Annotated in this window: 54 protein-coding genes (1 of these 54 running past the window's edge); 39 read left to right on the plus strand and 15 right to left on the minus strand. The window is 39.8% G+C overall.

Annotated elements, in window-relative coordinates:
- Positions 1-205, plus strand: a 205-nt coding sequence (locus ACM44_RS15585; RefSeq protein ID WP_048499644.1) for a hypothetical protein, incomplete at its 5' end; no start/stop codon positions are given.
- On the opposite strand, the gene ACM44_RS15515 is transcribed toward ACM44_RS15585, so the two are convergent.
- Positions 180-542 carry a transposase gene (locus ACM44_RS15515; protein WP_183325455.1) on the minus strand — a complete coding sequence of 121 codons (363 nt, stop codon included), beginning with the start codon at positions 540-542 and terminating at the stop codon, positions 180-182. The genes ACM44_RS15585 and ACM44_RS15515 overlap by 26 nt on opposite strands.
- 79 nt (positions 543-621) lie before the next feature.
- On the opposite strand from ACM44_RS15515, the gene ACM44_RS08655 reads away from it, so the two are divergent.
- On the plus strand, positions 622-1,188 hold the full coding sequence (locus ACM44_RS08655) for a dihydrofolate reductase family protein (protein WP_048499645.1): 567 nt from the start codon (positions 622-624) through the stop codon (positions 1,186-1,188).
- Between the two features lie 47 nt (positions 1,189-1,235).
- A complete protein-coding gene (locus tag ACM44_RS08660) occupies positions 1,236-1,643 on the plus strand; it encodes a DUF1801 domain-containing protein (RefSeq protein WP_048499646.1) in 408 nt (135 codons plus the stop codon).
- Between the two features lie 97 nt (positions 1,644-1,740).
- Here ACM44_RS08660 and ACM44_RS15335 read toward each other — a convergent pair whose 3' ends face one another.
- Positions 1,741-1,878 carry a hypothetical protein gene (locus ACM44_RS15335; protein ID WP_160303993.1) on the minus strand — a complete coding sequence of 46 codons (138 nt, stop codon included), beginning with the start codon at positions 1,876-1,878 and terminating at the stop codon, positions 1,741-1,743.
- Positions 1,879-2,471: 593 nt separating this feature from the next.
- Here ACM44_RS15335 and ACM44_RS08670 point away from each other — a divergent pair.
- The 3 genes from ACM44_RS08670 (at position 2,472) to ACM44_RS14855 (ending at position 6,163) form a co-directional block, all read left to right on the plus strand.
- On the plus strand, positions 2,472-4,040 hold the full coding sequence (locus ACM44_RS08670) for a type I restriction-modification system subunit M (RefSeq protein WP_048499648.1): 1,569 nt from the start codon (positions 2,472-2,474) through the stop codon (positions 4,038-4,040).
- Position 4,041: 1 nt separating this feature from the next.
- Positions 4,042-4,779 carry a DUF3800 domain-containing protein gene (locus ACM44_RS08675; protein ID WP_048499649.1) on the plus strand — a complete coding sequence of 246 codons (738 nt, stop codon included), beginning with the start codon at positions 4,042-4,044 and terminating at the stop codon, positions 4,777-4,779.
- Between the two features lie 169 nt (positions 4,780-4,948).
- Complete coding sequence (locus ACM44_RS14855) at positions 4,949-6,163, plus strand: restriction endonuclease subunit S (protein ID WP_053215453.1); 1,215 nt, start codon at positions 4,949-4,951, stop codon at positions 6,161-6,163.
- Between the two features lie 31 nt (positions 6,164-6,194).
- Here the strand turns inward: ACM44_RS14855 and ACM44_RS14860 are convergent, their stop codons facing one another.
- Entirely contained in the window at positions 6,195-7,355 is a 1,161-nt protein-coding gene (locus ACM44_RS14860) for a restriction endonuclease subunit S (protein ID WP_053215454.1), read from the minus strand.
- A 102-nt stretch (positions 7,356-7,457) separates the two neighbouring features.
- On the opposite strand from ACM44_RS14860, the gene ACM44_RS08690 reads away from it, so the two are divergent.
- The 6 genes from ACM44_RS08690 to ACM44_RS15340 all read left to right on the plus strand — a co-directional run bounded on the left by ACM44_RS08690 (position 7,458) and on the right by ACM44_RS15340 (position 16,286).
- Positions 7,458-8,387 (plus strand): tyrosine-type recombinase/integrase, encoded by a 930-nt coding sequence (locus tag ACM44_RS08690; RefSeq protein ID WP_048499650.1) that lies wholly within the window; start codon positions 7,458-7,460, stop codon positions 8,385-8,387.
- Positions 8,388-8,584: 197 nt separating this feature from the next.
- Positions 8,585-11,446, plus strand: coding sequence for a type I restriction endonuclease subunit R (locus ACM44_RS08695; protein WP_048499651.1), 2,862 nt, complete (start codon positions 8,585-8,587; stop codon positions 11,444-11,446).
- 267 nt (positions 11,447-11,713) lie between these two features.
- Positions 11,714-13,528, plus strand: a complete 1,815-nt coding sequence (locus ACM44_RS08700; protein ID WP_206540194.1) for an McrB family protein — start codon at positions 11,714-11,716, stop codon at positions 13,526-13,528.
- A complete protein-coding gene (locus ACM44_RS08705; RefSeq protein WP_048499653.1) occupies positions 13,529-14,752 on the plus strand; it encodes an McrC family protein in 1,224 nt (407 codons plus the stop codon).
- Positions 14,753-14,813: 61 nt separating this feature from the next.
- The gene (locus ACM44_RS08710) at positions 14,814-15,758 is read left to right on the plus strand and encodes a phospholipase D-like domain-containing protein (RefSeq protein ID WP_048499654.1); all 945 of its coding nucleotides are present in this window, start codon (positions 14,814-14,816) and stop codon (positions 15,756-15,758) included.
- 252 nt (positions 15,759-16,010) lie between these two features.
- Complete coding sequence (locus ACM44_RS15340; RefSeq protein ID WP_048499655.1) at positions 16,011-16,286, plus strand: hypothetical protein; 276 nt, start codon at positions 16,011-16,013, stop codon at positions 16,284-16,286.
- Between the two features lie 317 nt (positions 16,287-16,603).
- Here the strand turns inward: ACM44_RS15340 and ACM44_RS08720 are convergent, their stop codons facing one another.
- On the minus strand, positions 16,604-17,398 hold the full coding sequence (locus ACM44_RS08720; RefSeq protein WP_048499656.1) for a head GIN domain-containing protein: 795 nt from the start codon (positions 17,396-17,398) through the stop codon (positions 16,604-16,606).
- A 59-nt stretch (positions 17,399-17,457) separates the two neighbouring features.
- Here ACM44_RS08720 and ACM44_RS08725 point away from each other — a divergent pair, with 59 nt between their 5' ends.
- The 8 genes from ACM44_RS08725 (at position 17,458) to ACM44_RS08755 (ending at position 24,564) form a co-directional block, all read left to right on the plus strand.
- A complete protein-coding gene (locus tag ACM44_RS08725; RefSeq protein ID WP_048499740.1) occupies positions 17,458-19,605 on the plus strand; it encodes a M3 family metallopeptidase in 2,148 nt (715 codons plus the stop codon).
- 236 nt (positions 19,606-19,841) lie between these two features.
- The gene (locus ACM44_RS08730; RefSeq protein WP_048499657.1) at positions 19,842-21,047 is read left to right on the plus strand and encodes a pyridoxal phosphate-dependent aminotransferase; all 1,206 of its coding nucleotides are present in this window, start codon (positions 19,842-19,844) and stop codon (positions 21,045-21,047) included.
- Positions 21,048-21,167: 120 nt separating this feature from the next.
- Positions 21,168-22,187 (plus strand): UDP-N-acetylmuramate dehydrogenase, encoded by a 1,020-nt coding sequence (gene murB / locus ACM44_RS08735; protein WP_048499658.1) that lies wholly within the window; start codon positions 21,168-21,170, stop codon positions 22,185-22,187.
- Between the two features lie 203 nt (positions 22,188-22,390).
- Positions 22,391-22,627: a 50S ribosomal protein L28 gene (gene rpmB / locus ACM44_RS08740; RefSeq protein WP_048499659.1), complete on the plus strand. Its 237-nt coding sequence runs from the start codon at positions 22,391-22,393 to the stop codon at positions 22,625-22,627.
- Between the two features lie 6 nt (positions 22,628-22,633).
- On the plus strand, positions 22,634-22,816 hold the full coding sequence (gene rpmG, locus ACM44_RS08745; RefSeq protein ID WP_048499660.1) for a 50S ribosomal protein L33: 183 nt from the start codon (positions 22,634-22,636) through the stop codon (positions 22,814-22,816).
- A gap of 19 nt (positions 22,817-22,835) precedes the next feature.
- Positions 22,836-22,988, plus strand: a complete 153-nt coding sequence (locus tag ACM44_RS14995) for a DUF4295 domain-containing protein (protein WP_083993682.1) — start codon at positions 22,836-22,838, stop codon at positions 22,986-22,988.
- 184 nt (positions 22,989-23,172) lie between these two features.
- Complete coding sequence (gene ftsY / locus ACM44_RS08750; protein ID WP_048499661.1) at positions 23,173-24,129, plus strand: signal recognition particle-docking protein FtsY; 957 nt, start codon at positions 23,173-23,175, stop codon at positions 24,127-24,129.
- 168 nt (positions 24,130-24,297) lie between these two features.
- The gene (locus ACM44_RS08755) at positions 24,298-24,564 is read left to right on the plus strand and encodes a GlsB/YeaQ/YmgE family stress response membrane protein (protein WP_048499662.1); all 267 of its coding nucleotides are present in this window, start codon (positions 24,298-24,300) and stop codon (positions 24,562-24,564) included.
- A gap of 77 nt (positions 24,565-24,641) precedes the next feature.
- Here the strand turns inward: ACM44_RS08755 and sppA are convergent, their stop codons facing one another.
- A complete protein-coding gene (sppA, locus tag ACM44_RS08760; RefSeq protein ID WP_048499663.1) occupies positions 24,642-26,399 on the minus strand; it encodes a signal peptide peptidase SppA in 1,758 nt (585 codons plus the stop codon).
- 24 nt (positions 26,400-26,423) lie between these two features.
- Here sppA and folK point away from each other — a divergent pair, with 24 nt between their 5' ends.
- The 5 genes from folK to fmt all read left to right on the plus strand — a co-directional run bounded on the left by folK (position 26,424) and on the right by fmt (position 32,804).
- Positions 26,424-26,846 carry a 2-amino-4-hydroxy-6-hydroxymethyldihydropteridine diphosphokinase gene (gene folK, locus ACM44_RS08765; RefSeq protein WP_048499664.1) on the plus strand — a complete coding sequence of 141 codons (423 nt, stop codon included), beginning with the start codon at positions 26,424-26,426 and terminating at the stop codon, positions 26,844-26,846.
- 10 nt (positions 26,847-26,856) lie between these two features.
- On the plus strand, positions 26,857-28,344 hold the full coding sequence (locus ACM44_RS08770; RefSeq protein WP_048499665.1) for an OmpA family protein: 1,488 nt from the start codon (positions 26,857-26,859) through the stop codon (positions 28,342-28,344).
- Positions 28,345-28,383: 39 nt separating this feature from the next.
- Positions 28,384-29,844 (plus strand): OmpA family protein, encoded by a 1,461-nt coding sequence (locus ACM44_RS08775; protein ID WP_048499666.1) that lies wholly within the window; start codon positions 28,384-28,386, stop codon positions 29,842-29,844.
- Between the two features lie 83 nt (positions 29,845-29,927).
- A complete protein-coding gene (locus ACM44_RS08780) occupies positions 29,928-31,829 on the plus strand; it encodes a RecQ family ATP-dependent DNA helicase (RefSeq protein WP_048499741.1) in 1,902 nt (633 codons plus the stop codon).
- A gap of 27 nt (positions 31,830-31,856) precedes the next feature.
- A complete protein-coding gene (fmt, locus tag ACM44_RS08785) occupies positions 31,857-32,804 on the plus strand; it encodes a methionyl-tRNA formyltransferase (protein ID WP_048499667.1) in 948 nt (315 codons plus the stop codon).
- A gap of 10 nt (positions 32,805-32,814) precedes the next feature.
- Here the strand turns inward: fmt and ACM44_RS08790 are convergent, their stop codons facing one another.
- Both ACM44_RS08790 and tsf read right to left on the minus strand, forming a co-directional pair.
- Positions 32,815-35,151, minus strand: coding sequence for a T9SS C-terminal target domain-containing protein (locus tag ACM44_RS08790; RefSeq protein WP_048499668.1), 2,337 nt, complete (start codon positions 35,149-35,151; stop codon positions 32,815-32,817).
- 96 nt (positions 35,152-35,247) lie between these two features.
- Complete coding sequence (tsf, locus tag ACM44_RS08795; protein WP_048499669.1) at positions 35,248-36,072, minus strand: translation elongation factor Ts; 825 nt, start codon at positions 36,070-36,072, stop codon at positions 35,248-35,250.
- Positions 36,073-36,209: 137 nt separating this feature from the next.
- Between tsf and ACM44_RS08800 the strand changes: the two genes are divergently transcribed.
- Positions 36,210-36,791 carry a DUF6759 domain-containing protein gene (locus ACM44_RS08800; RefSeq protein WP_083993690.1) on the plus strand — a complete coding sequence of 194 codons (582 nt, stop codon included), beginning with the start codon at positions 36,210-36,212 and terminating at the stop codon, positions 36,789-36,791.
- Between the two features lie 43 nt (positions 36,792-36,834).
- Here the strand turns inward: ACM44_RS08800 and ACM44_RS08805 are convergent, their stop codons facing one another.
- Genes ACM44_RS08805 through ACM44_RS08815 form a run of 3 tightly spaced genes read right to left on the minus strand, consistent with a single transcriptional unit; the run spans position 36,835 to position 39,573 of the window.
- Positions 36,835-37,536 (minus strand): tRNA1(Val) (adenine(37)-N6)-methyltransferase, encoded by a 702-nt coding sequence (locus tag ACM44_RS08805; RefSeq protein ID WP_048499671.1) that lies wholly within the window; start codon positions 37,534-37,536, stop codon positions 36,835-36,837.
- The gene (locus ACM44_RS08810) at positions 37,533-38,990 is read right to left on the minus strand and encodes a sensor histidine kinase (RefSeq protein ID WP_048499672.1); all 1,458 of its coding nucleotides are present in this window, start codon (positions 38,988-38,990) and stop codon (positions 37,533-37,535) included. The genes ACM44_RS08805 and ACM44_RS08810 overlap by 4 nt, the downstream gene beginning before the upstream one ends.
- Positions 38,977-39,573, minus strand: a complete 597-nt coding sequence (locus ACM44_RS08815; RefSeq protein WP_048499673.1) for a riboflavin synthase — start codon at positions 39,571-39,573, stop codon at positions 38,977-38,979. Before ACM44_RS08815 ends, ACM44_RS08810 begins: the two co-directional genes overlap by 14 nt.
- Positions 39,574-39,819: 246 nt before the next feature.
- Here ACM44_RS08815 and pdxA point away from each other — a divergent pair, with 246 nt between their 5' ends.
- The 10 genes from pdxA to ACM44_RS08865 all read left to right on the plus strand — a co-directional run bounded on the left by pdxA (position 39,820) and on the right by ACM44_RS08865 (position 49,212).
- Positions 39,820-40,911, plus strand: a complete 1,092-nt coding sequence (pdxA, locus tag ACM44_RS08820; protein ID WP_048499674.1) for a 4-hydroxythreonine-4-phosphate dehydrogenase PdxA — start codon at positions 39,820-39,822, stop codon at positions 40,909-40,911.
- A gap of 87 nt (positions 40,912-40,998) precedes the next feature.
- Positions 40,999-41,520: a YceD family protein gene (locus tag ACM44_RS08825; RefSeq protein WP_048499675.1), complete on the plus strand. Its 522-nt coding sequence runs from the start codon at positions 40,999-41,001 to the stop codon at positions 41,518-41,520.
- A gap of 87 nt (positions 41,521-41,607) precedes the next feature.
- On the plus strand, positions 41,608-41,811 hold the full coding sequence (gene rpmF / locus ACM44_RS08830; protein WP_048499676.1) for a 50S ribosomal protein L32: 204 nt from the start codon (positions 41,608-41,610) through the stop codon (positions 41,809-41,811).
- A 125-nt stretch (positions 41,812-41,936) separates the two neighbouring features.
- Positions 41,937-42,416: an acetyl-CoA carboxylase biotin carboxyl carrier protein gene (gene accB, locus ACM44_RS08835; protein ID WP_048499677.1), complete on the plus strand. Its 480-nt coding sequence runs from the start codon at positions 41,937-41,939 to the stop codon at positions 42,414-42,416.
- Positions 42,417-42,709: 293 nt separating this feature from the next.
- Entirely contained in the window at positions 42,710-44,062 is a 1,353-nt protein-coding gene (gene accC / locus ACM44_RS08840; protein WP_048499678.1) for an acetyl-CoA carboxylase biotin carboxylase subunit, read from the plus strand.
- Between the two features lie 97 nt (positions 44,063-44,159).
- Complete coding sequence (gene rocD / locus ACM44_RS08845) at positions 44,160-45,413, plus strand: ornithine--oxo-acid transaminase (RefSeq protein ID WP_048499679.1); 1,254 nt, start codon at positions 44,160-44,162, stop codon at positions 45,411-45,413.
- Positions 45,414-46,181: a glycosyltransferase family 2 protein gene (locus tag ACM44_RS08850; RefSeq protein ID WP_048499680.1), complete on the plus strand. Its 768-nt coding sequence runs from the start codon at positions 45,414-45,416 to the stop codon at positions 46,179-46,181. It begins immediately after the preceding gene.
- A 97-nt stretch (positions 46,182-46,278) separates the two neighbouring features.
- Positions 46,279-47,238 (plus strand): glycosyltransferase family protein, encoded by a 960-nt coding sequence (locus ACM44_RS08855; RefSeq protein ID WP_048499681.1) that lies wholly within the window; start codon positions 46,279-46,281, stop codon positions 47,236-47,238.
- Entirely contained in the window at positions 47,235-48,200 is a 966-nt protein-coding gene (locus ACM44_RS08860; RefSeq protein WP_048499682.1) for a hypothetical protein, read from the plus strand. Before ACM44_RS08855 ends, ACM44_RS08860 begins: the two co-directional genes overlap by 4 nt.
- Positions 48,190-49,212, plus strand: a complete 1,023-nt coding sequence (locus tag ACM44_RS08865; protein WP_048499683.1) for a glycosyltransferase — start codon at positions 48,190-48,192, stop codon at positions 49,210-49,212. The genes ACM44_RS08860 and ACM44_RS08865 overlap by 11 nt, the downstream gene beginning before the upstream one ends.
- A 432-nt stretch (positions 49,213-49,644) precedes the next feature.
- Here the strand turns inward: ACM44_RS08865 and ACM44_RS08870 are convergent, their stop codons facing one another.
- On the minus strand, positions 49,645-49,995 hold the full coding sequence (locus ACM44_RS08870) for a phosphomannose isomerase type II C-terminal cupin domain (RefSeq protein ID WP_048499684.1): 351 nt from the start codon (positions 49,993-49,995) through the stop codon (positions 49,645-49,647).
- Positions 49,996-50,212: 217 nt separating this feature from the next.
- Here ACM44_RS08870 and gltX point away from each other — a divergent pair, with 217 nt between their 5' ends.
- Positions 50,213-51,724: a glutamate--tRNA ligase gene (gene gltX / locus ACM44_RS08875; RefSeq protein WP_048499685.1), complete on the plus strand. Its 1,512-nt coding sequence runs from the start codon at positions 50,213-50,215 to the stop codon at positions 51,722-51,724.
- Between the two features lie 47 nt (positions 51,725-51,771).
- The gene (locus tag ACM44_RS08880; protein WP_048499686.1) at positions 51,772-52,728 is read left to right on the plus strand and encodes an acetyl-CoA carboxylase carboxyltransferase subunit alpha; all 957 of its coding nucleotides are present in this window, start codon (positions 51,772-51,774) and stop codon (positions 52,726-52,728) included.
- A 343-nt stretch (positions 52,729-53,071) separates the two neighbouring features.
- On the opposite strand, the gene ACM44_RS08885 is transcribed toward ACM44_RS08880, so the two are convergent.
- The 3 genes from ACM44_RS08885 to ACM44_RS08895 form a co-directional block, all read right to left on the minus strand.
- Positions 53,072-53,782 (minus strand): cell division ATP-binding protein FtsE, encoded by a 711-nt coding sequence (locus tag ACM44_RS08885; protein ID WP_048499742.1) that lies wholly within the window; start codon positions 53,780-53,782, stop codon positions 53,072-53,074.
- Positions 53,783-53,955: 173 nt separating this feature from the next.
- The gene (gene rpmH, locus ACM44_RS15000) at positions 53,956-54,114 is read right to left on the minus strand and encodes a 50S ribosomal protein L34 (RefSeq protein ID WP_039365072.1); all 159 of its coding nucleotides are present in this window, start codon (positions 54,112-54,114) and stop codon (positions 53,956-53,958) included.
- A gap of 240 nt (positions 54,115-54,354) precedes the next feature.
- Positions 54,355-55,665, minus strand: coding sequence for a T9SS type A sorting domain-containing protein (locus tag ACM44_RS08895; RefSeq protein WP_048499688.1), 1,311 nt, complete (start codon positions 55,663-55,665; stop codon positions 54,355-54,357).
- 379 nt (positions 55,666-56,044) lie between these two features.
- Between ACM44_RS08895 and ACM44_RS08900 the strand changes: the two genes are divergently transcribed.
- Positions 56,045-57,052: a DHH family phosphoesterase gene (locus tag ACM44_RS08900; protein WP_048499689.1), complete on the plus strand. Its 1,008-nt coding sequence runs from the start codon at positions 56,045-56,047 to the stop codon at positions 57,050-57,052.
- Positions 57,053-57,059: 7 nt separating this feature from the next.
- On the opposite strand, the gene ACM44_RS08905 is transcribed toward ACM44_RS08900, so the two are convergent.
- Positions 57,060-57,671 carry the 3' portion of an alpha/beta fold hydrolase gene (locus ACM44_RS08905; RefSeq protein ID WP_048499690.1) on the minus strand. 171 nt of this gene lie beyond the right edge of the window, so the window shows 612 of its 783 coding nt (coding positions 172-783); its start codon lies beyond the right edge, outside the window; its stop codon occupies positions 57,060-57,062.

The following is a 57,671-nucleotide window of genomic DNA, read 5'->3' on the forward strand; positions in this document are numbered from 1 at the left end:
AGCTCCGGTAGCTTTTCGGCGGCATTTTGGTCCTCTTATGGGGATGTCGTTTTTAGAATTTAGATACACAAAGCCGTTTTTTCAAAAGAACTGCTTTTTTTGTGGCGCTTGGAAGCCTACAGAAGTGCATTTCTGCGGTTTTTCTTCGCTGATGAATACAGGTGACCTCACGTGTGGAGTTAATCTGCAGAGAAAAGTCGGGTAACGAAAAGAAATTCCTGCGGCGGACGGCGCTTCCCGAAAATTGCGATACGGACCAGGTTTCCTTTCCTACAATACCGGGATTTTTGAGGAAAAGTCCGGGGGACGAAAACGCTTCGTTCCACTTTTAAATCGGATTGCAAAATTTGTAATTTGCCACGTTTCCGGCGGGTGCTCAAAATTCTGTATTGGCGGATCCGCAACAGCCTTTTTGGCAGAATGTGCGTTGGAAACCGCCGGACAAAATCGGTGGTTGTAAGGGGTGTTTGGTGGAGCGTATTCCAAAACAATTCACTACATTTGGTTTGAGGAATGAGGGTTTTGATTTGTAAATGGATGATTCTTAGTGATTAATTAAGGCGTCAGTCAGGTTGTGGAAGACGACCTAAGTAGGGCAGAAGTACAACAAAAAGGTAGAATATGAGAAAAGTTATTGCAGCGATCAATATGACCCTTGACGGAGTCTGCGACCATACCGCCGGAGTTGCCGATGAAGAACTGCATCAGCATTATACGGAACTCATCGCTAATGCGGGCATTATCTTATATGGCAGGATCACCTATGAACTGATGCAATTTTGGAAAACATTGATTGACCAGCCCTCCCGTATAAAATCCATGGACGACTTTGCTGTTGCCATTAACAAGCTTCCAAAACTTGTTTTTTCTTCCACCCTTCAAGACACGAACTGGGACAGTGCCCAACTTTCGGACGTTCCTCTTGAGGAAAAAGTGCTGGAGCTCCAACAGCAGCCGGGAAAGGATGTCGTGGTAGGAAGTCGAAGTCTGATCGTTCAACTGCTAAACAGCGACCTCATTGACGAATTTCAAATTTGTATTCATCCTATGATTGAAGGGAAGGGGCTGAAACTATTTGACCCAATCAATGGCCGAATTATGTTGAAACTCATCAAGATAAAAACCCTCCGTTCCGGTGCGACCATTTTTTATTATGAACCGACAAAAGCAAAACCGACGGACGACTGACCGCCGACATTCCAAAAAGAATTGAAACACTGCTTACATTTTCAAAAATGGCAAAACAAAAAATTGAATTAAACAGCGAAGTATCGGCCTTTTTGGACGCGCTAGAACACCCACTCAGACCGGTAATAGAGGAGTTGCGGATAGGTATTCTGTCGGCGGACAACAATTTGACCGAATCGATAAAATGGAACGGCCCCAATTATAGCTTAGGTGGCGAGGACCGAATAACCATGCGGGTTCAACCACCGACCTCTGCATCCATTCAACTTATCTTTCACCGTGGCGCAAAGAAACAGGAGCGCCCCAAAAGCAAATTAATTGATGACCCCTCTAATCTTTTAATTTGGAAGGAAAACGATAGGGCAGTAGCGACTTTTAAAAGTGTGGCAGACCTTGAAGAGGAGCAACCACACCTGACCGCTATTGTAAAGAAGTGGTTAAGTGCTGCAAAGTGAAAAATAGCGAAGGGCCGATAGTTTCCGTTCCGCATAAAGACTTTTTTCTGCTTAGCTTTACGGATGGGAACGCATGTTAATCAACTTTGCCAAAGTTCTAAACTTTGGCAAAGTTTGTAGAAGTTTCACCCGGTTTTTGAGGCGGTACGGATTGCAAATCTGCGCCATCATTCGTGCCATCATCTGCGCTATTATTCGCGGTATCATTCGGGCCATCATCCGCGGTATCATCCAATGTTGTACTTCACTCGACTTCATCAATCGATGATATGGAAATGAAAGGGAACCACCCCGTCATTCCGGCGAGCCGTAACGCCACCCCTCCGCGGAGGGGAATAGGTGTTTCTTCTTTTTTAGGGTGGGGAGGAAAGGACTGTTGGGTATTTTTCCGGTGGTTGCAAATCCGCGGCATCATTCCTGGCATCATTGGCGGTATCGAGGTTAGAAGTATTGTTTTCGTGCATCGGGATGTGCTGGATTTTAGTGGGTTGGTGAATGATTATGGATTTTAGGCTGAAGATTTAGTCAACTTTGCCAAAGTTTAGAACTTTGGCAAAGTTCTTTGAACTTAAGCTGCCTCGCAAAACGAAAAGGTATAACCCAAATAAAGCTCCGAAATCGTGAAAGATAAGAGAGATGGAAACTCCGGAGAGGGATAATAAAATGCGCTCCATTTGCGCAGCAGTAAATTTTTGGATCTTCCATAATTACATCCATAAGCCTTTTGTTAAATACAATTGTGCATGCATGGGATGTACAGTCCAAAACTTTTAGTATTTTAGCATTCTTAGGGATTGTGGACCCTTAATCTAAAAAAACTTATTTTAAATGTCAGAAGAACAGAAACGCCAGCTGCAGCAGCAGCTTTGGAATATTGCCAATACGCTGAGAGGCAAGATGGATGCCGATGAATTCAGGGACTATATTTTGGGATTTATTTTCTACAAATACCTCTCTGAGAAAATCCATTTTACCGCCAACAAAATATTACTGGATTCTGGTGAAGAGATTGATTATAGTGATGTGGATGAAAACAGTGAGCACGGAAAAGAAATTGTGCAGGCGATTTATGATGAAGTTGTAGAAGATTTGGGCTACTTTCTGAAACCGTCCGAACTTTTCAGTAATATTGCTAAAAAGGGCAGTGGTAAAGAAGAGGGTAAGTCGAATTTCATCCTTCCTGAACTTTCCAAAATCCTCACCAATATTGAGCAGTCCACTCTGGGTACCGACAGTGAAGATGATTTTGACAATCTGTTTGAAGATCTGGATCTTACTTCTTCCAAATTGGGGAAAACGGAGGTGGAAAAAAATACGCTTATTTCGAAGGTGCTGTATCACCTTGATGAGATTGATTTTAATCTTTCCGACAGCAATGCTGATGTTCTGGGAGATGCTTACGAATATCTGATTTCACAGTTTGCCAGTGGCGCCGGGAAAAAAGCAGGAGAGTTTTATACGCCCCAGCAGGTATCTACCATTCTTTCGCGAATCGTTACCAGCAGAAAAACACAGCTAAAATCGGTTTATGACCCTACGTGTGGAAGTGGATCTTTACTTCTTCGAGTGGCGAAAGAAGCCAAGGTGAGTGATTTTTATGGGCAGGAAATGAACCGTACCACCTACAATTTGGCACGGATGAACATGATTCTTCATGGCGTAAATTACAGTAATTTCGATATTAAGCAGGAAGACACGCTAGAAAAACCGCAACATCTTGATAAAACTTTCGATGCCATTGTTGCCAATCCGCCTTTCTCTGCGAAGTGGAGCAGCAATGAATTGCTTTTGTTGGACGAAAGATTTTCTCAATACGGAAAATTAGCTCCAGCGTCCAAAGCCGATTTTGCATTTATACAACACATGATTTATCATTTGGATGAAAACGGAATAATGGCGGTTGTAATGCCTCACGGAGTTTTGTTCCGTGGCGCTGCTGAATTGGTGATTAGGAAATATCTGATCAAAGAGAAAAATTATCTGGATGCCGTCATCGGTCTTCCTGCCAATATTTTCTTTGGAACCAGTATTCCGACCTGTATTCTGGTGTTTAAGAAATGCCGTGAAGAGAACGAGGATGTCCTGTTCGTTGATGCCAGCAAAGAATTTGAAAAACAGAAAAACCAAAATGTACTGCTTCCTAAACATATTGATAAGATTGTAAAAACTTATCAGGAAAGAATCCCGGAAGAGAAATTCTCTCATCTGGCTACATTACAGGAAATTGCAGAAAACGATTATAACCTAAACATTCCGAGATATGTTGATACTTTTGAGGAAGAAGAGGAAATTGATATCCAGGCGGTGATGAAAGAAATTAAAGAATTGGAGGCCAAACGTGCTGAACTGGACGTGGAAATTAATGGGTATTTAAAAGAATTAGGGCTGGTTTTTTAGTATGAAAAAGTATTATTTATATATTGATGAAAGTGGTGATCACGGATTGGTAAATCTAGATAGGAATTTTCCGGTATTTTTATTGTGTGGAGTCCTTGTTTCAGATGAAAATTATAATATAATACGCAGCACAATTAATGTGGTTAAACGGAATTTTTGGGGGAGTAAAGAAGTAATTTTTCATTCCAGGAATATCAGAAAATGCAATAAAGAGTTTCAGGTTCTGTTTGATTTAGACTTAAAAAGTAAATTCTATGAGCATGTTAACCGGATTATTCAGGATTCCAAATACAGGATTATCGCTTCCGCGATCAGTAAAGAAAAATATATAAAAAATTACGGCAGGCTTTCCAATGACGTCTATGAATTGGCATTGTCCTTTATTATAGAGCGGGCTGTGTTCTGCTTAGATGAAAAGAAAGATGAAAACAAGCAATTGGAAATAGTCATTGAAAAAAGAGGAAAGAAGGAGGATAAAAAACTGGAAGAACATTTTCAGCGTCTGATGTCAAGAGGCACAGCTTACATCGAGGCCGGGCGACTGGCAGATTTAAAAATCACCATTCACTTTAAGGATAAAAAAGAGAACATCAATGGATTACAGCTGGCGGATTTAGTTGCTTATCCAATCGCGAGATATGTCATAGAGCCAGAGCGGGCCAATCCGGCTTTTGAAGTTTTAAAAGATAAAATATATAGTAAAGGCAACAAAAGATATGGACTCAAAATATTCCCTTAAAAAAACAAAAGCCAAACTTACGCTTGGCTTCTGCTCGACCGGGGACACCCCAATCCTTTATTTTTATTAAAAATTTAATTTCCGGTACAAAGATGCAAAATAATTTATTAATAACCAAAGATTTAATATCCTCAATCTTTGTAACACCAACAAAAGAGTAACCAAGACGATGACAGAAAAATTGAAAAGTCGAAATTTTCCAAATTTGAGATTTCCGGGGTTTGAAAAGGAGTGGAATACACGATCGTTAGGCGAATGTTCCGAATTTCTTGACTACGGAATGAATGCTTCTGCAATTAAATTTGATGGGGAAAATAGATATATAAGAATTACGGATATTGATGAAAGTTCATCAAAATATAAACCGGAGTTTCCGGTTTCTCCGGCAGGGAATCTTACAGATAAATATCTCGTTCGGGAAAATGATGTATTGTTTGCTAGAACAGGTGCAAGCACAGGTAAATCCTATCTCTATAATTTAGACGATGGCAAGTTATATTTCGCTGGATTTTTAATAAGAGCCCGCATCAAGAAAGTCTTTAATCCTTATTTCATATTTATTCAAACTCAAACAGAAAAGTATAAAAGATGGGTTAAATTAATGTCGATGAGATCCGGCCAGCCCGGTATTAATTCACAAGAATATGCAAGTTACTGCTTCGAAGCTCCTAATAGGACAGAACAGGATAAAATTTCGACGTTTTTATCTGACATTGATAGCAGAATTCACACCCAAAAGAAAATAATTGACGACTTAAAATTATTATGTAAAGGTGTAATGTATAAACTATTTACACAAAAACTAAGATTGAAAAATGAACAAAAAGTAGATTTTTCAAAGTGGAAAATAAAATTTGGAAATGAAATTTTTGAAAGTGTGACAAACAAGAATCATAATTCTGATTTACCAATTCTTGCAATAACTCAAGAATATGGTGCTGTGCCAAGAGATCTAATAGATTACAAGATTTCAGTAACAGACAAAAGTGTTGAAAGTTATAAAATAGTAGAGATAGGGGATTTTATAATTAGCCTCAGAAGTTTCCAAGGAGGTATCGAATATTCTAATTATAAGGGTATATGTAGTCCGGCTTATATTATATTGAAAAATAAAATACCAATCAACTCTCAGTTTTATAAATATTTCCTAAAATCAGAATCGTATATTAAGTTGTTAAATAAAAAACTTGAAGGAATAAGGGACGGCAAGATGATAAGTTATTCATATTTCTCTGAAATTGAATTACCGTTTCCTTCACTGGAAGAACAGAATAAAATTGCCAACTTCCTTCTTTCTATATACGAAAAAATTGAAACAGAAAAGAAAATCTTAGATCAATATGAGTTCCAAAAGAAATATCTTTTGGCAAATCTTTTTGTTTAAAAGTCTTATCAAAGTCTCTCTCTCTCTCTCTCTAGACGAACAGATTGGCAAGTAGATACTTTTTCTGATTTTCGTAATTAATTACTAAGTCTTTTTCGACGTTAATTTTTTCATCGAGCGAGGAGAGGAATTTAACAACTTTGTTTTGTTCTACTAAACTTGGAACTAATATTTTAATTTTTAATAAGTCTGCTTCGTGAATTCGTTTGCTTCCTGAACCAGTAGAAATATCTTCTAATTTTTTATAAAAAGATTCCCTTGAAAATAAGTAAAACAAATATTTTCCGTTCAATCTGTCACTATTAATTTCCAAAGCAGGAACATCTGCAGAAGATAGAAAACCATCATAACAATCTGGTATTATTGCAAATGCACCATTAAACAGATTTTGTTTACCATAAATAAACTGTCCTTTTTCTCTTACAAAATAGTTAGTTGCTCCTATTGATAAGGTTTCCGATTTTTCATTTTTGTGGACACCCTTTAAATGTAACTTGACAGTTAGCAATTTGTCTTTGTCAATTATATCAGGTTTTATCTTACGTGGAATGCTTAAAAATTCACTTAGCGTTTTTGGCTGTAAATGCGAAAAATTATAGTCTTCGGATGTGAATTGTAATTTACCTTCGAATATTTTCTTAATGACTATATTTTTTACAGTAATTAGGTCCTCAATTATTTTCTTTTGAGTTGTAATTCTTTCATCGAGAATAGAAAATAACATAGCGATTTTCTGCTGTTCGAGTAGAGACGGTACTTTTATCTCTAAGTTTTTAATGATTTCTGCTGACAAATTTCCCTGGCCCCCTTGCAAAAATGTTTTTGTGACATATTCTTTCTTTAGCAGGAGATAAGAGTAAATGAAATAATGATTCTCTTCTGACTTTATACATAAAATTGCTTGATTTATTGCTCCGTGTATTTTACAAATTGCAACTTCGCCGCTGTTAGCACCATAAAGCGCATACAAAATATCTCCAGTATCAACTAGCTTAGCTGAGGAAGATTTCAAACCTAATTCTGTTATAAACTGCTCAGTTTTATCTGAATCTATTTCACCTGATCGTATAAAAGGGATGTTTCCGTCAAAGTATTCCTTTTTAGATGTTAAGGGCGTTCCGCCTGAGTAAAAATTAGCAACCTCATTCAGTTTTTTTAATATCCACTCCTCTTCAAACCCCGGAAATCTCAAAGTTGGAAAGGCAAAGATTTAAATTGATATATGCTAACTCCTGAAGACTGGTAATCCTCAATCTTAAATTCATACTTTTAGGAATAATCAAAAAATTAACTTATGAATTCAAAAAAGACTTTTGCCCAAATCGCGACGCTTTGGAAAAACGACAAAAAAATGTACGTCAAACGATCTACCTTCTCTGCTTATATTCTATTGCTTGAGAACCACTTACTTCCGGCCTTTGGGGAATATGTGGAGGAAATTACGGAAACAGTGGTACAAGAGTTTGTATTCCAAAAACTCAATCAGGGATTAAGTCAGAAAAGCATTAAAGATGTGCTGATCGTAATGAGAATGGTGCTGAAGTTTGGAGCAAAACACAAGCTTTTAACTTATACTCCTTTTGATATTCAGTACCCAACCGTCCGGGAAAGTCAAAGCATTGAAGTTTTGAGTAAAACCAATCAGAAAAAGATTATGAACTATGTCCAGGAGCATTTTACGTTCAGGAATCTCGGTGTTTATATCTGTCTGTCTTCGGGCATCCGCATCGGCGAAATCTGTGCGCTGGCGTGGGAAGATATTGATACCGACAATGGCGTGATTCATGTCCGTAAAACCATTCAAAGGATCTATATGATTGAAGACGGAATCCGAAAAACCGAACTGCTGCTGGATACGCCCAAAACGAAAAACTCCATCCGGGAAATACCTATGAGCCGGGATCTGCTCCGGATGCTGAAACCATTTAAAAAAATTGTTAATCCTACTTTTTTTGTCTTAACCAATGATGCAAAGCCCACTGAGCCCCGAACCTACAGAGCGTATTATAAGAACCTGATGGCCGCTCTCGAGATTCCCGAACTGAAATTTCACGGATTGAGGCACAGTTTTGCCACCCGGTGTATTGAGAGCAATTGCGATTACAAAACGGTGAGCGTTCTGTTGGGACACTCGAATATCAGTACTACCTTAAACCTGTACGTACATCCCAATATGGAACAGAAGAAGAAGGCGATTGAACAGATGTTTAAGGCGCTGAAATAATTATTTATTTGATAAAAATATTGTACCTTTAACGCAACAGTACACACCACGCTACCCGCAGAACAGCGTCCCAGGGTGTGTCTTTTGCTTTTTATCCGATAATTCTTTTACCGCTTTAAAAGAATTATCTTTTTTATATTTGAAAAGCATTTGCATCTAAGCAGAAAATCCTGAAACATTAAAAATAGAAAACACGAATGTCGAGCCAACCCGAATATATTTTAGAACAGAAACTTGTAGAGCAGTTAGCAGAACTGGGTCACAAAAAAGTGAAAATCAGCAATGAGGCTGATCTGATCCGGAACTTAAAAGTACAGCTCGAAGTTCACAATAAGAAAGTATTTTCGGAGAAAGAGTTTGAAAAGATACTTAACCACCTTTCGAAAGGAAGTGTTTTTGAAAAAGCAAAGTTACTGCGCGACCGTTTTCAGTTTACCAGAGACGACGGCTCCTCAGAATGGATTGAATTCATTAATCAGGATCACTGGTGCCAGAACCAGTTTCAGGTGACGCAACAGATTGCTCAGCAGGGAGAATATAAAAACCGTTATGATGTCACCGTGTTAATTAACGGGCTGCCTCTGGTGCAGATCGAGCTGAAAAGAAGGGGGCTGGAAATGAAGGAAGCCTTCAACCAGATCAACCGCTATCATCACCAGTCCTTCACTTCCGGAAGTGGCTTGTTTAATTTTGTGCAACTTTTTGTCATCAGCAACGGGGTTAATACCAAATATTATTCAAATAACGCGAAGCAGACTTTCAAGCAGACTTTTTTCTGGTCCGATGAGGAAAATAATACGATTACCCAACTCGACGAATTTGCACAGGCATTTCTAGAGCCGTGTCATATTGCCAAGATGATCACAAAATACATTGTGCTGAACCAAACCTACAAAATCCTAATGGTGCTGCGGCCTTACCAGTATTATGCCGTGGAAAAGATTGTAGAAAAGGTCAGGAATACTGACAATAACGGATTTATCTGGCATACCACGGGCTCAGGAAAAACACTCACCGCTTTTAAAGCAAGCCAGATACTTAAGGAAATTCCTAAAGTGGAAAAGGTCGTGTTTGTGGTCGATAGGAAGGATCTCGACTATCAAACGCAGAAGGAGTTTGATGCTTTTGAGAAAGGGAGTGTGGATGCAACTGAAAATACGCATCACTTGGTAAAGCAACTGGCAGATAATACGAAACTCATCGTCACCACCCTCCAAAAGCTCAATACTGCCATTACCAAAGAAAAACATGGCCGGAAAATAGAGCGGCTGAAAGATAAAAAGGTAGTTTTTATTTTTGATGAATGCCACAGGAGTCAGTTTGGAGAAACGCATCAGAACATCAGGAAGTACTTTGGGAAAGCGCAGATGATCGGTTTTACAGGAACCCCGATTTCTGAAAAAAATGCCGTGGGAAAACTTGAAGGAGTACCGGCGACCACCAATATGCTTTTCGGAGACTGCCTGCATAAATATGTCATTACCGATGCCATCCGGGATGACAATGTTCTGAAGTTTTCAGTGGAATACGTAGGACGTTATAAGGAGAAGGAAGGAAGCAATACCTATATTGATACCGAAGTGGAGGGCATCAATACTCAGGAACTTCTTGAAAGCCCGCAGCGTATTGAAAAAATCGCCGATTATATTATTTCGGAATATGGCAGGAAAACCCATCAGAAAACATTCAATGCCATGTTTTGTGTGAGCAGTATCGACGTGCTTCAGAAATACTATGATCATTTCAAGACGAAAAAAGAAGAGGGAAGACATGGGCTCAAAGTAGCCACGATTTTCAGTTACGGAACTAATGAAGAGGCAAAAGAAGCCGATGGAAGTTACGAAGAGGCGGATGAACTGGCGATGGTTGCGGAGCCTGCTGCGCAGTATGGATATTCCCACAGCAGGAATGTCCTGGAAAGGTATATTGGGGACTACAATGAGATGTTCGGAACCAACTTTACTACGAAAGACAGTCAGAGTTTCTACAACTACTATAATGACATCGCAAAGAAAGTAAGAAACAAAGATCTGGACCTCATCATCGTCGTCAATATGTTTCTGACGGGATTCGACAGTCCCCAAATTAACACGCTATTCGTTGATAAGAATCTTAAATACCATGGCCTTATACAGGCATTCTCCAGAACCAACAGGATATTGGGGGAGAAAAAATCTCAGGGAAATATTGTCTGTTTCAGAAATCTGAAATCTGCCACTGATGAGGCGGTGACTTTATTTTCAAACAAAGAAAGCATCAATGAAATTATCATACAGCCCATCGAAGACTATATTGAACTGTTCAATGCCGCTTTATTGAAACTGAAAGCAATTGCGCCGGAGATATCCAGCGTAGACCGTTTTCAAACAGAGCAGGAGCAATTTGAATTTGTACAGGCGTTCCGGGAAGTCATGCGGATGCTGAATGTTTTAAAGTCTTTTGCTGATTTCAGTTTTGATGCCCTGGATATGGATGAATTTGAATTCGACGGCTATAAAAGTAAATATCTGGATATTTGGACTACTACGCATCCTAAAACTGGAGATGGGAAAGTCAGTATTTTGGATGATGTTGACTTTGAGCTGGAACTGATACACCGCGATGAAATTAATGTCAGTTATATCCTGACCCTCTTGGCCAGCTTAAAAGACTCTGACCTAAAAGGTTCGAAGCGGGAACAGAAGATGAAAGAGATTCGTGAGATCCTGTCCGGTGATGCACAGTTGCGCAGCAAGAAGGCATTGATTGAGAAGTTCATCGAAGAAAATATGCCTTTAATCACAGATGGTGATTCGGTAACCGACGAATTTCAAACTTACTGGAATAAAGAGAAAACGGCAGCTTTTGAAAAGATCGCGGAAGAGGAATCCCTTAATAAAGCCCAATTTCAGGAAACGATCAATCAGTTTCTGTTTACCTCCAAGGTGCCAAAACTGAGTGAAGCATTACAGCTGCTTGAAGTTAAACCGAAACTCACAGAAAGAAATAATATCGGAAAGCGAATCATCCAAAAGGTTCAGGATTTTGTGGAGGTATTTATTGAAGGAGTGGAGGGGTAGCAGATAGAATCAGCACGATACATAATTTAGTAATAATTTGAAATGAGTATATACAGGGACTTACAAATACAGGTTTTTAACTGGCTTAAAAGTAAACACGAGACTGATGATAATTTTACGTTTTCAGTTCGGCAGAAAGCAAACAAAGGAGCGGAACTGAACTACTTTATCGGGACCGAAAAATCGAGATATTTTTCCACCACTTTTTGGTATATACCTGTAGCATATCCAGGTTCGTCCGGTGATCTTATCAATTTGGTTTTTACCGTGACTAAAAATAATAAAATTGAATTTCACTTTCAGTTCAACCAGACAAAATCTCCAATAGATAATCAAAACAGATATGCCCTGGAATTTATTCAAAGTATAAAACCTTTGTTTAAAGAAAAATTTCCTAACGGTTATTATGCGCCCGATTCTAATAAAATGGAATTTTTTGCGGCTTATTCCAAACCTGTTTATGATAATTTTGAAGAACTCCAGGATGATTTAAATAATTTTTTGAACGAGATTTTGCCCATTGTTAATCAGCAAATTCTTATTTATAAAAATAAATATCCGGATTTTATTGCTAACAGATTTTCACAAGAAGATCAAACGAAAATGTTTGGAAAAATGGAAGAACGTTTTCAAAGATATAAAATTATTGAGGAGCTTGAAGACGAACTGGAAGAAGAGGATGATTTAATTATTGTTACGCCTTCGGAATTTAAAATGCCGCTCAATCAAATTCTATACGGCCCACCAGGAACCGGAAAGACTTATCATAGTATTAATAAAGCCATCAGCATCGCCAATCCAGAATTTGATCTTAATCAGGAAAGAGACCTGGTTAAAAAAGAGTACCAACGCTTGGTGGACGCAGGCCAAATTGTGTTTACTACTTTCCATCAAAGCATGAGTTATGAGGATTTTGTGGAAGGGATTAAACCGGAAATTGAAGAAGATTCTGAGGGAGTAAAGACTGTGATCTACGAGATTAAGAAAGGGATTTTCAAGGAGATTTCGGAAAATGCACAAACAATCAGGCTTCAGTCTGAAGAAGTAAGGAGTAAATATACTTTTGATGATGCCTGGGATGATCTTCTGAAGGAGGCAGATGAGCACATTAATGGCGAACAATTCATGATACTTGGTATTCAGACAGCAGGAATGGGATTGAATATTGTCGCGATTACTGACAAAGGAAACTTAAAAGTTCAACCACAATCTTCTAATGAGGCAAGAGAGTATACGGTCTCTTTTTCCCGTGCTAAAAAACTTCAGGCAGCTTTTCCTGACCTCACCGTCATTAAAAATATTGATAAAGAATTCAGAGAAGTTATTGGGGGATCTAATTCTACTGCTTACTGGGCAGTGGTAAAATATATAAATGATAAAATAAAATCTAAAACAAAACCTATCACTCAGGAAATACCACTGCCTGCAGTACCTTATGTATTAATCATTGATGAAATCAACAGAGGGAATGTTTCCCAAATTTTCGGAGAACTGATCACCTTGATCGAAGAAGATAAACGTCTGGGAAATCCGGAGGAACTGCAGCTCACCCTACCATATAGCAAAACCAAATTCGGGGTGCCGTCCAATGTCTATATCATTGGGACAATGAATACTGCAGACCGTAGTGTAGAAGCGTTGGATACTGCACTCAGACGGCGTTTTTTCTTTGAGGAAATGCTTCCTGATCTTGAAGTGCTTACCGATAAGAAAATTGAAGGAATAGCATTGAAGGAACTTTTAGGAACGATAAATAAAAGGGTAGAAATCCTTCTTGACAGAGATCATACTATTGGACATTCGTATCTTATGAATATCAATTCTGAAGAGGACCTTAAAAGTACTTTCAGAAATAATATTATTCCTTTGTTGCAAGAGTATTTCTATGGAGATTACGAAAAAATAGGATTGATTTTGGGAAAAGGTTTTTTTGAAGACTCTGAAAATTATACTAAAGATATTTTCGCTTCCTTCCCTACACAGAACTATCCTGAGAATGGGAGTGTTCTGCGTTTAAAGCCGATCGATGAAACTTTTAATATTATTGAAGCTTTAGAAAGTCTTCTTATTAAAGCAAAGTAAATGCCTAGGATTCAGGTTTTCGAACACAGCTTTTTGGCCATAGGGGAAAAAGGATTTGGTCAACGTCATTTTATAGCGTTGTCGAAGCTCAATGCCTTACACAATTATCAATATTTCGATCTTAAACACAATGGGGTGGTGTTTAAACAGTTTGTGGGCGTCGTGCAAATTGACGGTCTCACGATTGAAATTTTGCCTAAAGTGGACCAATATGAGGTAGAAAATGAAGAGACAAAGAACAAGTGGCAGTCTGTTTTAATAGAAATGTTACGAGTTACTCGTAAATTGAAGATACAGAAAGTTGGTGAGGCCCAGCTTTCCAAACAGTCTATTCATTTATTAGATCTCTATTTTGAATGGTTTCTCAATGAAATGCAGGTTTTGATTCATCAAGGTCTAATAAAGCAATACTACAAACAGACGGGAAACGTAAAAGCTTTGAAAGGTAAACTGGAATTTGCAGGTCATATTCAGAAAAATCTTGTTCATAAAGAACGTTTTTATACGACGCATCAAGTGTATGAAAAAGACCATCTCGTGCATCAGATTTTGGGCCAGGCTTTAGAGATTGTAGCTGCATTATCGAAAGGAACCTATCTGTACAGTAAATGTAAAACCGTGCAGTTGGATTTTCCAGCTGTAGCCTCCATCAAAGCCAATGAAAATACATTTACAAAAATTCCGAAATCCCGAAAAACTGCCCCTTACGAAACTGCTGTCTCAATAGCAAGATTAATCATCCTAAACTATGCTCCCAATGTTTCAAGCGGTTCTGAAAAGTTGCTGGCATTATTATTTGATATGAATAAGCTTTGGGAAGAATATGTTTTAATTCGTCTGAAACAGTCAGTAGTTGGAAAGGAAGGCTATGCTGTGTATGGTCAAAATGCAACACCTTTTTGGAAAGACATTACGGTAAGACCGGATATTCTTCTAGTTAAAAATAGTGAACGTTTTGTTATTGATACCAAATGGAAAAACATTGACTATGGCGAACCTTCTACTGATGATTTGCGACAGATGTATGTTTACAATGAATATTGGGATTGTAGAAAATCACTCTTACTTTATCCTTCTAATCAATCCGATTTTAAAGGGTTTGTGGGATTTGTAAAAATTTCAGACAATGACCAGCACCAGTGTGGATTAGGCAAAATTTCTGTTTTAAATGCGGATGGCTCTCTTGATTCAGATATTGGCAGAAAAATATTAGATTTGTTTTAGTAAATCTCTATACTATTTAATAGACACAGCGTAGAAATCAATAAAGGAGAGTATGAAATAAATGGCAGAATTTTTAAACAAGAAAAAGCTTTTGGAATGGGTGCCAAAGCTCATTGAAACAACAGAGAAGGAACTCATCATCATAAGTCCTTATATTCAGATACCAGAGAAAATATTCGCCCTCTTAACCGATGCTCAAAAACGGGGTGTCGAAACTACCTTGATTTACAAAGAAGGAGAACTTTCAGACAAGGAGCGAAAGCGCTTTTATGAGATAGAAAATCTTAATTTGCTTTTTCATCCTAATCTTCACAGCAAATGCATGTATAACGAAAAATATTTTCTGCTTACATCTATGAATCTTTATGAGTACTCCCAAAAACATAACAGAGAAATGGGAGTTCTTTTTCGCCGGACAGAAGAAGAGTCTAAGGGATGGAATGATTACAAGCATGGAAAAGATGATGAAAGTATATTTCAGGATGCCATCGTGGAAATTCAGAGTATTATCACCAGCTCCGAATTCGAAAAAGAGAGTTTCAAAACCAAAACCATCCGTTTCGAGATGGACATCATTAAATCCAAAAAAGATTTGGCGATGGAAAAGTGTGAACTTTACAATAAGTTTTCGAAGAATAAAAAATTCACGGTTTTTCAGGAAGGGGAGGAATGGCTTTGCCGTTGTGATAACTTTACCGACGGTGTAGATCTGATTGTGGAAAATAACAGAGTCTCGCTTAATTTAAATTTTGAGGAGTCCCGGATCCAGGATATTTATTCCAATTTAAAGACAAACCGTTATCACCGAAATGACGATTATAGAATCGTGGAATGCTTTCGGCTGTTCTGGACTTATCACAAGTCTTCGCCAACGCTTTATCCAAATGTTAATCATGCAACATGGGCTCACCCCACACACAGCAATGAGTTTCTCGAAGGATACTTTAAAGGATTGACGGAATTTTTTAAGATTCTGAAACCGGAGATTTTACGAACAAAGTTGTAGAACTAGCTAACCACGCGATGAAATCGCGCGGGAGCGGGGAAAACCGATATTTATAAGATGTCAAAAAAGCAGACCACTTGCCTTTTCTGCCGAATTTGCCGAAAATGACCGAATTTGCCGATCTCTATTTTAATGCATTCTCATGCTTTATGGTGGGGGATGACTGGGGACTGACTGGGAGTTGAGTGGGAGCGTCCGTCCCTTATCGATGTGTCGACTGTAAATTCAGATATTGCTACCCGCTATATATAGGTGGCATCGAGCGCCTCAGCCACCAGAGATTGGGAGTTGCAGTTTCCGGGAGTTGAAGAGGATTGGGGAGTAGGAAGGGCCAAAGCACACATTCTGGCCGTAACAGGACTAATTGGCGATGAGTTCTCGGATGGATTCGTAGGGGATCCCCATGTAGGTGCGAAATTCCTGTACGGTGAGGAACTGGTGTTCGGGTTTGTTGAGGGAGGTCTTGATTTTCAGGATGGTAAGTGGTCTACTTTTTTGACAGTTTGTAAATATAGTTTTTTCAATTGAAATTTGCATCTGCCAACCGAAACGGAATCGGGCTCTGCTGGGGAGCAACCCGAGAGGGATAGGTTGGCCGACGAAATATAGTTTTCAAAGGCACTGCTTTTAGCGGTGTTTTTTTCTTCAAAAGAAATATGTAAAACATCATCAATATTACTAATGGCGGTAATATCGAAATGTTCTATCAAAAATTCAGGTAATAAAAGTCGGAGGATTTCGTAGCTACTTAACATCCAGCAAAATTAATGCTTTCCATAGCTTCCCCCAAGTTTTAAAACTGATCCAATAATCATCGGAATCAGTCAACTTCAAACTAAAGCGAACTAATTGATCCTCACGCTTCCGCCGCTGCTCTCGCTTTTACTCAAAACATTCACCGCACCTTTTCTAGAGATCACGATGTCACCGGATGAACTTGCCGACGCTTTCAGACTATTGGAAACCGACAAGCTCACATCACCGCTGCTCGAAGCCTGCACATCCGCATTTTCTGCGATGAGGTTTGTCGCCTGGATTGTTCCCGATGATGATGCACGAAGATTCGCGTTTTTTGCCTTTCCGGAAATTACCACGTCGCCGGAAGAACTCACGCCGGATTTCAGATTTACCGCCCAGATTTTTCCGGAGAAGGTTCCCGAACTCGAAACATCGATGGACATTTCGTTGGCTTCCAAATCACCTTTCACGGTTCCGGAACTGGAAACTTGAATATCGGTTCTGTCCTGGGTGAACTGATCTCTCACGATGATGTCTGCGGAAGAACTCGCCTTCAAAGCCGAAAAATCTTTGGCATAGATTCTGGCGGTCACATTTCTGGAGGAAATATTGATTCCCGGCTTAAAGTGGATGTAGAGATTTCCACCATTATTTTCAACAAGAATGTCGTCCATCAAATCGGAAGGTGCAGCAATGACGACTTTTTCCTGATTGGCCTTAAAGACTTCCGCCTTGATGGATTGGGCGACTTTGATTTCATCAAAATCCATCTTGTATTCTTTTTCGGTAATCGGTCCTTTGCCTTCTTTCGGAATAATGTTTAAAGGGAAACCGCCATCAGATTTGATGTTGCAGGAAAGGAATGAAGCTGCGCAAATAGCGAGTAGAGGTAGGGTTTTCATGGGGCTCATTTTTTATTTTGGTTAAAATTAATACCTTTACATTCAATAACAATTCAAAAATGAAAAATATTACATCCGTTTTATTAATTTCTTCGCTGGCTTTCAATTCCAGCTGTACTACCATGACAAAAACAGAAACTTCAAACACAGAAATCCCCTTTCCGGATGCGTCTTTGGCGAATAATCCTTTCATGAAGAAAAGTACGCTTCAATACCAAGCGCCGGAATTCGATAAAATTAAGGACGAACATTTCAAACCCGCCTTCGACTTCGGTTTAAAGCAGCAAATCGCCGAGCTGGACCAGATTGCGAACAGCAAGTCGATGGCGACTTTCGAAAATACGATTGTTGCCATTGAAAACAGCGGCGAAGTCCTGAAAAGGGCACAAATCGTGTTTTTTAATCTGACCAGTTCCAATACCAATCCCACTTTGCAGAAACTGGAAGAAGAATATGCCCCGATTTTTGCCGCGCAATCGGATAAGATTTATCTGAACGACAAAATCTATCAGCGCATCAAAGCCATAGACATCTCTAAACTGCAAGGTGAAGACAAACGCCTCGCAGAATATTATCTGCAAAATTTTGAAATTGCAGGAGCCAACCTTTCTGCTGCGGATAAAGAGAAGGTGAAGAAACTGAATGAGGAATTGGCGACCTTGGCCACTCAATATTCAGCCAAACTTTTGGAAGCCAGAAAAAACGGCGCTTTAATCTTGGATAATGTGAGCGAACTGGACGGACTTTCTGCCGACGAAATCGCTGCAGCCGCCGCTGATGCTGAAAAAGCCGGACACCCTGGAAAATATCTTCTCGCACTGCAAAACACCACCCAGCAACCTTTGCTTCAAAACCTGAAAAACCGTGCCACGAGGGAAAAACTTTTTAAGGCATCTTGGTACCGTGCAGAAAAAGGAAATGCAGATGACACCAGAAGCATCCTGGAAAAGCAGGCAAAATTGAGAATGGAAAAAGCCCACATTCAGGGGAAAAAATCTTTCGCCGAGTGGAAACTTCAAGACCAAATGGCGAAAAACCCCGAAAATGCAATGAACCTTTTGGCACAATTGGCAAAACCGGGAGTGGAAGCTGCAACCAAAGAAAGAGATGAAATTCAGGCGTTAATCGACCAACAAAAAGGCGGTTTCACCGTGGAACCTTGGGATTGGAATTTTTATGCGGAGCAAGTAAGAAAAGCGAAATATGATCTGGACGAAAACCAGATCAAACCGTATTTTGAAGTGAAAACGGTTTTGGAGAAAGGCGTTTTCTTCGCAGCGGAAAAATTCTACGGAATCACTTTTAAAGAAAGAAAAGACTTGCCGGTTTACCATCCGGATGTGGTTTCCTATGAGGTTTTTGACCGTGACGGAAAATCTTTGGCGATTTACTATTTGGATTTCTACACCCGAAGCAACAAGAGCGGCGGAGCGTGGATGAACAATTTTGTGGAGCAGTCTCATCTTTTGGGCCAAAAGCCGGTGATCGTGAATGTGTTTAATTACCAAAAGCCGGCGGAAGGAAAACCGTCACTGATCTCTTATGATGATGTTTCCACGATGTTCCACGAATTCGGGCATACTTTGCACGGACTTTTTGCCAACCAAAAATACGTTTCCATTTCCGGAACCAACACGCCGAGAGATTTCGTGGAGTTCCCTTCCCAAATCAATGAATTTTTTGCTTTGGAACCCTCTGTTTTGAAAAATTATGCACTCCATTACCAAACCAAGCAACCTATGCCACAATCTTTGGTGGACAAGATCAAAAAAGCGGCGACTTTCAACCAAGGCTATTCCACCACGGAACTGGTTTCTGCGGCGACTTTGGACATGAACTGGCATTCTGTGACAGACGAATCGCAATTCAAACCGACTTTAGAGTTTGAAAAAAGTGTGCTTAATAAATATGGTTTCACTTTAAGTGCGGTTCCGCCAAGATATCATTCTCCGTATTTCGCACACATTTGGGGCGGTGGTTATTCTGCAGGTTATTATGCTTATATGTGGAGTGATATGTTGAATTCTGATGCTTGGGATTGGATCTCTACCCATGGAGGAATGACCAGGGAGAATGGTGACCGTTTCAGAAAATATATTCTGTCCGTGGGGAATTCGGTGGATTTGAACCAGGCTTTCAAAGATTTCACCGGCAGAACACCGGACATTAAGCCGTTGCTGAAGGATAAAGGATTTATCAGCAGATAGTACTTTTAGAAATTGATCTTTAAAAACCGTCTTCATTTTCGAGGGCGGTTTTTGATTTGGGTTTTTCGGGAGAGAAAATGTCTGAAGTTTTAGCCCGGATTGAACGGCCTGTTTGAGCTCTCCCGGCGACGCAAGGAGTCGGGAAGCGAGTAGTGAAAGCCGGTTGCAAGCTTCGGAGATGCGACCATGGTGATGCTCCATAAAAAAAGTACTATTTTTGTGAAAATTTTAAAATAATGCCGAAAATTTCTAAACGTGCCCAAAATATGCCGGCTTCACCGGTGCGAAAATTAGTTCCATACGCCATTCAGGCGAAACAGAAAGGGATTAAAGTATATCACCTGAATATTGGCCAACCCGACATAGAAACGCCGCAAACGGCTTTGGATGCTGTGAAAAACAACCATCTGAAGATTTACGAATATGCGCTTTCCGAGGGAAATCTGGAGTACCGCGAAGCGTTGCAGGATTATTACCACCGTTTGGGGTTCACGGATTTGACGACCAAAGATTTCATCGTGACAAACGGAGGTTCGGAAGCTTTGAATTTTGCGATCTCCACTTTGTGTGACGACGGTGACGAGGTGATTATTCCGGAGCCGTATTATGCGAACTACAACGGTTTTGCGCATACTTTCAATGTGAATGTGGTGGCGGTTCCGTCCTCGATCGATACGGGATTTGCACTTCCGCCGATGGAGGAGTTCGAGAAAAAGATTACCGAGAAAACCAGGGCGATCATCATTTGCAATCCGGGAAATCCAACGGGCTACCTCTATACCAGAGAAGAGTTGGAGAAACTGGCGCAGATCGCTTTGAAGCATGATATCGTGATTATCTCAGACGAGGTTTACCGGGAATATGTTTATGATGGAAAGCATCAGATTTCGATGCTTGAGTTTAACGAGCTGAAAGATCACTGCATCATCATCGATTCTGAATCTAAGCGTTATTCGATGTGTGGCGCGAGAATCGGCTTTATGATTACCCGTTCGAAAAAAATCCACGACGCGGCGATGCTTTTTGCACAAGCCAGACTGAGCCCAGTTTTGTTAGGACAAATCGCGGCTGCAGCAGCGCATCAAAACGATACCGAATACATCCTGAAAGTTCGTGAAGAATATACCAAGCGAAGAAACCTGTTGGTGGACTTGCTCAACGGAATTCCGGGGGTGATCTGTCCAAAACCGAAAGGGGCTTTTTATTGCGGAGTGGAACTTCCGATTGATGATTCCGACAAGTTCGCGCAGTGGCTCTTGGAAAGTTATTCCCATAATGGCGAAACCATCATGGTGGCGCCGATGAGTGGGTTCTACAGCAATCCTGAACTGGGAAAAAAGCAGGTACGGATTGCATACGTTTTGAAGGAAGACGATTTGCGCCGCAGTGCGGAGTTGCTGCAGGATGCGCTGAAAAAATATAAGGAGGAGTTTAATCTGTAATATTTGAATTGCCACGGATGCCGGGATTAACGCTGTAGCCGTGGCGGTTTTCATTCTTTAATAAGACGTCTTAAAGTGCTTAAAGAAGCAAGCCTGTCCTCTATTTTTTCCAGATTTTAAATGACGATACTAGAAAATTTTTCCTTAAAAAACCACAATACGTTTGGTGTTGATGTTTCTGCAAAATACTTCGCGGAAGTGTCTTCTTTCGAAGAATTGAGAGAAACGCTCAACTACTCAAAAAGTCAAGCACTCCCAACATTGTTCCTCGGTGGAGGAAGCAATATTCTTTTCACCAAAGATTATGAGGGATTGGTAATTCAGTTAAATTTAAAGGGGATTTCCGAAGAGGTTTTGAACGAAGAAGAGGTGTTGGTTACGGCCAAAGCGGGCGAAAACTGGCACGAGTTTGTGCAATATTGTTTGGCGAAAAATTACGGCGGATTAGAGAATTTATCGCTGATTCCGGGAAATGTGGGGACTTCGCCGATGCAGAATATCGGTGCGTATGGCACTGAAATTAAGGACACTTTTGACTCCTGTCAGGTTTTGAATCTGGAAACTTTGGAGATGGAGGAATTCGATCGTGAAAAATGCAGGTTTGGTTATCGGGATTCTATATTCAAACAAGAAGGCAGAGGGAAATATGTAATTGTAGAAGTTACTTTTAAATTGACCATTAAAGATCATGTGATCAAGACTGAATATGGAGCCATCCAAAATGAATTGAAAAAAATGGGGGTTCAAAATCCCACGATTCAGGATGTTTCGAAAGCGGTGATCCATATTCGCCAAAGTAAACTGCCCGATCCTAAAGTAATTGGGAATGCAGGGAGTTTTTTTAAAAATCCCAGTATTCCTTTGAGCCAGTTTTTGGAAGTGCAGAAACAACACCCGGAAATCCCGCATTATCCAAATGGAGATTTGGTAAAGGTTCCGGCAGGTTGGCTCATCGAACAATGTGGTTGGAAGGGGAGACAGATTGGGAATGTGGCTTCGCATGAACTTCAGGCACTGGTCATTGTCAATAAAACCGGAAGTGCGACCGGGAAAGAGATTTTTGATTTTTCGGCGATGATTATTGATTCGGTGAAAGAAAAATTCGGAATTGAATTGGAAAGAGAGGTGAATATTATTTAGGGGAAGCGAGACTCCTAGTCTTTTACGCTGGAAAATCTAAATTGATTGGTGACAACTGGGTTTTTGCCCTTGATTTTCTTGCGCTTTCGGACGTCAGTTTTGCGACTTTTAGAAAACTTTTTTTCAAAAATGTTTGTCTATGCAAAATTTTCTAACTACTTTTGCACTCTCAAATATTTAGTAGTAATAAAGAACATCGGGATATGTCAAGAATTTGCCAAATAACAGGAAAGCGTGCAATGGTAGGAAACAATGTTTCTCACGCTAATAACAAGACGAAGCGTCGTTTTGAGATTAACCTATTGGAGAAGAAATTTTACCTTCCAGAGCAGGAAAAATCTGTAACTTTGAAAGTTTCTGCACACGGATTGAGGATCATCAATAGAATTGGGATTGAGGAAGCGTTGGAAAGAGCAACAAGAAACGGATTTATTAAATAAGAAGTCATGGCAAAAAAAGGAAATAGAGTTCAGGTGATCCTGGAGTGCACAGAGCACAAGGAATCCGGTATGGCAGGAATGTCCAGATACATCACTACAAAAAATAAGAAGAACACCACAGAGAGATTGGAGTTGAAAAAATTCAATCCGGTTTTGAAGAAATACACTGTTCACAAAGAAATCAAGTAATTTTTTAAAGTTATAAAAAATGGCAAAGAAAGTAGTAGCGTCCCTAAAGGACGGGTCTTCTAAAAAAATGACCAAAGTGATCAAAATGGTGAAGTCGCAAAAATCTGGGGCTTACGTTTTTGAAGAAAGAGTAATGAATGCAGACGAAGTGGATTCTTATTTGAAAAAATAATTTCAATTCGCTAACAGATATAAAACTATCCTTTTTTCGGATAGTTTTTTTTGTGGCATCTCTCATGCCCGTAAGTTTTTAGTTTTTTACCCATTTACCTTTTTATTACCTTTGGTGAGAATTTCGAGTGGTGGAAACCTAACTGACCTAAAACTTTCTGAAAATTTTTAACAACATCTAATTTATGTCCTGGTTCAAAAAAATATTTAACAAAGAAGAAAAAGAAACGCTTGACCAAGGTTTGGAAAAATCCAGCCAGGGTTTTTTCGAGAAAATTTCTAAAGCAGTAGTCGGTAAGTCCAAAGTGGATGAAGAGGTGCTGGATGATTTGGAAGAAATCTTAATTGCCTCTGATGTAGGAGCTTCCACGACGATTAAGATCATCGAAAGAATTGAGAACCGTGTTGCAAGGGACAAATTTGTGGGAACAGACGAGCTGGACAAAATCCTGCGGGAAGAAATTTCCGGCCTTCTTTTGGAAAATCCTCATGCAGGAACCGGAAATATAGACGAAAGCAAAAAACCATACGTCATTATGGTTGTCGGGGTAAATGGTGTTGGAAAAACCACCACGATCGGGAAACTGGCACACCAGTTTAAATCGGAGGGAAAATCAGTGGTCTTAGGTGCTGCGGATACGTTTCGAGCTGCTGCGGTGGATCAACTCGTGATCTGGAGCGAAAGGGTAGGCGTGCCGATCGTGAAACAGAATATGGGGAGCGATCCCGCTTCTGTGGCTTTTGACACGGTGCAAAGTGCGGTGGCAAATCATGCGGATGTGGTGATCATCGATACTGCAGGAAGATTGCACAATAAGGTGAACCTGATGAACGAGCTTACCAAAATAAAACGGGTGATGCAGAAAGTGATTGCAGACGCACCCCATGAAGTTCTTTTGGTTCTGGATGGAAGCACCGGACAAAACGCTTTCGAACAGGCGAAGCAGTTTACAGCGGCCACCGAAGTGAACGCTTTGGCGGTGACGAAATTAGACGGGACCGCAAAAGGTGGCGTGGTCATTGGGATTTCAGACCAGTTCCAGATTCCGGTTAAATATATCGGTGTTGGCGAAAAAATGACCGATCTGCAACTTTTCAATGGAGCCGAATTTGTGGATTCATTTTTCAGGAAAAGAAATTAATTGCTTGAACATTAAATATTTAATTGTACTTTTACAATAATGAAAGTTTGCGATCCGCGGGAAAAATAGTGGCTGGGTAAGCAAAGAAGTCCCGTTTTGGTCTTATGTTTGATGAAAATATTAGAGAGAAAACCAATTCACTAAATATTAACATTAAAATTTAAAACTATGTGGGACATTATTGTATGGGTTGTTTTCGGAGTTATTGCCGGAGCAATCGCTAAATGGATTATGCCGGGTACACAAGGCGGCGGATTTCTAATCACCGCAATCCTGGGAATTATCGGTGCGATGATTGGCGGTTTTATTGGAAATGCCCTTTTTGGTAAGGGAGTGTCTAACCAAATCTTCAGTTTTTATTCTATGGGTATGGCCGTTGTGGGAGCATTGATTGTTCTTTGGATCTACGGAAAGGCAACCGCCAAACGTGACTAATTAAAAATTTTAACAAATAAATAATCCCGGCTGGTTTGCAGTCGGGATTATTTTTGCTTTTAAAGTAGTTGATCTGGTCAGAATTTCACTTGGTAAGGCATTTCCATCATCACTCCATTTTGCATTTTCGGATCGGTAAGTTGCTCGAAAATTTTGTAATTCTCGGCGCCTATCTTATTTTTGATCAGTTTTGTGGAGAGGTCTTCGCCTTCCATATTTTTGAATAATTGTTCGAAAGCACTTATTTTTTTAGGATAGGTGGAAACATTAAAATCTTTTAGGTTTGCTTTTTGCGCTGCAAAACTGATGGCATCATTTAAGCTTCCAAGCTCGTCAACCAAACCGAGCTGTTTCGCACGAGCTCCGCTCCAAACTCTTCCACCGCCGATTTCGTCAATTTGTTCGAAGGATTTTTTGCGGTTTTTGGTCACGAAGTACACGAATCTTTTGTAGGTTTCTTCTACGCTTTTGGTCATGATATTCACGGTTCCGGGAGACAATCCGTTCAGCAGTGAAACCATGGTGGAATTGGCGTTGGTGGAAACTTCATCTGCACGGATTCCATTTCTTGCCGCAAGTTCTTTTACATGGGCAAAAACACCGAAAACACCAATCGAACCGGTTATCGTATTGGGCTGCGAGTAGATTTTGTCGGCACCCATTGCGACATAATAACCACCTGATGCCGCATAGTCCCCGAAAGAAATAATCAGGGGCTTTTTCTTTTTCAGCTGCTCGAGTTCGAAGAGTATTTCATCGGAAGCGTTTGCGCTCCCTCCCGGAGAATTTATCCGGAAAACCACTGCTTTCACTTTATCATTTTCTGCAAGTTTTTTGATGTCTCTCACAAATTTTTCCGAATATACGTCTTCGTATCCATCGCCATTATAAATTGTACCGGACGCATACAAGACCGCGACTTGATTGTCTTTTTTGGTCTGGTCTTCTTGGTAGGAATCGATGTATTTAGAGAATGATATTTTCTGGAGTTTGTCGTGATCTGCCAATTTTAATTTGGATTTGATCATTTGGTCGTACTCCGTTTTCTGGATCAGTTTGTCGACCAGTTTATTTTTCAGGCTCAGTTCGGGGATTATGCCATAAAGGCTGTCCACAACGACTTTAAATTGTGCAGAATCAATTTTTCTAGACCGGTATATTTTCGCGGAAGTCTTTCCCCAGATGTCATTCAGCAAAGTAGAAAGTTGCTCCCTGTTCTCCGGGGAGATGTCGTTTCTCAGAAAAGGTTCCACCGCGGCCTTAAATTTTCCGTGGCGAATGACCTGGATGCCGATGCCATATTTGTCTGCAAAATTCTTGAAAAAAGGAACTTCTGCGGACATTCCGCGCAGCTCTATACCTCCGGAAGGATTCAGGAAATATTGATCGGCCACAGAACCCAGATAATAGGCTCCCTGTGAAACGACATTTCCATAGGCATATACAAATTTCCCACTTTTCTTAAAGTCTTCCAAAGCACTGCGCACATCGTCAAGCTGGGTCATCCCTGCTTTGATTCCATCGGTTTCTATACTTATTCCCTTGATTTTGTCGTCGGTTTTCGCTTTCTTTATCGCATCCAGCATATCGTAAATCAGCACTTTGTCTTCCTGTTTTTGATTAAGGGAAAACATCCCATCCTTGTCTTCGGTAGGACTGTCGATAATGTTTGTCTTAAAGTCCAAAGTAAGGACAGAATTTTTCCTGACGGAGGATTTGCTGCTTCCGCTAATTGCCCCGGAGACCATCATAAAAGCAATAAAAACGAAAAAAAGAGCAATTACAACCATAATTGCCACTATATTTGCCAATACGTATTTGAGAAAATTCTTCATAATTTTAATTGGTTTTTAAAGAATATGTCGCAACAATTGGTAACTTTGTTACTGGGAAGCAACCTGGGTGATCGAAAAAAAAATTTGCGGACTGCAATGCTGTTCATTGAGAAGGAAATCGGGCCAATTGAGCAAAGAACCGAATACCTTAATACTGAACCAGTTGAATTTGTTAGTAACAATATTTTTTGTAATATTGCATTACGTATAAAAACACATTTGTCGCCCGTCGAGCTCTTGAATCTTCTAAAAAATATTGAACATTTGATGGGAAGGGAAGAGGACACGTTAATTTCTAAAGAATACTCAGACCGGGTGATTGATATAGATATTGTTCTTTTTGGTAACCTCCATTTTTATTCAGAGAGATTGCAGATTCCGCATGTGAGGCATTTTTATGAACGTGAGTTTTCGAGAAAGTTGTTAGATGAATTGACAAAACACTAAAAACAATAATATGAAATTAAATTTATTAATAGCTCTAGTTCTGCCCATTACTTTCCTTGCGCAAAGTAATAGGAACGCTGCTAATAACTCGGATTATCCGAATGCCTATACCTCCGGTTCTGCAAAGGTTCAGCCCTTCAATAATTCATCCAAATTGTTTCGGGACTGGGCGGTTTCACTTGGTGTCGGAGGAGCTTTCTTACAATCCGCCGATGTAAATTCTTTTTACGATGGCAAAGTCAATTACGGATGGAATGGCTACATCAGTTTGGACAAGCAAATCACCCATGCTTTTGGGATGAGTTTGCAGTACCAAATGGGAAAAACCAATCAAAAGGCACTTCTTCCTGGTGAAGCAGGAGTGAAAGCCGGTGTGGCTACTGCGTGGACCAAATATCACCAGGTTTCTTTACTTGGCGATATTAATTTTTCAAATCTTCTTAGAAGAGTAGATAATCATTCTCCTTACAGATGGGCATTCCATGGATATGCGGGTATTGGCTTTCAGGGTTTTAATACCTTATTGCTGGATAATGACATGTCCAGATGGAATGATAACCCCAAAAGAATTCCCATTGAAATTGACCAGAAGTTTGGACTCGACAGTTTTTTCTATCAGATGGGAACAGGTCTGAAATACAACGCATCTAAATTAATCGACGTTGAAGCTCGCGCCATGTATATCATTACAGGTGATGATTCCTTTGATGGAGGCGGTCATGGCTCCAATGCAATACCAAGATATAATCAACTGACTTCAGGTCATTCTGATAATTTTTTCACGGTAAATTTAGGGCTTACCTTTAAATTAGGGAAACAGGAAACCCATTTAACATGGTGGGATCCATTGCAAAGTGCAAACAGCAGGGTCAAATTGCTTGAAGATACCGAAGCAGAATTTGTGGTTTGTGAAAAAGGTGATCAGGATAATGACGGGGTTTGTGATGATTGGGACAGACAGCTAGACACGCCTAATGGAGCGAGAGTTGATGGTGCAGGAGTTGCATTAGACATGGATCTGGATGGCGTAATTGACCTCTATGATAAATGTGTGACTGTTCCTGGTCCTGTTGAGAATAATGGCTGCCCGGTTACATCGACAAATGCAGCTGCCACTTCTGGTCAGTCCGCCATTGACGAAATCAACAAATATTTGGAAGGAATCCAGTTTGAGTTGAATAGTGACAAAATTAGAAGCAAGTCATTCTCTAATTTGGATCAAGCTGCAGAAGTTATTAAAAGATTAAACAGCAGTGATAGATTCATGGTAATTGGAGCTACCGATGCAAGAGGTTCTGCCGAGATCAATCAGAGACTCTCTCAGCGAAGAGCCGATGCGGTGGTTAAATATCTCGAATCAAAAGGAGTAAGCCCATCAGTCTTATCTGCTGAAGGTCGCGGTAAGGCGGATCTCAAGTATCCGGAATGTGATCCGGCTACAAAATGTCCGGAGTGGAAAAATGAAGCGAATAGGAGAGTTTATATCATCCAAAAATAAAAACCCCATCATTAATTAACAAAAAAAAACATAAATAATATGAAACTAGATTTAAAAATTATAGCATTGGCATTGGTCATTCCTGTTGCCACTTTTGCACAAGATTCTGTTTCAGTTCCTTCTGCCATGTATCCGAATGCCTATACTTCGGGTTCAGCAAATGTGTCCCCATTTACCCAAGAATCAAAGAGATTCAACGATTGGGCAATTTCTGCAGGGGCAGGAGTTCCATTGATGCAATCCTCTGACCTTACTTCGATTAAAGGATTTGGAGCAGGTAAAAACTTATTTGGGTGGTCTGCTTATCTAAGTGTAGATAAAGCCATTACCCATGCTTTTGGTTTGAAACTTCAATACGATAAAGGGGAAAGCAGACAAGGTTTTGTGAATACGAAAGACCATGTTGCTACCACAGAGGGTGCAGGTGCAAGAACGCAATACGATGCGATCTCCCTTTTGGGAGATATCAATTTCTCTAATCTACTGAGAAGAGTTGATAACCATTCCCCTTTCAGATGGGCGTTACATGGTTATGCCGGTGTGGGTTCACTAGCCTACAGAGCTTACAGGCAAGATCCAGGCCCTGTTTATAACCAGGCCCTGATCACAGAGGTCAAACCATTTAAACTTGGAAGTCTATTTGCACAAGCCGGTGCAGGGGTGAAATACCGTGCAACCAAATCATTAGATATTGAGACCAGAATGATGTATCTTGTCTCTGGCGATGATAACTTTGACGGAGCCGGTGGAGCTTCTTATAATGGTAAGGTTAATGACAATCCCTCAGATAATTTAATTAATATTACCTTGGGAGCAACATTAAACTTAGGTAAGCACGAGTCGCATCTGTTTTGGCATGACCCATTGCAAGAGATCTATTATAAATTAGATGTGCTAGCCGATAAAAATGTGGATGTGGAAGTGTGCAAAAAGGGAGATGCCGATAATGATGGCGTTTGCGATGATTGGGACAGACAACTCGATACACCTGCAGGAGCAAGAGTTGATGGAGCCGGTGTTGCTCTGGATACCGACTTGGACGGGGTGATAGACCTTTATGACAAATGTGTAACTGTTCCGGGTCCGGTTGAAAATAACGGATGTCCTTACTCCAATGCCAATTCCGGAACTACTTCAACCATTACCGACAATACCTCAGTGCTGGAAGGAATTGAATTCGATTTGAATTCAGACAAAATTCTTCCATCCAATACACCGATCCTGAATAATGCTGTAAATTATATCAATTCCAGTACGGGTGCTTACCGCGTAATTGGCGCTACAGACACGAGGGCTTCAGAAGCCTACAACCAAAAGCTTTCAGAAAGAAGAGCAAACAGTGTGAAAAACTATTTGATCCAAAATGGAGTAAACTCCAATAAGTTGGAGGCTATTGGTCATGGTAAAAAAGATCTGAAATATCCGGAATGTAACCCCGCAACCAAATGCCCTGAATGGAAAAACAGAGCAAACCGTAGAGTTTATTTCGAGGCCAAATAATTTTTCAGGCAAAATAAATCCAAAAGTCACGCTTGCCGTGGCTTTTTTTTGTGTCTGGAAATTTCTTTTCCTATTTTTACCTGATGATTTCCACCGAAGAATTTGCCCATTTGAAATATGATACCCTGAAACATTTTTGGGGCTATGATTCTTTTAGGGATCTGCAGGAACAAATCATAGATTCCGTGATTTTGCGGAAAGATGCACTCGCACTACTTCCCACAGGTGGTGGAAAATCTCTTTGCTACCAATTGCCGGCGCTAATTCAGGAAGGAACCTGCCTCGTTATTTCACCGCTTTTGGCTCTGATGAAAGATCAGGTGGCACAACTCAAAATGCGGGGAATAGAAGCAGAATATCTCTCTTCCGAATTGGATGAATTTGATGCGGAAATCATTTTCAACCGTTGCAAAGACGGTATAACCAAATTACTTTACGTGTCGCCCGAAAGGCTTAACAACCGCTTTTTTCTGGAAAATATCGAAGAGATCCAACTCTCATTCATCGCGGTAGATGAGGCGCACTGTATTTCGGAGTGGGGACAGGATTTCCGCCCGAGTTACCAAAAAATCAAAATTTTCAGAGAGCGATTCAAAGATATCCAGTGTCTTGCATTGACCGCGACGGCTACACCGAAAGTCCTGCAGGAAATTAAAGAAAAACTCAATCTCAAAAATCCCGGTGTCTTCCGGAAAAGTTTTGAAAGATCAAATATCCATATCATCTCCGAGAACATCTCCGATAAATATGAAAGGGTTTTGCAACTGATGAAATACAACCGCACATCGGGAATTATCTATGTCCGGACCAGGAAAGATGCGGAGGAGCTCACCAAATTCCTCCACCGGAACCAAATTCAAAACGTGGATTATTTCCATGCCGGCTTAGAACGTCAAGAAAAAAACGCTAGACAAAACAACTGGTTGCAGAGAAACGACCACGTACTGATTTCTACCAATGCATTCGGAATGGGGATTGACAAAGAAAATGTTCGTTTGATTGTTCATTTCTCGCCACCGCAATCAGTAGAAAACTATTACCAGGAAATCGGAAGAGCCGGTCGTGACGGAGAGGAATCTTATGCCTTCCTTTTTTGGAATGACCAGGAACTGATGAATTTTGATGAGCAGCTCAAAAATCAAATTCCTTCAAAATACGAGTTTCAAAAAATCATCTCCTTTATATATTCCAATTTTCAAATTGCAGATCATGAGCTTCCTGAAAAGCCTTTTCAGCTGAACCTTCAGCATATCCGGAATTTCACCAAATCCTCTTTGGGTAAAATCCGGAATGTGCTCAATTTTATGCATCAACAAGAACTGATTTTTTATAATAACAACAAATCACTTTCTTCCCTTGAGTTAAAAGTCAGGGCGGAAGACTTAGATCTGCTTTCCAAAAATGATGGCTATTTTGCAGAGTTGCTCTTTCGAAATTTGCCGGGACTGACCTCGCATAAGGTCATGTTCAGCGAATTGAGTTTGAGCAGGAAAATAGGAACCGATCCTTTTTTACTAAAGGAAAAAATAAAGGAATTCCAAAATAAGGATTATCTGGAATATTTGGATGGAGCATTATCCAGCATAAAGTTCCTGCAAAACCGGGATGAGCGATCGATCAATGGGAAATATTGGAATCTTTTTCACCAAATCCAAAAAAATAAGCTCAGAAAATGGGAGGAATTGAAGTTCTTCACTACCAATCCGGACCACTGCAAAATGAGGATGATCCTTTCCTATTTCGGGGAGAAAAATCCTAAGAATTGCGGGAAATGCTCGTATTGTGAAAAACAGAAAGAAAGTATTTTTGGGAGAAATGTTTCCGTTGAAATCTTAAAAGCACTAGAGCAAAAGCCTTCCAATGTGGATGAGCTTACCATTAAACTAAATTATTTCGAAAGAGAAAGTATTCTGGAGAATCTGATTTACCTTCTGGATGCCGGAAAGGTGAAAATGTTGGATTTTAGAACCTATACTTTGGCGTAAATAATCAGCATTAAGTAATTTATTTAAATGAAATCTTTAAAAGTCATTTTTTTCGGGACTCCCGAGTTTGCAAAAACATCGCTTCAGGCGATTTATGAATCGCATCATCAAGTAGTTGCTGTGGTCACCGTAGCCGATAAAGCGAGTGGTCGCGGACAAAAAATTCACGAATCCCCTGTCAAAGTTTTTGCCGTGGAAAACCAAATTCCCGTTTTGCAACCAGAGAAATTGAGAAATCCCGAGTTTCTGGAGCAGATTCGGAATTTGGAGGCAGATGTTTTTGTGGTAGTCGCTTTTAGAATGATGCCTAAAGTGCTTTTTGAAATGCCGAAATTGGGAACGTTCAATCTTCACGCATCCTTGTTGCCGGATTACCGGGGAGCTGCACCCATCAATTATGCGGTGATTAATGGGGAGGCCAAAACGGGCGCAACCACTTTCTTCATCAATGAAAAAATCGATGAGGGAAATATTCTACTTCAAGAAGAAATTGAAATTTTCGCTCATGAAAACTCCGGCGATGTTCATGACCGCCTGATGGAAATGGGGGCAAAACTCGTGGTGAAAACCTTGGATGGAATTGCTGAAAACTCCATTCGGGAGAAACCTCAGCCAATAATGGAACATCCAAAAAACGCTTTCAAAATATTCAAAGAAGATACTAAAATCAACTGGCATCAAAATTCCGAAAACATCCACAATTTTATCCGCGGAATGGCACCTTATCCATGTTCTTTCACAATTTTGAAAATTGGAAATGATGAAAAATCGCTGAAGATTTTTAGCGGAAATTTTGAAAAATCAAATCATGGCAAAACTCCGGGAACTTTAGAAATCAATAAAAATCAGTTCAAGATTTTTACCACCGATGGATTTTATTTTCCGTTGGAAGTTCAGCTGGAAGGAAAGAAAAGGATGAATATAAAAGATTTCCTAAACGGTTTCCGCGATTTTGATCATATTTCTATCGCTTAAAATCATCTGGTCAATCGCGGTTTTTCACCAGAATCCAGCCTTGGTAAGTGACAGGTGAATTGGTATCTGGTTCGATCCAGCTTAAAATATACCAATAAGTTCCGGTGGAAACGGCTCTTCCGTTCATTTTACCATCCCAGATGAATTGGTTTGCTTCCGAGGAAAAGACCTGGCTTCCAAATCGGTTGAAAATTTGAATTTTCACGTCTTTTTTTAAACTTAAATCTGAATAATCCAGCACATCATTGATTCCATCTGCATTTGGTGTGATCACGTTGATGAGGTTGATGACCAGAAACTCCTTCGCCACACTGTCGCAGTTTTGCGAATCTTTCACGTAAACAAAATGTTTCCCCCGCGGAACATTGTAGAAAACGTTGGAGGTTTGAAAGTTGATATTGTCTAAAGAATAGGAATACGGCGGAACTCCTCCAACCACGTAAACCGTGGCGGTGCTTCCCGAAACATCAACATGGGTAATTTGGGGAAGTTCGGCTGCGGTAACTTTTACATTTTGCCGATTAACGCAACCATTGAAATATAGATCTACCCAATAATCGCCAACTCCCACATTACTGATACTTGAGGCATTGGTTCCGCTGACTCCGGTGCTCCAACTGTAGAAATCAAAACCTGTTCCTGCATCAAGTGTTGTGGTGGAGTTCGGGCAAATCGGTTTATCTAGCAGCGTTAATGATGTTTTTGGTTTTTTGATGTTGACAGTTATTTCTGCCACATTTGGACAATCCGTTCCTTCAAATCTAATTCCAAAAGTTTTGGTAGCGCTTAAAGTTTGGTTTGCAGGAATGGAAGTTCCTGCTGCGCCTGCTTTTGCTTCCGCCAATGAATTGTAGAAAGTGATGCTTAATGTGGAATCCGTTGTAAACTCGGTTTTGTAATTATTTAAATCAATGGAAACGCCCTGAAAATTGTCGTCGCAAATTGGAGGAGTGGAATAACTTGGTTTCAGCAATGGGATCTTATTTCCCAATTTTAAGGTGAAATCCCCAATTACCGTCGGACATCCATAAGTGGTTTCCACAAAGAGATAGACCTTGGTTGTTGCCGTCAAAAGCCATCCATCCGCAAGTGGAGTTCCGGTTCCCGACGCATTGAGATAATATTTTGGGATAAATGCGCTGTTAAAATTCGAAATCAGTTGAGGGGATAGCTGAGAAAAATTAACCGGCACGCTTCCCGTCAATTGATTGTCACAAAGCGTAAAAACCTTATTGGGAACGATGACCGGTTTCTGAGAGATTTCCACTTTAATGGAACCTTTCAGTGCACAACCTCCCAAATCGATTTCAACCTGATAAGTTCCGGCGCTTGCAGCAACTCCCAAAACGTTCAGTTTGGCGCTGGTTGCTCCGGGAATCAGAACACCATTCTTGAACCATTGGTAAGAAGTGGCACCCGCGGTGGTCGCATCCAGCGTTTTTGTGGTTCCTTCACAAATCGGATTATTCGTGGAGACCAGCAGATCCGGTCCCAAATCCTTTTTTCCTACGAAGCTTCCCGCTTTCAGAAATACTGCGGAATCGTGACTGGTGTTGATGTTATCGGCTATAACTAATTTGATGTGGTATGTTTTCCCCGGGATTACATCTGCTTTTGCGGTGAGCACTTTGGTTTGTCCGTCGAAAATGGTTGGAGACATATTTGGCGGCACCATTGGCGGCAAATTGTACTGGCCAAAATATTCCGCATTGCTTGGCGAACAGTAGGTATTATCGCGAACAGTTCGTGATGAAACGGGATCCAGATTTCCGGTGGCTTGATTTAAGACGGTTGCAATATTTTTGTAGGTAGAAGTTCCGGCTTCCTTAATCAAAAATGCAAATGCATCCGAATAGTTACAGCCGCTTTTCTGGTATTCCTCTGAAAGAAACATGTATTCAAAGCTGATACCTGTAGAATTTAAGGATACAAAATCAAACTCTAGTGAAGTGGCGTTCCAGGAGGGTTTGGCAAAAGGAACTGCGACCTCCAAATCCTGATCGCCTAACCAGGAACTATTTCCATCCGAGAGCACTCCACTATTTGGCCCGGCGGAATTATAGGCGCCACCTGTACTCAAAATCACCCCTTCATCAATATCAAATGGCAAAGTCCCTTTTTTGAAATAGCCATAACTGAACGGATTGGTCCCGTAATCTTGCCAACCGCTCACCGTGACATTAGAAACCGAAATGCAGCCCGCGTTTTGCGGTCCAATCAGTACATTTCGAACCAAATCATCGGCAGTTTTTGAACTGACTGTAATATATTGCTGAGCTTTTCCAGAAAAAATGGAAAGGAAAACGACGAGGATCGAAGTGAGCCGAAAATTTAATTTTGCGTACATGCTTTTTTTGCGGACTGCAAATTTACTTCAAAAAGTAGAGACAAAAAAAATCTCTCCTACTAATTAGAAGAGATTTTAATCATATTTTAAAGTGGCTTAAGCCAGACTTGTTCTCACAAATCCTACTACTTTCAAGTCACTGTTTATTGATTTCACATAGTCCGCTACAGAAATGTTGTGGTCTTTGATGAATTGTTGGTGAACCAAAGTGTTGTCCTTATAGAATCTCTGCATTTTTCCTTTCAAGATGTTCTCGATGATATTTGCAGGTTTTCCTTCTTTGGTCAACAATTCTCTTTCGATATCCAGTTCTCTGTCGATGGTTTCTTGTGAAACCTGTGTTTCGTCCAGTGCAATTGGGTTCATTGCGGCAATCTGCATTGCTACAGCGTGTGCGGCATCGGCAGCTCCTTCCACATTTGCAGATAAAGAAGCGATTGCGGCGATCTTGTTTCCAGCGTGGATGTAGGCTCCCAAGAAAGGTCCTTCGATTCTTTCGAAAGTTCCGATCTCAATTTTCTCACCGATTACTCCGGTTTGCTCGATCAATTTGTCTGCAACAGTCATTCCGTGGAAATCAGAAGCAAGGAATTCGTCTTTTGATGCATACATCATGGCTTGCTCTGCAAGTTCGTGTGCCAATTCCACAAAAGCATCGTTTTTCGCCACGAAATCAGTTTCACAATTCAGAGCGATGATTCCACCAAGGGTTCTGTCTTCGTTCACTTTCGCGATTACTGCACCTTCGTGAGATTCTCTGTCCGCTCTGTTTGCAGCAACTTTTTGACCTTTTTTTCTAAGGATTTCAATTGCTTTGTCGAAGTCTCCTTCAGCTTCAACCAATGCTTTTTTGCAGTCCATCATTCCTGCTCCGGTAATGTTTCTTAATTTAGCTACATCTGCAGCAACCACTGTATACATATTGTTCTTTTTTTATTAAAAAAATTGTTTATTTTAGTCTCGAAATTCGAGTTGCAAAGATAATAAAATTCATGCAAACTAAAAAGAAGAAATCTGCGTTATTATTAAAATTTAAAATCCTAAAAATCATTCCTTTAATGAAGAAAATCGTTTATCTATTGCTGTTTTTTATGTATTCTTTAGGGTATTCCCAATCGAAATATACCGAAGCGCAGGTTGAAAAAACCACCGATCCGCAAGTAATTGCCAATTTCATTAAATACAATCCGGATCATCCGAAAACTCCCGCATTTAAGCAGAAACTTTTCGCAATCATAAATAATGACAAAACTCCAGCGCAGGCTTCCAAAGTGGCAAAGCCTACTGTGGCACCGCTTAATACGAAAAAATTGGAAAATGTAGTGAACCGTGATGTGGCGAAAACCGGCGAGGTAAACGCAAAACACAAAAAAACAGCGGAATTGCTAAACCACCTTTTCAATTCCGATCCAAACGGGAAAACCGCTTATGTTTCCATTACCAACAAATCCAGCTGCAACCTGATCGTGAAAATCAGCGGAAAACAATTCTATAACCTGGATGTTCCCGCCAATAATCAGAACTATATCCTTATTGATAAAGGAAATTATACCATTACCACGATGGTTTGTGATGCAAAATATAGTTCGGTGAAGAATATTAATAAAGATATCGTCATCACGCTGAATGCTCCGAAATAGGAGGAACAATGCGTGATCCGTAAGGAGTAATACCCGGATCCAGCTAATCTGCTCTTTTGAACACATGGAAATCTTTGGTAAGTTCCAGGTATTCTTCACTATAAACTCTCGGAAATTTTTCAATGATAAAGTCTGTTTCAATCACTTCGGTTGGAACAAGAGCAAATTCCAGGATCACCCTTTTCGGTGGCGCATCCTTTATTCCTGAAATGTTTATTTTACGCTGAAGAAAGAGTTTGTTTTCATGACAAACCTTCTGAAAAAACAGCGACTCTTGAAAAGGGATAATGACGCTCAGAATTCCCTCCCTAGAAAGTAATTTTTTCGATTTTTCAATTAAATCCGTGAAATCAAGCGTTTTCTTTTGTCTCGCCAAAACATCTTTGGTAGAATCGTTTTCTTCAAAATAAGGCGGATTGGAAACAATCAGGTCAAATTGCTGTCCGGTTTCCCATTCCTTGAAATCATCTTGTAGAACTTTGAGTCGCTCAGAAAAAGGACTGTTTCTGAAATTCCCTTCCGCAAGTTTTGTGGCATTTTCATCGATATCGATCGCCAGAATTTGGGCAGTTGGATTTCTTTGGGCAATCATCAAAGAAATCAGTCCGGTTCCTGTCCCTACTTCCAAAACGGAATTTGCATTTTCCACAGAACAAAGTGCGCCCAGCAAAACGCCGTCTGTTCCCACCCGGAAAACGTATTTGTTTTGGTTTACGGTAAATTTTTGGAAACGAAATGGTTTCATTGAACGCTATTTGGCAGGGAAATCGTGAATGTGGATCCTTTTCCCACTTCGGAATTTACGGTGATCACGCCTTTGTAATCTTCTACCATTTTCCTCACCATCGTCAAACCCAGTCCGGTTCCACTGGATTTGGAGGTGAAATTAGGCTCAAAAATTCGGTCGTACATGTCTTCCGGAATTCCTTTTCCTTTGTCCTGCACGGTGATGAAAATCCTTTTCTGCCTTTGTTCCACATCCACATTGATGATGTTTTCCCGATGGTCATCTTTTGCCTGACTTGCGTTTGCGACAAGGTTTGTGATGATTCTGGAAAGGTATATTTTGTCCATTTCCACCAAGATTGATTCTTTGTTCGTGTGAAAATAGACTTTTTCATCGCTAAAAATATTCAGATTTTTCTTGATTTCTTGGTTGATGTCGAAGACCTCGTTGTGTTTCTGAGGCAGCTGCGCGAACTGTGAAAATGCGTTTGCCACGGTGGCCACCAAGTCAATTTGGTCCACGATGGTTTTGCTAAGGCTTTTTACTTTTTCCTGGATGTGGGGATCGGTGGGATCGAATTTTCTTTCGAAGTTTTGAATGGTGAGCTTCATCGGAGTGAGCGGATTTTTCACTTCGTGTGCGACCTGCTTCGCCATTTCGCGCCAAGCTTCTTCTTTTTCCTTGAAACTCAGTCGCTCTTTTTGTTCCTTGATTTGCAGAATCAGTTTGTTATAAGCTTTTACCAGCTGGTTCAGCTCGTCATTTTGATAATATCTGATCGGTTGCGGATCATCTTCCAGAAGATTTACCCGGTTCAGCATTTCAGAAAATTTGGTGATGGCGTTGGTCAAATTGTTAGAAATAATCCAGCTGAGCCAAATTGCAAAAGCCACGATGAAGAGATTCACTAAAATGATATAGTTCAAATATTTGTTGAACATTACGGAGTAAGCTCCTTCATTATGATAATAGGGGAAATAGACAATCGCGATAGGTTCCAGCATATTGTTTTTTAGGATCATGTAGGATGATGTTACATTGGCCTCGGTTTTGGTGTCATAATGCTGAATATCTAGGCGTTTGTCATTTTTCAAGACCATATTCACGATGCCCAGGTTGATCTTTTTTTGCTGGATCAGGTTGATATCTTTGTTTGATAGCAGAAATTTGCCGTTCAGGTCATAAATAATGATGTCCTGATTATTGATATCCGCAATTTCGAAAATGTCATTAGACAGGATCTTCGGCAAATCATTGGTCTCAACAGAAGTGTGGGAAACTGCGTAATCCAGTGCCGACATCAGCGATTCTGCTTTCTTCTGCAAATCTGTCCTGCTTTGTACCGTCGCGTTATTTTTAATGATAAAGTAGGAAAGAAATGAAGATCCCGCGATGCTCATCACGCAAATCAACAGAAATCCCCAGAAAACCTTGTTCCTTAAACTGTATCCTTTGTATTTAGTGAACGGCATTTATTTTCATAAGTTTAGATACGTATTTTCCAATAATGTCGAATTCCAGATTCACCGTGTCACCGATTTTAAGGGTTTTCATATTGGTAAATTCCCAGGTGTAAGGAATGATTGCCACGGAAAAACTTCCCGAGCCGCTTTCGGCAACAGTCAGCGAAATTCCATTTACCGTAATCGAACCTTGCGGAACAGTCACCAATTCATCTGTTTCGTCATATTTGATGGTGATGAAAAAACTACCGTCCAAATTTTTAATGCTTTCTACAGTTCCCGTTTTATCCACGTGTCCCTGCACCATGTGACCATCTAGTCTTCCATCAAATTTCAAACATCGTTCCAAATTCACTTCGGTTCCCAATTCCCATTTGCCAAGATTGGTTTTTTCTAGAGTTTCGTTGATGGCGGTGACTTTGTATTGGTCGCCGGAAATCTCCACCACAGTCAGGCAGCATCCATTGTGTGCCAGACTTTGGTCAATTTTCAGTTCGTGGGTAAAACCACAAGACAAAATGAAATCAATATTGGATTCATTTCGAACAATTTTTTCTACAATCCCTGTAGATTCTATAATTCCTGTAAACATATTTTTCAAAAGTCAAATAAAAAGTTAGAAAGACCAAATTTTAAAAGAGGGGGTGAAGAACAAAATAAAGAACGTTTCACAGATTGGTTTGATGAATCACCACATCACCACATCATCAAATCGCCACATCAACCAATCATCACATCATCAAATCGCCACATCATCAAATTCCTTCATTTCCTGATCCCCTAATCCCTTAAATTTTTCTACATTTGTAAAATTCAATTAATTATCAAATATACGATAATGAGCGCAAAGCAACATAAAATAAAAGTCGGAATTTCAGTGGGTGATTTCAATGGTATTGGCCCTGAAATCATTATGAAGACTTTAAAGGAAAAATCCATTACAGATTTTTTCACCCCCGTGATTTTTGGTTCAGGGAAATTGTTTACCTACCAAAAAAACATTTTCAAATTTCAGCAGACTTTTAATTATATCACAGAACCGTCTTTGGCGCAAGCCGATAAAATCAATATGGTGAATCTGTGGAAAGAAAATGTGAATGTAGATTTGGGAAAACCAACGGAGGAATCTACCAAAATGGCGATCGACTCCCTGGAAGCTGCAACAGACGCTTTGATGAAAGGTGAAGTGGATGTGTTGGTCACTGCGCCCATTAATAAAGAGGAAATGATGAAGCAGGGTTTCAAACATGCTGGTCACACTGGATTTCTGGAAGAAAAATTCGGAAAAAAAGGGTTGATGTTTTTGGTGACTGATGATTTGAAAGTGGCTGTTTCTACGCACCATATCCCGGTTTCTCAAATTGCAGATGCTATTTCTAAAGAAAAAATCAAGAAGCAGATCAAATTACTGAATCAAACATTGATAGAAGATTTTTGCATTCAAAGGCCAAAAATAGCGGTACTAGGATTGAATCCTCATGCAGGTGACGGCGGTGCAATAGGAAAAGAAGAAATTGAAATCATTGAACCCGCCATTCGTGAATTGTTTGAAAACGGAATTTTGGCTTTCGGACCATTTCCTGCCGACAGTTTTTTCCAACCAGAAAAATACAGAAAATACGACGCGGTTTTGGCGATGTACCATGATCAGGGTTTGGCACCGTTCAAAACTTTGGCGTATGAAGAAGGGGTGAATTACACGGCGGGACTTCCTTTCATCAGGACTTCTCCGGATCACGGTGTTGCTTATGATATCGCCGGACAGGGAATTGCAGACGAACACAGTTTCTCCGAAGCGATTTTTGCGGCAATTAAAATCTATAAAAACCGCTCAGAATATAGGGATTTAATGGAAAACCGCATGAAACCTAGAAAATCGGTTGCCGGAAACGGAGTGGATGAGGATTTGCCGGAGGAAGAGAATAGTTGACGCCATTCATCGGGCAAAGATTCATAATATTGTTTAATAATATATTTGGAGTTTCAAAAAAAATGCATATTTTTGCACACTCATTTTATGGACAAGTTTAGAAACTACGAGGTAGTGTTTTCGGGACTGAAAAACGGGAAACACGAGTTCAGATTTGAGATAGACAAAGCGTTCTTTCAACTTTTCGATACTGAACAGGAATTTACAGAACCCAAAATTATTGCGGATGTTTTGATGGATAAACATACCACATTTTTGGAATTTTGGATTAAAACATATGGTACAGTGAACTTGGTTTGTGATATTTCAAATGAAAATTTCGAGTATCCTATTGAAAACGAAATCAAGGTGCTGGTAAATTTCGGGGAAGAATTTGATGACAGCGAAGAAGATGTGATCACCATTCCAACTTCAGACCATGCGTTCAACGTGGCGCAGCTGATTTACGAAGATGTGATGTTGAGCATTCCCATGAAGAAAATTTCGCCCAATCTTTCAGATCAAGACCTTGAAATCCTGGAAAGGTTCAGTGCAGCTGAGGAAAAAGAAGAAGAACCCGAAGGCGATCCGAGATGGGATGCTTTGAAGAAATTAAAAGACAAAAATTAACATAATTTAAAATGATGAGATTGAGCAATCAAATACTCATCGCTCCTGTCCGCAGACAGGCAGGTATAAAATTAAAAATAGAAGAAAATGGCACATCCAAAGAGAAGACAATCGTCAACAAGAAGAGATAAGAGAAGAACCCACTACAAAGCAGAGGTTCCTCAATTGGCAAAAGATGCTACTTCAGGTGAAATGCACCTTTATCACAGAGCACACTGGAGCGAAGGAAAACTTTACTACAGAGGAAAAGTAGTGATGGAAAAAGCAGTAGAATCTACAGAAGAGAACTAATCGCTAAACCGCGAAAAATCTCAATTTTCATACAAAAACCACTCGATTTTTTCAATTTCGGGTGGTTTTTTGTTGTTTTTGTTGATTTTTAGTATATTTGGCCTATAAAATAAACACCCAAAATAATGGACATTAAAGACATCCAAAATCTCATCAAATTTGTGTCTAAGGCAGAGGTTTCTGAAGTAAAATACAAAACAAAAGATTTTGAAATCACCATCAAAACTCCACTCGCAGCTAGTGAAGTAAATTACATGCAACAACCACAGATGTTTCATGCTGCTCCGCAAATGGCGCCAGTTGCTGCCCCGGTTGCCGCAACTGCTGCACCTGCTGCGGCGGAATCATCTTCAGATGACAGTAAATTCGTAACCATCAAATCGCCAATGATCGGAACTTTCTATCGTAAACCTGCTCCGGACAAAGACGTTTTCGTGAGCGTGGGCGACGAAGTTTCAGTAGGAAAAGTGGTCTGCGTGATCGAAGCCATGAAACTTTTCAACCAAATTGAGTCAGAAATTTCCGGAAAAATCGTGAAAATCCTGGTTGATGACGCGACTCCGGTGGAATATGACCAACCATTATTCCTTGTGGATCCATCTTAATTAAGATTGATTAATGATGATTGATGAGGGATCAGATTTCACTCATCATTTCAAATCAATTTGCATTTGACTATGATTTTCTTCATTGCTAAGTGAAACGCCTTTGCGTAAGAATTAGTCCAAAGTAAAGCAGCATATTTTTTAAAGAAATTTTGCGTCTTTGCATTTATAAATTAAGTCAAGTATCTTGCACATTAAGTTTATTAAATATAAGTGTTGAATGTTGTCATCAGCTTCAAACGTTAAACGTCAAATCTACCTGTCGGCAGACAGGCTTCAAACAAAAAATTAAGATGTTCAAAAAAATATTAATAGCCAACCGTGGCGAAATTGCAATGCGGATTTTGCGCACCTGCAAGGAGATGGGAATCAAAACGGTAGCGGTTTATTCCACAGCCGACAAAGACAGCCTTCATGTGCGTTTTGCGGATGAGGCGGTATGCATCGGACCCGCTCCCAGCAAAGATTCCTATTTGAAAATCCCAAATATCATCGCGGCAGCGGAAATTACCAATGCAGACGCGATTCATCCTGGATATGGATTTTTGTCGGAAAACTCCAATTTCTCTAGAATCTGCCAGAAAAATAATATTAAGTTTATCGGCGCGACCCCTGAACAAATTGACAGAATGGGGGACAAAGCCAATGCGAAAGCCACCATGAAAGAAGCCGGAGTTCCATGTGTTCCCGGTTCCGAAGGTTTGATTGATTCCTACGAAGACGCGGTGCGAATTGCTGCCGAAATAGGTTATCCGGTGATGATCAAAGCTACCGCAGGTGGTGGTGGAAAAGGAATGCGACGTGTTTGGAACGAAGCTGAACTGAAGGAGCATTGGGAATCCGCAATTCAGGAAGCGGTTGCCGCATTTGGTAATGGTGGAATGTATATGGAGAAACTCATCTTGGAACCGCGGCATATTGAAATCCAAGTTGCCGGTGACCAATATGGAAAAGCTTGCCACCTCTCAGAAAGGGATTGCTCCGTACAAAGAAGAAATCAAAAGCTCACTGAAGAAACCCCTTCACCTTTTATGACCGACGAACTTCGGGAGAGAATGGGTAATGCCGCAGTGAGAGCCGCTGAATATATCGGTTACGAAGGTGTTGGAACCATCGAGTTTTTAGTGGATAAAAACCGAGATTTTTATTTCATGGAAATGAACACCAGAATTCAGGTAGAGCATCCGATTACCGAGCAAGTGATTGATTATGACCTCATCAGAGAGCAGATTCTTCTTGCGGCAGGAACCCCGATTTCGGGTGCCAATCATTATCCAAAACTTAATTCGATTGAATGTAGGATTAATGCAGAAGATCCTTTCAACGATTTTCGTCCGAGTCCGGGGAAAATCACAGAACTCAATATTCCCGGAGGTCACGGAATTAGAGTGGATACCCATGTTTACTCGGGTTACACGATTCCATCCAATTACGACTCGATGATCGCTAAACTGATTACCACTGCGCAAACCAGAGAAGAGGCCATCGCAAAAATGAGACGCGCCTTGGAAGAGTTCTATGTGGAGGGTGTGAAAACCACCATTCCTTTCCACAGACAATTGATGGACAATGAGGACTACCTTGCAGGTAACTACACGACAAAATTTATGGACGATTTTGTGATGGATAAGAAATATGAGATTTAATTTCTTTGAAAATATAATTGAAACTGCCTATTTTGGGCAGTTTTTTGTTTTAATGGAATTCAATAATTATCTTTAAATTTGTACAAAAGTAAAAAATATGTCCACAGCAGAAAAAACAAAAAACTCCCAATACTTCATTGAACTTGAAAACGACTACGGCGCTCACAATTACCATCCTCTTCCGGTGGTTTTGGATAAAGGCGAAGGTGTTTACGTTTGGGATGTGGAAGGTAAAAAATATTATGATTTTCTATCGGCTTATTCTGCGGTAAACCAAGGGCATTCTCATCCGAAAATTGTAGATGCTTTGGTTAATCAGGCGCAAAAATTGGCGCTCACTTCCCGTGCATTTTACAATTCAAAATTGGGAGAATACGAAAAGAAAGTTACCCAACTTTTCGGTTTCGACAAAGTCTTGCCAATGAATTCGGGTGCTGAAGCAGTAGAAACCGCCGTGAAACTTGCGAGAAAATGGAGTTACGAAGTTAAAGGAATCAAAGGTGGAAGTGCAAAAATCATCGTTTGTGAAAACAACTTTCACGGAAGGACCACCACGATTGTTTCTTTCTCCAATGATCCCGATGCGCACAACAATTACGGACCATTCACTCCGGGATTCATCAAGATTCCTTACAATGATTTGGCGGCTTTGGAACAGGTTCTAAAAGAAGACGCTTCAGATATCGCTGCATTTTTAGTGGAACCAATTCAGGGGGAAGCCGGAGTTTACGTTCCGGATGAAGGATTCCTGAAAGGAGCTTCTGATTTGTGTAAAAAATACAATGTCCTTTTCATTGCTGATGAGGTTCAGACCGGAATTGCAAGAACTGGAAAACTCATCGCCTGTCATCACGAAGAGGTACAACCCGACATTCTGATTCTTGGCAAAGCCCTTTCCGGCGGAATGTATCCCGTTTCTGCGGTTTTTGCCAATAATCCCATCATGAATGTGATTCATCCCGGTCAGCATGGTTCTACTTTTGGTGGAAATCCGTTGGCTTGTGCAGTGGCAATGGCTGCTTTGGATGTGGTGGAAGATGAAAACCTCTCTGAAAGAGCAGAGAAATTGGGTCAGCTTTTCAGAAATGAGATCAAAAAGCTCATCGAAAAAACAGATTTGATCGCAAATGTTCGCGGAAAAGGTTTGCTGAATGCCATCATCATCAATGATTCCCAACATTCGCCAACTGCCTGGAATCTTTGTTTAGATTTAATGAAAAATGGATTGCTTGCCAAACCAACCCATGGAAACATCATCAGACTCGCGCCGCCTTTGGTGATTACCGAAGAGCAGCTGATGGAATGTGTGGCAATTATCGAGAAAACGGTTTTGGAGTTTAAGAAAGGATAAATTTTGGGACTGAAAGAAAAAGTAAGCGGCGCGATCATTACCTTTAATGAAGAAAAAAATATTCAGGAAGTTCTTGGATGTTTTGACTTTTGTGATGAAATTATCGTGGTAGATTCTTTCAGTACCGATAAAACCGTGGAGTTGGCATTACAGAATCCTAAGGTAAAAGTGATTCAAAACAAGTTTGAAGACTTTACCAAACAAAGAAATCTTGCCATCGATGCTGCTAATAATGACTGGATTCTTTTTTTGGATGGCGATGAACGGATTACGCCGGAACTTCGGGATGAAATTATCTCTGAACTAGGTCAATCGGACAAAAAAGATGCCTACTATTTTTACCGAAAATTCTTTTTTGCGGGAAAGCCGATCCATTACTCAGGTACGCAAACCGATAAAAATTTCAGATTATTTAGAAAAAGCAAATGCAGGTATGTAGGTGATAAAAAGGTTCATGAAACTTTGGAGGTTCACGGAAATGTTGGCGTCTTAAAACACAAACTCCTTCATTATTCGGTTTCAAGTTACGATTCCTACCGGAAAAAAATGCTCCATTATGGAGAGCTGAAAGGGAAGGAACTTTATGACAAGGGAAAGAAATTCAGTCGTTTAACACAAATTTTGAAGACCGCTTTCAAGTTTTTGAAGACCTATATTTTGCGATTGGGGATTTTGGATGGGAAAGAAGGTTTTCAGCTCGCCTTTTTACAGACTTTAAGTGTGTTCGAAACCTATAATTCTTTGAAAAAAGCAGAAAAAAAACAGTAATTTTGTGACACCAATTGAAAAAACCTTGTTTTTTTGGATAAGGGAAAAAAATGGTGAAATGTTTGTATGTGAAAGATCTGAATAATTATTTTAGTACATGAAGATTTGCGTCATTAGTTTTGATTTTTGGAATTACGATGAACATATTGTCACCGAATTGAGGCGGAAAGGTATTGATGCAAACCATATCAACATCGGCGCGTATCAGCACAAGAATTTCCCGGCCAGAGTTCAGAATACCATTTCCAAGATTGTCCTGAAGCGTAACCTGAAGAATGAATATCGGCAGGAAATGATTCTGGACCAGTTGAAAAAATTGGGAAAACAGGATCAGATTCTGGTGATCAATCCCGAACTCATCGAGAGGAAATACCACGAGGTCATCAAGGAATACACCAGGAAATACATCGCTTATCTTTATGACAGTTTGGCGCGTTGTCCCGCGGAACATCTTTTTGACTTATTTGATGAAATATTCAGCTTTGACAAAAATGATGCGGAGCGCTATCATTTTCAGCAGATTACCAATTACAACTACCTTCCTGAAGCAGAACTGAATAAGAATCCAATGTTCGATATGGTTTACGTGGCTTCTTATGATAAACGGATTCAAATACTTTTTAAACTCACTAAGAAGCTTGACACCTTGGGTCTCAGTTATTATGCTAAAATAGTGGGGAAGAAAGCATGGAAGGAGCATCTAAATGTGGACAGCCGGCGAACGGTTTTCTTCACTCGCCGAAGACTTGCTCACAAGGATGTACCAGAGTTTTACGGGAATGGGAAAGTTTTGCTGGATCTGATCCGCGATAATCAGTCAGGATTGAGCTTCAGAATCTTTGAAGCTATGGCATTGAAAAAGAAAATCATCACTGATAACCAGACGGTTAAAGAATACGATTTCTATAATCCAAACAACATTTTGGTGCTCAATGACGACATGTCAAATGTGGAGAAATCTTTCTTTGAGACGGCTTATCAGGAACTTGATCCGGAAGTGTATAGGAAATATACGGTGGAAGCGTGGGTTGAAAATGTTTTTGGGCTCAAATCATGAAGAATACAATCCTTTTTATTGCACCTGATTATTATGGCTTCAACGAAGTGGTCTTTGAGGGTTTGCTAAAATATAGTGGTCAAAAAGTTTTTCATCTAAATTCGACTTTAAGTTACCAGTATAGTAATTTCAAAGAGCGTCTTCAGAATTTTTTTATGAAGACCTTTCAAAAAAGAAATTTGAAGATTGAAAAAAAAGGTTTACACGTTAAGCAGATAATAGAAAGTACTAATTTTGATCTGTTGATTGTTAATCGTCCAGACGTGCTAGCCAACGAAAATCTGAATTTAGCGATAAAAAAGTCAAGACATTCCATTTTACTATTGTGGGACAGTTTGGAGAAAATTCCTCAGATACAAGATTACATCGGCAAATTTGATGTTTGTTATAGTTTTGATTCACTTGATTGTGAGAGATATGGTTTTAAATTTATCCCGAATTTTTATTTTGTTAAATCTTACAAAAATTTAATCAAGTTTGATGTCTGTTATCTAGCTACATATGACCAGCGCATTTCAGGTGCCATTGATTTTTTTAGAAGATTTAAAGAACAAAATATAGTTGCAAAAGGTAGAATATTTACCTATAAATCGAACCCCGTTAAAGAGACGCTTCCAGAAACCATAAAAGTAATAAATAAAATAATCCCTTTTTCTCAATCCTATAAATATTACTTGGATAGTAAAGCGATTTTGGATATTGCTCATCCGAATCAGCGTGGTCTTTCTTTTAGACCATATGAAGCAATTGGTTTAAAAAAGAAGCTGATTACAACAAATAGAGAGATATTAAATAGTGATTTTTACGACCCGCAAAATATTCTTCTCGTTGAATCTATTTCTGATTTTACTATTCCGCAGGATTTTTTTCTTAGTCCATATCGAGATTTACCAAATGAGATCCAAGAAAAATATTATATCAAGAATTGGGTGAAAAATCTTATTTCGACTTATGAATCATAGAATATACTTTATTTGTCCTACAAATAAATCAGTCACAGGCGGTGTAAAACAAATTTACAAACAGGTAGAAATATTAAGGAGAAATGGCTTTGATGCGGTTCTTCTTCTGAAGAAGAAGGGAAAAGAAAGCTGGTTTGAAAGTAATGTGGTGATAGAAAGTAATCCATATATTTTCAAGAAAATTAAATACTCTTATCAAAATAAGAAAATCAGTTTCTGGCATAAAATCTTGTTACGCATTTTGAGGCTGAGAAGCAAACCTTTACAGAAAGATTCAATACTGGTTTTTCCTGAAATTTATGGTCCGCGAATCTGCCATATTGAACCCCTCCACAAAAAGGTGATTTTCAATCAAAACTGTTATTATACTTTTGAGCATTATCAAATGAATGAAGATTTGTCAAGAATCCCATATAAAGGTATTATGGCCACTATATGTGTTTCGGCTGACTCTGAAAAATATTTGAAAACTGCATTTCCGGAAACACCAGTTTTTAGAATTCATCTAGGAATTGATGAAAAGATTTTTGAATTTTCAAGTGCAAAAAAGAAGCAAATAGCATTTATGCCTAGAAAGTTGTCGCAAGATGCAGTCCAAATAATCAATATTTTAAGAAACAGAAAGAATATTGAAGGCTGGGATTTTGTGGCGATTGATAATAAGACAGAAAGAGAAGTTGCCAATATTTTGAAAGAAAGTGCTATATTCTTAAGTTTTAACCATCAGGAAGGATTCGGCTTACCACCTGCAGAGGCGATGAGTTGTGGTTGCTATGTAATCGGATATAGAGGGCAAGCGGGAACTGAATATTTCAAAGATGAGTTTTCAACAGCAATCAGTGAAGGAAATATTATCGATTTTGTAAAAAGTGTCGAGGAAATTGCCGGCGAATTCCAAACTTTTCAGGATAAAGGAATTATTGCATCCCAATTTATAAAATCGCATTATAATCTACAAATTGAAGAAACTGATATTCTAAGAACATGGAAATCAGTTTTAAATTTATCATAGAAAACCGCCAAAAAGTAACTTTCCTACTTTCTCAAATTTTATATTACAAGTCAACAACCAGTTCGCAGTTTTATTCCGGAGATTATAATGAATTAGGTAGAAGCAAGTATGGTTCTATATGTGGCGGATAGCTTTACTTAAAAGATTGATGAAAAAAAAATCATCTTTTGCGCCGTTAAGTATGGTGCTCATTCAATGGGTTAAATATAGATCGCCTTTAGAGTATGGGTACTCATTCATTCAAGAGTGTTTCTGATTTTCTTACAGTGATATTTTTCCAGTTGTAGCAGATCGTTCTTGAATATTTTCAATTTGTTGGGCGGTTAGAATTTCACAAGGAGTTCTAAAAGTCTATTTTTTCCAGCTTTTTGGCTGCTAACAATTTTCCAATATCCTTTAAAACAAGAAGTCGTTTGCTCAGATTTTAGAAATCTAGAATTTTGCCCTCGAATAATCGTCCTCCAAACGCACAATATCGTCTTCGCCAAAATAGGTTCCTGTCTGAACTTCGATGAACACTACCGGTTTCTCGGTCAGATTCATCATCCTGTGTTTTGCTCCCTGCGGAATAAAGATGCTTTCGCCGTAAGCTAAAGAAATTTCCTCGCCATCCAAAACAATGGTTGCATTTCCTTCAATGATGGTCCATTGCTCCTGCCTTTTATGGTGGTATTGATAAGAAAGTCGCTGTCCGGGATTTACCTCAATCCTCTTCAATTTGTAGTGCGGCTCATCCGCCAAAACAAAATACTTTCCCCATGGTCTTTCGCCAATTTCTAACATAAACATGATTATTTGGTACAAAACTAACGAAAATTTGATAATATGCTGTTTAGAAAATACAGTTATTTCTTGTCCGCAGCCTATAAACAGCGCAAATTAAATTGGGGGCGGGACAATACTAAGGAAAACAACTGCCACAATCTGCACCAATTGCACCAATTTGCACCAAAAAAGCAAAGTTTTTCCCTAAATTTGCACCTTAATATTTACAGAAAAAATGAGCAAAGTAAGAGTGCGATTTGCACCGAGTCCAACAGGACCATTGCATTTGGGTGGAGTGAGAACTGCGCTGTACGACTACCTTTTCGCCAAAAATCAGGGCGGAGATTTCGTGTTGAGGATTGAGGATACCGACACGGCGAGATATGTGGAAGGTGCTGAAGATTATATCATGGAATCTCTGGAATGGTGTGGAATCGTACCGGATGAAAGTCCAAAACACGGCGGAAAATATGGGCCATACAGACAATCTGAAAGAAGAGCAATTTATGATCAATATTTGGCGGAAATCCTAAAGACCGATTATGCCTATATCGCATTTGACACTCCGGAAGAACTAGATGAAATCAGGAAGGAGTTTGAACAAAACGGTGATGTTTTCGCATATAATTATATCACGAGAAACCGACTGAAAAATTCTCTGACTTTATCTAAAGAGGAAGTGCAAAAGTTGATGGACGAAAAAGTCCCTTACGTAGTTCGCTTCAAAATGCCTGTTGACCGAATTTTGAATTTGGACGACATCATCCGCGGGAAATTTTCTGTAAATACAAACACTTTAGACGATAAGGTTTTGGTGAAAAATGACGGAATGCCAACTTACCATTTCGCCAATATCATTGATGACCACGAAATGGAAATCTCACATGTGATTCGCGGCGAGGAATGGCTTCCTTCACTTGGTCTGCACTATCTGCTGTATGAAGCCATGGGTTGGGAAAGACCGCAGTTTGCCCATTTGTCATTAATTCTGAAGCCGGAAGGAAAAGGAAAACTTTCGAAAAGAGATGGCGACAAATTTGGATTCCCAGTTTTTCCGTTAAATTTTAAAGATCCCGAAACCGGCAATATTTCAAAAGGTTATCGCGAAGAGGGATATCTGCCAGATGCGTTCATCAATATGGTCGCGCTTCTTGGATGGAGTCCTGCAGATGACAAAGAAATTCTGACTTTGGATGAAATGGCGAAAGAATTTGATTTGCACAAAGTCCACAAGGCGGGAGCTAGATTCAGCAAGGAAAAAGCGGAATGGTTCAACCACGAATACCTGAAAACAAAATCCGATGCTGAAGTTTTAGCACTATTGAAGAATGTGGACGGAATCAAACTCGGAAATTCAAGCGATGAAAAATTGTTGAGAATTATTTCATTGATGAAAGAAAGAGCAACCTTCGTGAAAGATATTTATAAGGATGGGAAATTCTTCTTCGAACAACCGACTTCCTACGATGAAAAAGCGGTTAAGAAAGCTTGGAGCCCAGAAATTGCAGAAATATTGAAGGAATTGGCTACCCAACTTTATTCTTGGGATCTGGGACACGATGCCTTGAAGCAGCACATCCACGATTTCGCGGAATCCAAATCCCTCGGTATGGGAAAAGTGATGATGCCACTGAGATTAAGCTTAGTAGGAGAGCTGAAAGGTCCCGATGTCCCCGATATTTTAGCAATCCTCGGGAAAGAGGAAAGCATCACGCGGATAAATAATGCAGTGGCTAATATCAATTGATTTTCTATTATTTTTACTAAATTTGAAAGATTATTTTAAACCGAAAAATGGAATATTTAAGTTTTGAACTTCCGATAAAAGAGTTGATGGATCAGTACCAAACCTGTTCGCTGGTAGGTGAAGAAAGTGGGGTAGATGTGAAGCTCGCCTGTTCTCAAATCGAGGACAAAATCATCGAGAAAAAAAAGGAAATCTACGGAAACCTTTCCCCTTGGCAAAGAGTGCAGCTCTCCCGTCATCCAGACCGTCCGTACGCCTTGGATTTCATCAAAGGAATTACAGATAAAGACAGTTTCCTGGAACTGCATGGTGACCGAAATTTCGCTGATGATCCTGCAATGGTGGGTGGTTTGGCAAAAATAGACGGAAAATCTGTGATGATTATCGGGACTCAAAAAGGGAGGACAACCAAGGAAAGACAACTCCGAAGATTCGGGATGAGCAATCCTGAAGGTTATCGAAAGGCACTTCGTTTGATGAAACTTGCTGAAAAATTCGGCATTCCTGTAATCTCGCTGATTGATACTCCCGGAGCTTATCCCGGTCTTGAAGCTGAAGAAAGAGGACAGGGTGAAGCCATCGCAAGGAATATTTTTGAGATGACCATGCTGAAGACTCCTATTTTCGTGTATGTCATTGGCGAAGGTGCGAGTGGAGGCGCATTGGGAATCGGCGTGGGAAACAAAGTGTATATGCTGGAAAACACTTGGTACACGGTAATCGCACCGGAAAGTTGTTCATCAATCCTCTGGAGGAACTGGGACCATAAAGAAGACGCTGCAAACGCTTTGAAATTAACGCCTCAAGACGCCTTGAAGGAAAAATTCATAGACGGAATCATCGAGGAACCACTTGGTGGTGCACATTACGAACCACAAGTGGCTTATGAACACCTGAAAACTTCTATCCTTCAAAATATCAAGGCCTTCTCCAAATTCACAGGAAAAGAACTGGAAACACAAAGACAGGATAAGTTTATCGCGATGGGACAGTTCAAAGGATAAAATTAACTCGGGGAATTAAACAATAATTTTCGGATCATCATTAAATAAGATCCAACAAAATCATTTTCCAAATTTTGTAAACAGAGGTTGACAAAAATAAAGAAGTGATGATTTTGTTGGATCTTTTTCTTTTTCAAATAGCGGGTTTTCATGCCCAGCTTTTTTTATATTCTATTTTTAATGGTTTGCTATTTTTGAAGTAAATAATTCATTACGACGAAAGTGAAATATGGCTGTATGGTTACTGCCAAAATTGTATTAATGAAGAAGAATCAAAAAACACGAATGACTAAAAGCCTTAATTTAGGTGAAGACCAGTCGATTCATCCAGTAAGCCGAGTGATCACTCAAAGAGTTCAGCCGTATCCAAAACGGAAACTTTTCCATCCTCACAGCGAATGGCTTCACCCGGAAAGTTCTGAATCATGTGGTAATCATGTGTTGCCATCACCACCGCCGAATTGTTTTCGTAAGCAACCTGTTTCAGCAAGGTCATGATCTCGTTAGAAGTTTCAGGGTCGAGATTTCCGGTAGGTTCGTCTGCCAAAATTAGTTCCGGGTGATTGAGAAGCGCGCGTGCGATGGCGACCCTTTGTTGTTCACCGCCCGAAAGTTCGTGTGGCATCTTATGTTTTTTGGATTTCATTCCAACGCTTCCTAAAACCTCATTGATGCGGTCTTCCATTTTTTCCTTGTCGGTCCAACCAGTTGCGGCAAGCACGAATTTCAGGTTTTTTTCAACGGTGCGGTCAGTCAAAAGTTGAAAGTCCTGAAAAACGATTCCCAATTTTCGTCTTAGGTTTGGAATATCCGATGGTCTTAATTTTTCCAAATCAAATCCGGCCACATTTCCTTGACCTGCGCTGAGGGGAATGTGCCCGTAAAGTGTTTTCAGCAGGGAGCTTTTTCCGGAACCGGTTTTTCCAATCAGGTAGCAGAATCTTCCTCGTTTGATGTTGAGATTAACTTCGTTTAGAACCGTGAAATTTTTCTGGGCGATTTTGGCGTTTTTAAGTTTAATGACGTTTGAACCGTCCTGTGAGGAATGTGGCATAACTTTATGAATGATTCCCGAATTCTTGGGATTAAAGGTTGATAAGTAATAAGTAAACTTCATTCAAAAGTAGCAAAAACTTTTATTTTTAGCTAAACTTTAGCAAATTTTAACAACAAAAAATGCTTGAAAATGTACTTTCCAAGCATGTTTTTGTATGATAATTCAGGAGATTATCTCTTAGCGCGTGCTGCACTTACAGTTAAACTCTTTCTGCCTTTTGCTCTTCTTGCAGCCAAAACTCTCCTTCCGTTCGGCGTGGACATTCTTTCACGGAAACCGTGCTTGTTTCTTCTCTTTCTTTCTGATGGTTGGAATGTTCTCTTGCTCATTGCTAATATTTTTAGTAAAAACTATTTCTTATTTTTCAGACTGCAAAGATAGTAAAGTTTTTATTTTCTGCAAATTAAATTTTGGAATTTTATAGGAATGTGATTAACTAAAAATCTAACTGTCATATGGAATTACCAATTAAAAAAATCTCCCCTGAACTTGACTGCGGCCAAAAGTTGAAGCGCTTTTTAGCGGCAGTTCAGTTCTGAAGGGAGATTAAAAAATATTTATGCTATGGATTATTTTTTGACAAATCTTTCCAGTACAATGTTTCCATCGGTATCAGTGATTTGAAGAGAATAAACCCCTTTCGCCAAATGATGGGTATTGATCATATTGTTGTCCCAATTTACCTGAACCAGTTTACCTGATTGATCATATACTTTAACGGATTTCACTTGGATGCCTTTCACATTAAGTACCGAGTCCACAGGATTTGGATAAATTACTGTTTTTTTAGTGGCCGCACTGTTTATTTCTTCATTGGCCAAAACACCTGAGCAGCTCACTCCGGAAATTGTTAAAGTCATCGGCGCGGTGAAAATCTCCGCTGTAAAATTAGTGCTTACTACCAAAACTACTACTCCACCTGCAGGTACAGTGACACCAAGTCCCTGAGGAATTCCGGAAGTTGCACTCGTTCCGCTATCTGCCATATAATTTGTGGCAAGATTGGCTGGATTGAATGTTCCATTATAAGCGGTAATATGCAAACCACCCGTATTTCCAGCATCTGCAGGATCTACGGCTCCTGTGATGGTGATGCATTGCGATATGCCGGTATTGTTGGTAATTTTTGGGGTGTTATAATTGACCGTTTGAGCAATAATTCCCGGAAAAGCTTTACTGGTACCGCAAACAGAAGGTGTTCCATCACGGAATAGCCTGTTTGCCATGGTAGGCTGGGTTGGCTTCACCGGAACATTTGCGACACAATTGAGCGCTAAACAGTTAAGTCCGGATACTTGAATCGTATATTCACCCGTCATCACAGCTCCGCTGGCATTCGTGTTTGCAACGATGATCAAGTTTTGGCCAGCAGGAACATCTATACTAAAAGCTTGAGTCTCTGCGTTATTAGAGCTGGTTCCGGAATCGCCCCGGAAATTAGTGGCCAGATTTGCTGGGTCAAAAGTTCCTAAATATGCACTGAAATGTACGTAAGTTGCTTCAGGAACATTTGGTGTAATGGTCACACATTGAGAAGCTCCCGTGTTGTTGGGAATTGTGAATGTTTCGTAATAAACAGGTCCGGTCAGGTTTCCGGGAAATGCTTTATTGGTGCCACAAGCCGAAGGAACCCCATCCCTGAATAAACGGTTCGCCATTTGGCTGTCTGCAGCGGTCAAACTGCCGGTATAGGTGCAGATCGCCTTGCCTGAAAATGATTGCAAGACAGGTGCTGCAATTGGTTTTCCGGGGACATCGTTTCTCAGTTCGGGACTTGAGTTCCCTTGATTGTTTGTTTGGAGAACATCAGAGGTTTTGTGTTGGCCAAAAATGAAGGTGCCGAAAATCATCAGCATCAACAGTAAATAGAATTTTTTCATGGTATTAAAATTTAGGTTAAAGTTTCTGTTAGGCTTTTAAACTGCATTTTGGAGACAAGTTGCAGATTATTGATTAGTTTTTTTTTATATGATCTCCATTTTGGAAAATTTTGCGTGCCTAGAAAGAGATGGTTATTCAAATATATTTCATGGGAATTAGTTTTTTATGGTTATTAAGGCAAAATTATGATTATAATCGAAATAAAATACCGTTAAATCACCCTTTTTTATTAAAATAAACCATTGAAATTAATCTGAATTTAGAATTATTCTAATGATGGAGGTTTGCTGTAATCTCAATTTTATTAATGAATATTATCCCGGGAGAGACCCTATTGGTATAAAACAAATACTATATTTGCCTTTCAAAATATTTTGCATGTTCACATCTTTAGAAATTTCAGAAATAAAAAAACTTTTAAATCCAGATCACAAGATTGTCATCATTACCCATTATAATCCTGATGGCGATGCGATAGGTTCGAGTTTGGGTCTGAAACATTTTTTAAAGCAAAAAGGGCTTGAAGCAGATGTGATTGTTCCCAATGATTTTCCGAAATTCCTGAAATGGATGCCTGAAGCCAAAAAAATCACCATCGCAGAATACAAAAGAAAACAGGCGGGAGAATTAATTTATTATGCTGACGTCATTTTTGTCCTAGATTTTAATGCGTCTCACCGCAGTGGAAATTTGGTAGGACCCTGGATTGAGAAAGCAAAGGCCAAGAAAATACTGATCGACCATCACCAACAACCAGAAAATTTTGACTTTGTGTATTCTGATACCGCAATTCCCGCTACTTCGCAGATGGTGTATCATTTTGCCGAGGCATTGGGCGAGGAAAACCTCATCAATCAGGATATTGCAGAATGTCTTTACACGGGAATTATGACCGATACCGGAGGTTTCCGCTTTCGTTCCACGTCTGCCACCACCCACAGAATTATCGCCAATTTAATTGAAAAGGGTGCAGATCCGGCCATGATTACCTCCAACACTTGGGACACGAATACCGTTTCGAGGCTTCATTTATTGTCTCTGATTCTGAGCCGAATTGAGGTGGTGAAAGACGGAAAAGTAGCTGTTTTGTGGCTAAAAAGAGATGAATTGAAGGAGTTTGGTTTTCAAAAAGGTGATACGGAAGGTTTCGTGAATTATGGATTAAGTATCATGGGAACGCAGGTTTCCGCATTTTTCATGGAGGATTTGTATGAGGATTTTATCAAAATTTCTTTCCGCTCAAAAGAAGATGTGGACGTGAACCAGTTTTCCAGAAAGTATTTCAATGGCGGTGGTCACATCAATGCGGCGGGTGGAAAGTACTTCAAAACCATTGAGGACACCATCTTGGACTTTAAAGAAAAAATTGAGGCGGAGGACTTTTAGGCATCAATCAAAAAAGCAAATTTTTCGGCAGATTATGCAATAGCTCCGTGTTGATGATTTCCGCACAGATTGTAGGTTTCTCCAGCTGTCCATTGTGGCCGCAATCTATAATGTAAGATTTAACATTGGTTTTATCCGGAAGGTTTTTGATGGTCATTTCTGTTTTCACGGCATGGTCATGTTTTCCCGCGATCACCAGAATTTTACCTTCAAAATTCCTCAGAACATGGGACTTGTCTGTTCGTTCGATCATTCCTTTCACCGCGGCCAAAACTCCTTCTGGTTTTGTGGATAGCGCAATTTCTTTGGCAAATTCTATTTTCCCTTCCAAAATATCTTTTTCATTTTCGTTAAAGAGATTAGGAATTCCCGCATTGACATAGTGTGCAAAAGCATCTTTGATCACCCGGAAACTTTTTCTACGCTGCTCCTTTTTTTCGTCGTCATCCGCAAAATAGGTGGAGAAAAATAAGGTCAGCGATTTCAAGTCTTCAGGAAATTTATCTGCGAAAGCAAGCGCGGTATAACCTCCCATGGAATGTCCCAATAAATGGAATTTTTCTAGTTTTAACTTTTGGGTCACTTTTTTTATTTCGTCGGCATTCAGCTCCATGGTGTG

Origin of the sequence: Chryseobacterium koreense CCUG 49689, assembly GCF_001045435.1 — a bacterium.
GTDB classification, from domain to species: domain Bacteria; phylum Bacteroidota; class Bacteroidia; order Flavobacteriales; family Weeksellaceae; genus Kaistella; species Kaistella koreensis.

What these genes read in the sequence shown, in the direction of transcription:
- ACM44_RS08655 (WP_048499645.1), top strand. Translation starts at nt 622, where the DNA reads ATGAGAAAAGTTATTGCAGCGATCAATATGACCCTTGACGGAGTCTGC.
- ACM44_RS08660 (WP_048499646.1), top strand. Translation starts at nt 1,236, where the DNA reads ATGGCAAAACAAAAAATTGAATTAAACAGCGAAGTATCGGCCTTTTTG.
- ACM44_RS08670 (WP_048499648.1), top strand. Translation starts at nt 2,472, where the DNA reads ATGTCAGAAGAACAGAAACGCCAGCTGCAGCAGCAGCTTTGGAATATT.
- ACM44_RS08675 (WP_048499649.1), top strand. Translation starts at nt 4,042, where the DNA reads ATGAAAAAGTATTATTTATATATTGATGAAAGTGGTGATCACGGATTG.
- ACM44_RS14855 (WP_053215453.1), top strand. Translation starts at nt 4,949, where the DNA reads ATGACAGAAAAATTGAAAAGTCGAAATTTTCCAAATTTGAGATTTCCG.
- ACM44_RS08690 (WP_048499650.1), top strand. Translation starts at nt 7,458, where the DNA reads ATGAATTCAAAAAAGACTTTTGCCCAAATCGCGACGCTTTGGAAAAAC.
- ACM44_RS08695 (WP_048499651.1), top strand. Translation starts at nt 8,585, where the DNA reads ATGTCGAGCCAACCCGAATATATTTTAGAACAGAAACTTGTAGAGCAG.
- ACM44_RS08705 (WP_048499653.1), top strand. Translation starts at nt 13,529, where the DNA reads ATGCCTAGGATTCAGGTTTTCGAACACAGCTTTTTGGCCATAGGGGAA.
- ACM44_RS08710 (WP_048499654.1), top strand. Translation starts at nt 14,814, where the DNA reads ATGGCAGAATTTTTAAACAAGAAAAAGCTTTTGGAATGGGTGCCAAAG.
- ACM44_RS08720 (WP_048499656.1), bottom strand. Translation starts at nt 17,398, where the DNA reads ATGAAAACCCTACCTCTACTCGCTATTTGCGCAGCTTCATTCCTTTCC.
- ACM44_RS08725 (WP_048499740.1), top strand. Translation starts at nt 17,458, where the DNA reads ATGAAAAATATTACATCCGTTTTATTAATTTCTTCGCTGGCTTTCAAT.
- ACM44_RS08730 (WP_048499657.1), top strand. Translation starts at nt 19,842, where the DNA reads ATGCCGAAAATTTCTAAACGTGCCCAAAATATGCCGGCTTCACCGGTG.
- murB (WP_048499658.1), top strand. Translation starts at nt 21,168, where the DNA reads ATGACGATACTAGAAAATTTTTCCTTAAAAAACCACAATACGTTTGGT.
- rpmB (WP_048499659.1), top strand. Translation starts at nt 22,391, where the DNA reads ATGTCAAGAATTTGCCAAATAACAGGAAAGCGTGCAATGGTAGGAAAC.
- rpmG (WP_048499660.1), top strand. Translation starts at nt 22,634, where the DNA reads ATGGCAAAAAAAGGAAATAGAGTTCAGGTGATCCTGGAGTGCACAGAG.
- ACM44_RS14995 (WP_083993682.1), top strand. Translation starts at nt 22,836, where the DNA reads ATGGCAAAGAAAGTAGTAGCGTCCCTAAAGGACGGGTCTTCTAAAAAA.
- ftsY (WP_048499661.1), top strand. Translation starts at nt 23,173, where the DNA reads ATGTCCTGGTTCAAAAAAATATTTAACAAAGAAGAAAAAGAAACGCTT.
- ACM44_RS08755 (WP_048499662.1), top strand. Translation starts at nt 24,298, where the DNA reads ATGTGGGACATTATTGTATGGGTTGTTTTCGGAGTTATTGCCGGAGCA.
- sppA (WP_048499663.1), bottom strand. Translation starts at nt 26,399, where the DNA reads ATGAAGAATTTTCTCAAATACGTATTGGCAAATATAGTGGCAATTATG.
- folK (WP_048499664.1), top strand. Translation starts at nt 26,424, where the DNA reads ATGTCGCAACAATTGGTAACTTTGTTACTGGGAAGCAACCTGGGTGAT.
- ACM44_RS08770 (WP_048499665.1), top strand. Translation starts at nt 26,857, where the DNA reads ATGAAATTAAATTTATTAATAGCTCTAGTTCTGCCCATTACTTTCCTT.
- ACM44_RS08775 (WP_048499666.1), top strand. Translation starts at nt 28,384, where the DNA reads ATGAAACTAGATTTAAAAATTATAGCATTGGCATTGGTCATTCCTGTT.
- ACM44_RS08780 (WP_048499741.1), top strand. Translation starts at nt 29,928, where the DNA reads ATGATTTCCACCGAAGAATTTGCCCATTTGAAATATGATACCCTGAAA.
- fmt (WP_048499667.1), top strand. Translation starts at nt 31,857, where the DNA reads ATGAAATCTTTAAAAGTCATTTTTTTCGGGACTCCCGAGTTTGCAAAA.
- ACM44_RS08790 (WP_048499668.1), bottom strand. Translation starts at nt 35,151, where the DNA reads ATGTACGCAAAATTAAATTTTCGGCTCACTTCGATCCTCGTCGTTTTC.
- tsf (WP_048499669.1), bottom strand. Translation starts at nt 36,072, where the DNA reads ATGTATACAGTGGTTGCTGCAGATGTAGCTAAATTAAGAAACATTACC.
- ACM44_RS08800 (WP_083993690.1), top strand. Translation starts at nt 36,210, where the DNA reads ATGAAGAAAATCGTTTATCTATTGCTGTTTTTTATGTATTCTTTAGGG.
- ACM44_RS08805 (WP_048499671.1), bottom strand. Translation starts at nt 37,536, where the DNA reads ATGAAACCATTTCGTTTCCAAAAATTTACCGTAAACCAAAACAAATAC.
- ACM44_RS08810 (WP_048499672.1), bottom strand. Translation starts at nt 38,990, where the DNA reads ATGCCGTTCACTAAATACAAAGGATACAGTTTAAGGAACAAGGTTTTC.
- ACM44_RS08815 (WP_048499673.1), bottom strand. Translation starts at nt 39,573, where the DNA reads ATGTTTACAGGAATTATAGAATCTACAGGGATTGTAGAAAAAATTGTT.
- pdxA (WP_048499674.1), top strand. Translation starts at nt 39,820, where the DNA reads ATGAGCGCAAAGCAACATAAAATAAAAGTCGGAATTTCAGTGGGTGAT.
- ACM44_RS08825 (WP_048499675.1), top strand. Translation starts at nt 40,999, where the DNA reads ATGGACAAGTTTAGAAACTACGAGGTAGTGTTTTCGGGACTGAAAAAC.
- rpmF (WP_048499676.1), top strand. Translation starts at nt 41,608, where the DNA reads ATGGCACATCCAAAGAGAAGACAATCGTCAACAAGAAGAGATAAGAGA.
- accB (WP_048499677.1), top strand. Translation starts at nt 41,937, where the DNA reads ATGGACATTAAAGACATCCAAAATCTCATCAAATTTGTGTCTAAGGCA.
- accC (WP_048499678.1), top strand. Translation starts at nt 42,710, where the DNA reads ATGTTCAAAAAAATATTAATAGCCAACCGTGGCGAAATTGCAATGCGG.
- rocD (WP_048499679.1), top strand. Translation starts at nt 44,160, where the DNA reads ATGTCCACAGCAGAAAAAACAAAAAACTCCCAATACTTCATTGAACTT.
- ACM44_RS08855 (WP_048499681.1), top strand. Translation starts at nt 46,279, where the DNA reads ATGAAGATTTGCGTCATTAGTTTTGATTTTTGGAATTACGATGAACAT.
- ACM44_RS08860 (WP_048499682.1), top strand. Translation starts at nt 47,235, where the DNA reads ATGAAGAATACAATCCTTTTTATTGCACCTGATTATTATGGCTTCAAC.
- ACM44_RS08865 (WP_048499683.1), top strand. Translation starts at nt 48,190, where the DNA reads ATGAATCATAGAATATACTTTATTTGTCCTACAAATAAATCAGTCACA.
- ACM44_RS08870 (WP_048499684.1), bottom strand. Translation starts at nt 49,995, where the DNA reads ATGTTAGAAATTGGCGAAAGACCATGGGGAAAGTATTTTGTTTTGGCG.
- gltX (WP_048499685.1), top strand. Translation starts at nt 50,213, where the DNA reads ATGAGCAAAGTAAGAGTGCGATTTGCACCGAGTCCAACAGGACCATTG.
- ACM44_RS08880 (WP_048499686.1), top strand. Translation starts at nt 51,772, where the DNA reads ATGGAATATTTAAGTTTTGAACTTCCGATAAAAGAGTTGATGGATCAG.
- ACM44_RS08885 (WP_048499742.1), bottom strand. Translation starts at nt 53,782, where the DNA reads ATGCCACATTCCTCACAGGACGGTTCAAACGTCATTAAACTTAAAAAC.
- rpmH (WP_039365072.1), bottom strand. Translation starts at nt 54,114, where the DNA reads ATGAGCAAGAGAACATTCCAACCATCAGAAAGAAAGAGAAGAAACAAG.
- ACM44_RS08895 (WP_048499688.1), bottom strand. Translation starts at nt 55,665, where the DNA reads ATGAAAAAATTCTATTTACTGTTGATGCTGATGATTTTCGGCACCTTC.
- ACM44_RS08900 (WP_048499689.1), top strand. Translation starts at nt 56,045, where the DNA reads ATGTTCACATCTTTAGAAATTTCAGAAATAAAAAAACTTTTAAATCCA.